The sequence below is a fragment of the Rhodococcus sp. SG20037 genome, from assembly GCF_031763325.1.
GTDB lineage: Bacteria > Actinomycetota > Actinomycetes > Mycobacteriales > Mycobacteriaceae > Rhodococcus_F > Rhodococcus_F qingshengii.
Window position 1 is genome coordinate 687,672 of sequence record NZ_CP134497.1, and the last position, 57,671, is coordinate 745,342.

The 57,671-nt window shown below is 62.4% G+C and carries 50 protein-coding genes, 1 pseudogene and 1 riboswitch (2 of these 52 cut by a window edge); of the genes and pseudogenes, 27 read left to right on the forward strand and 24 right to left on the reverse strand.

The window, feature by feature from the left end:
* On the forward strand, positions 1-1,168 hold the final stretch of the coding sequence (locus RHP72_RS03215; protein WP_311094306.1) for an NAD-glutamate dehydrogenase domain-containing protein. The gene continues 2,024 nt to the left of window position 1, outside the view; the window shows 1,168 of its 3,192 coding nt (coding positions 2,025-3,192); its start codon lies beyond the left edge, outside the window; it ends in the stop codon at positions 1,166-1,168.
* Here the strand turns inward: RHP72_RS03215 and RHP72_RS03220 are convergent.
* Positions 1,145-2,662, reverse strand: coding sequence for a PucR family transcriptional regulator ligand-binding domain-containing protein (locus RHP72_RS03220; protein ID WP_311094307.1), 1,518 nt, complete (start codon positions 2,660-2,662; stop codon positions 1,145-1,147). The genes RHP72_RS03215 and RHP72_RS03220 overlap by 24 nt on opposite strands.
* Before the next feature lie 128 nt (positions 2,663-2,790).
* Here RHP72_RS03220 and gabT point away from each other — a divergent pair, with 128 nt between their 5' ends.
* Entirely contained in the window at positions 2,791-4,155 is a 1,365-nt protein-coding gene (gene gabT, locus RHP72_RS03225; RefSeq protein ID WP_311094308.1) for a 4-aminobutyrate--2-oxoglutarate transaminase, read from the forward strand.
* 1 nt (position 4,156) lies between these two features.
* Positions 4,157-5,602, forward strand: coding sequence for an NAD-dependent succinate-semialdehyde dehydrogenase (locus RHP72_RS03230; RefSeq protein ID WP_047269685.1), 1,446 nt, complete (start codon positions 4,157-4,159; stop codon positions 5,600-5,602).
* 52 nt (positions 5,603-5,654) lie between these two features.
* Here the strand turns inward: RHP72_RS03230 and dszD are convergent, their stop codons facing one another.
* From dszD to RHP72_RS03245, 3 genes are all read right to left on the reverse strand, one after another.
* The gene (dszD, locus tag RHP72_RS03235) at positions 5,655-6,233 is read right to left on the reverse strand and encodes an NADH:FMN oxidoreductase DszD (RefSeq protein WP_003941189.1); all 579 of its coding nucleotides are present in this window, start codon (positions 6,231-6,233) and stop codon (positions 5,655-5,657) included.
* A 208-nt stretch (positions 6,234-6,441) separates the two neighbouring features.
* Positions 6,442-6,915, reverse strand: a complete 474-nt coding sequence (locus RHP72_RS03240; RefSeq protein WP_042922726.1) for a YbaK/EbsC family protein — start codon at positions 6,913-6,915, stop codon at positions 6,442-6,444.
* Between the two features lie 15 nt (positions 6,916-6,930).
* A complete protein-coding gene (locus RHP72_RS03245) occupies positions 6,931-8,034 on the reverse strand; it encodes a membrane protein (RefSeq protein ID WP_003941129.1) in 1,104 nt (367 codons plus the stop codon).
* A gap of 126 nt (positions 8,035-8,160) precedes the next feature.
* On the opposite strand from RHP72_RS03245, the gene RHP72_RS03250 reads away from it, so the two are divergent.
* The 3 genes from RHP72_RS03250 (at position 8,161) to RHP72_RS03260 (ending at position 12,719) form a co-directional block, all read left to right on the forward strand.
* On the forward strand, positions 8,161-8,745 hold the full coding sequence (locus tag RHP72_RS03250) for a TetR/AcrR family transcriptional regulator (RefSeq protein ID WP_037129354.1): 585 nt from the start codon (positions 8,161-8,163) through the stop codon (positions 8,743-8,745).
* 45 nt (positions 8,746-8,790) lie between these two features.
* A riboswitch (M-box (ykoK) riboswitch) is annotated at positions 8,791-8,964 on the forward strand.
* 347 nt (positions 8,965-9,311) lie between these two features.
* Positions 9,312-12,005: a magnesium-translocating P-type ATPase gene (gene mgtA / locus RHP72_RS03255; protein WP_311094309.1), complete on the forward strand. Its 2,694-nt coding sequence runs from the start codon at positions 9,312-9,314 to the stop codon at positions 12,003-12,005.
* A 9-nt stretch (positions 12,006-12,014) separates the two neighbouring features.
* Positions 12,015-12,719, forward strand: a complete 705-nt coding sequence (locus tag RHP72_RS03260) for an MgtC/SapB family protein (protein ID WP_311094310.1) — start codon at positions 12,015-12,017, stop codon at positions 12,717-12,719.
* 18 nt (positions 12,720-12,737) lie between these two features.
* Here the strand turns inward: RHP72_RS03260 and RHP72_RS03265 are convergent, their stop codons facing one another.
* The 6 genes from RHP72_RS03265 to RHP72_RS03290 all read right to left on the reverse strand — a co-directional run bounded on the left by RHP72_RS03265 (position 12,738) and on the right by RHP72_RS03290 (position 19,166).
* The gene (locus tag RHP72_RS03265) at positions 12,738-14,099 is read right to left on the reverse strand and encodes a lipase family protein (protein WP_311094311.1); all 1,362 of its coding nucleotides are present in this window, start codon (positions 14,097-14,099) and stop codon (positions 12,738-12,740) included.
* A gap of 64 nt (positions 14,100-14,163) precedes the next feature.
* A complete protein-coding gene (locus tag RHP72_RS03270; protein WP_083954637.1) occupies positions 14,164-14,613 on the reverse strand; it encodes a GNAT family N-acetyltransferase in 450 nt (149 codons plus the stop codon).
* Between the two features lie 18 nt (positions 14,614-14,631).
* Positions 14,632-15,108 (reverse strand): GNAT family N-acetyltransferase, encoded by a 477-nt coding sequence (locus tag RHP72_RS03275; RefSeq protein WP_311094312.1) that lies wholly within the window; start codon positions 15,106-15,108, stop codon positions 14,632-14,634.
* Between the two features lie 2 nt (positions 15,109-15,110).
* Positions 15,111-17,105 carry a TerD family protein gene (locus RHP72_RS03280; protein ID WP_311094313.1) on the reverse strand — a complete coding sequence of 665 codons (1,995 nt, stop codon included), beginning with the start codon at positions 17,103-17,105 and terminating at the stop codon, positions 15,111-15,113.
* Between the two features lie 226 nt (positions 17,106-17,331).
* Positions 17,332-18,453 carry a DUF475 domain-containing protein gene (locus RHP72_RS03285; RefSeq protein ID WP_003941145.1) on the reverse strand — a complete coding sequence of 374 codons (1,122 nt, stop codon included), beginning with the start codon at positions 18,451-18,453 and terminating at the stop codon, positions 17,332-17,334.
* A gap of 137 nt (positions 18,454-18,590) precedes the next feature.
* Positions 18,591-19,166 (reverse strand): TerD family protein, encoded by a 576-nt coding sequence (locus RHP72_RS03290; RefSeq protein ID WP_003941199.1) that lies wholly within the window; start codon positions 19,164-19,166, stop codon positions 18,591-18,593.
* A 243-nt stretch (positions 19,167-19,409) separates the two neighbouring features.
* On the opposite strand from RHP72_RS03290, the gene RHP72_RS03295 reads away from it, so the two are divergent.
* The 9 genes from RHP72_RS03295 (at position 19,410) to RHP72_RS03335 (ending at position 29,677) form a co-directional block, all read left to right on the forward strand.
* A complete protein-coding gene (locus RHP72_RS03295) occupies positions 19,410-20,555 on the forward strand; it encodes a hypothetical protein (protein WP_007727045.1) in 1,146 nt (381 codons plus the stop codon).
* A gap of 92 nt (positions 20,556-20,647) precedes the next feature.
* Positions 20,648-21,805 carry an HpcH/HpaI aldolase/citrate lyase family protein gene (locus tag RHP72_RS03300; RefSeq protein ID WP_054187879.1) on the forward strand — a complete coding sequence of 386 codons (1,158 nt, stop codon included), beginning with the start codon at positions 20,648-20,650 and terminating at the stop codon, positions 21,803-21,805.
* Positions 21,802-23,091, forward strand: coding sequence for a phosphoribosyltransferase family protein (locus RHP72_RS03305; RefSeq protein ID WP_050655990.1), 1,290 nt, complete (start codon positions 21,802-21,804; stop codon positions 23,089-23,091). The genes RHP72_RS03300 and RHP72_RS03305 overlap by 4 nt, the downstream gene beginning before the upstream one ends.
* Positions 23,088-24,197: a cysteine protease StiP family protein gene (locus RHP72_RS03310; RefSeq protein WP_003941082.1), complete on the forward strand. Its 1,110-nt coding sequence runs from the start codon at positions 23,088-23,090 to the stop codon at positions 24,195-24,197. The genes RHP72_RS03305 and RHP72_RS03310 overlap by 4 nt, the downstream gene beginning before the upstream one ends.
* Positions 24,194-25,051, forward strand: a complete 858-nt coding sequence (locus RHP72_RS03315) for an HAD family hydrolase (protein WP_311094314.1) — start codon at positions 24,194-24,196, stop codon at positions 25,049-25,051. Before RHP72_RS03310 ends, RHP72_RS03315 begins: the two co-directional genes overlap by 4 nt.
* 27 nt (positions 25,052-25,078) lie before the next feature.
* A complete protein-coding gene (locus RHP72_RS03320; protein ID WP_050655989.1) occupies positions 25,079-26,488 on the forward strand; it encodes a TerD family protein in 1,410 nt (469 codons plus the stop codon).
* Positions 26,489-26,646: 158 nt separating this feature from the next.
* Positions 26,647-27,540, forward strand: coding sequence for an SGNH/GDSL hydrolase family protein (locus RHP72_RS03325; protein WP_209448313.1), 894 nt, complete (start codon positions 26,647-26,649; stop codon positions 27,538-27,540).
* 40 nt (positions 27,541-27,580) lie between these two features.
* Positions 27,581-29,137: a TerD family protein gene (locus RHP72_RS03330; protein WP_209448314.1), complete on the forward strand. Its 1,557-nt coding sequence runs from the start codon at positions 27,581-27,583 to the stop codon at positions 29,135-29,137.
* An 84-nt stretch (positions 29,138-29,221) separates the two neighbouring features.
* Entirely contained in the window at positions 29,222-29,677 is a 456-nt protein-coding gene (locus RHP72_RS03335; protein ID WP_003941110.1) for a tellurite resistance TerB family protein, read from the forward strand.
* A 56-nt stretch (positions 29,678-29,733) separates the two neighbouring features.
* Here RHP72_RS03335 and RHP72_RS03340 read toward each other — a convergent pair whose 3' ends face one another.
* Both RHP72_RS03340 and RHP72_RS03345 read right to left on the reverse strand, forming a co-directional pair.
* Positions 29,734-30,255, reverse strand: a complete 522-nt coding sequence (locus tag RHP72_RS03340) for a 2-oxo-4-hydroxy-4-carboxy-5-ureidoimidazoline decarboxylase (protein ID WP_003941084.1) — start codon at positions 30,253-30,255, stop codon at positions 29,734-29,736.
* Between the two features lie 236 nt (positions 30,256-30,491).
* The gene (locus RHP72_RS03345) at positions 30,492-31,721 is read right to left on the reverse strand and encodes an IS110 family transposase (RefSeq protein WP_044480144.1); all 1,230 of its coding nucleotides are present in this window, start codon (positions 31,719-31,721) and stop codon (positions 30,492-30,494) included.
* A gap of 668 nt (positions 31,722-32,389) precedes the next feature.
* On the opposite strand from RHP72_RS03345, the gene RHP72_RS03350 reads away from it, so the two are divergent.
* The 4 genes and pseudogenes from RHP72_RS03350 to RHP72_RS29385 form a co-directional block, all read left to right on the forward strand.
* Positions 32,390-32,722, forward strand: a complete 333-nt coding sequence (locus RHP72_RS03350) for a hypothetical protein (protein WP_020968326.1) — start codon at positions 32,390-32,392, stop codon at positions 32,720-32,722.
* Positions 32,723-32,993: 271 nt separating this feature from the next.
* Positions 32,994-33,644 carry a hypothetical protein gene (locus RHP72_RS03355; protein ID WP_311094315.1) on the forward strand — a complete coding sequence of 217 codons (651 nt, stop codon included), beginning with the start codon at positions 32,994-32,996 and terminating at the stop codon, positions 33,642-33,644.
* 435 nt (positions 33,645-34,079) lie between these two features.
* Positions 34,080-35,210 carry a lipase family protein gene (locus RHP72_RS03360; RefSeq protein WP_311094316.1) on the forward strand — a complete coding sequence of 377 codons (1,131 nt, stop codon included), beginning with the start codon at positions 34,080-34,082 and terminating at the stop codon, positions 35,208-35,210.
* Between the two features lie 124 nt (positions 35,211-35,334).
* Positions 35,335-35,562 (forward strand): annotated as a pseudogene (locus tag RHP72_RS29385) (DUF6301 family protein); the annotation flags it as partial.
* 26 nt (positions 35,563-35,588) lie between these two features.
* Here RHP72_RS29385 and RHP72_RS03365 read toward each other — a convergent pair.
* Positions 35,589-36,074: a DUF6301 family protein gene (locus RHP72_RS03365; RefSeq protein WP_058227964.1), complete on the reverse strand. Its 486-nt coding sequence runs from the start codon at positions 36,072-36,074 to the stop codon at positions 35,589-35,591.
* Between the two features lie 118 nt (positions 36,075-36,192).
* Entirely contained in the window at positions 36,193-37,419 is a 1,227-nt protein-coding gene (locus RHP72_RS03370) for an MFS transporter (RefSeq protein ID WP_054826770.1), read from the reverse strand.
* A 1,278-nt stretch (positions 37,420-38,697) separates the two neighbouring features.
* Here RHP72_RS03370 and RHP72_RS03375 point away from each other — a divergent pair.
* A complete protein-coding gene (locus tag RHP72_RS03375) occupies positions 38,698-39,267 on the forward strand; it encodes a GNAT family N-acetyltransferase (RefSeq protein WP_058227962.1) in 570 nt (189 codons plus the stop codon).
* Positions 39,268-39,700: 433 nt separating this feature from the next.
* Here RHP72_RS03375 and RHP72_RS03380 read toward each other — a convergent pair whose 3' ends face one another.
* Positions 39,701-40,522 (reverse strand): HAD-IIB family hydrolase, encoded by an 822-nt coding sequence (locus RHP72_RS03380; RefSeq protein ID WP_058227961.1) that lies wholly within the window; start codon positions 40,520-40,522, stop codon positions 39,701-39,703.
* Between the two features lie 891 nt (positions 40,523-41,413).
* On the reverse strand, positions 41,414-41,869 hold the full coding sequence (locus RHP72_RS03385) for a hypothetical protein (protein WP_051649621.1): 456 nt from the start codon (positions 41,867-41,869) through the stop codon (positions 41,414-41,416).
* 327 nt (positions 41,870-42,196) lie between these two features.
* On the opposite strand from RHP72_RS03385, the gene RHP72_RS03390 reads away from it, so the two are divergent.
* Both RHP72_RS03390 and RHP72_RS03395 read left to right on the forward strand, forming a co-directional pair.
* On the forward strand, positions 42,197-43,147 hold the full coding sequence (locus tag RHP72_RS03390; protein ID WP_003941115.1) for a TY-Chap domain-containing protein: 951 nt from the start codon (positions 42,197-42,199) through the stop codon (positions 43,145-43,147).
* A gap of 306 nt (positions 43,148-43,453) precedes the next feature.
* Entirely contained in the window at positions 43,454-43,600 is a 147-nt protein-coding gene (locus tag RHP72_RS03395; protein ID WP_167349899.1) for a hypothetical protein, read from the forward strand.
* A gap of 630 nt (positions 43,601-44,230) precedes the next feature.
* Here the strand turns inward: RHP72_RS03395 and RHP72_RS03400 are convergent.
* The 7 genes from RHP72_RS03400 to RHP72_RS03430 form a co-directional block, all read right to left on the reverse strand.
* Positions 44,231-44,602 (reverse strand): hypothetical protein, encoded by a 372-nt coding sequence (locus RHP72_RS03400; protein ID WP_058227959.1) that lies wholly within the window; start codon positions 44,600-44,602, stop codon positions 44,231-44,233.
* Between the two features lie 37 nt (positions 44,603-44,639).
* Positions 44,640-44,981, reverse strand: coding sequence for a hypothetical protein (locus RHP72_RS03405; RefSeq protein ID WP_042922694.1), 342 nt, complete (start codon positions 44,979-44,981; stop codon positions 44,640-44,642).
* A gap of 142 nt (positions 44,982-45,123) precedes the next feature.
* A complete protein-coding gene (locus RHP72_RS03410; protein ID WP_051649620.1) occupies positions 45,124-45,651 on the reverse strand; it encodes an LGFP repeat-containing protein in 528 nt (175 codons plus the stop codon).
* Between the two features lie 1,033 nt (positions 45,652-46,684).
* A complete protein-coding gene (locus RHP72_RS03415; protein WP_047269670.1) occupies positions 46,685-47,719 on the reverse strand; it encodes a diiron oxygenase in 1,035 nt (344 codons plus the stop codon).
* 804 nt (positions 47,720-48,523) lie between these two features.
* The gene (locus RHP72_RS03420; RefSeq protein ID WP_311094317.1) at positions 48,524-48,766 is read right to left on the reverse strand and encodes a hypothetical protein; all 243 of its coding nucleotides are present in this window, start codon (positions 48,764-48,766) and stop codon (positions 48,524-48,526) included.
* Between the two features lie 479 nt (positions 48,767-49,245).
* Positions 49,246-51,225: an amino acid permease gene (locus RHP72_RS03425; protein ID WP_311094318.1), complete on the reverse strand. Its 1,980-nt coding sequence runs from the start codon at positions 51,223-51,225 to the stop codon at positions 49,246-49,248.
* A gap of 4 nt (positions 51,226-51,229) precedes the next feature.
* Positions 51,230-52,048: a polysaccharide deacetylase family protein gene (locus RHP72_RS03430; RefSeq protein WP_007727026.1), complete on the reverse strand. Its 819-nt coding sequence runs from the start codon at positions 52,046-52,048 to the stop codon at positions 51,230-51,232.
* 122 nt (positions 52,049-52,170) lie between these two features.
* On the opposite strand from RHP72_RS03430, the gene RHP72_RS03435 reads away from it, so the two are divergent.
* From RHP72_RS03435 to RHP72_RS03445, 3 genes are all read left to right on the forward strand, one after another.
* The gene (locus tag RHP72_RS03435; protein ID WP_230691628.1) at positions 52,171-53,700 is read left to right on the forward strand and encodes an LCP family protein; all 1,530 of its coding nucleotides are present in this window, start codon (positions 52,171-52,173) and stop codon (positions 53,698-53,700) included.
* 134 nt (positions 53,701-53,834) lie between these two features.
* Positions 53,835-54,041 (forward strand): hypothetical protein, encoded by a 207-nt coding sequence (locus RHP72_RS03440; protein WP_124568973.1) that lies wholly within the window; start codon positions 53,835-53,837, stop codon positions 54,039-54,041.
* A 46-nt stretch (positions 54,042-54,087) separates the two neighbouring features.
* The gene (locus RHP72_RS03445; protein ID WP_007727023.1) at positions 54,088-54,918 is read left to right on the forward strand and encodes a crotonase/enoyl-CoA hydratase family protein; all 831 of its coding nucleotides are present in this window, start codon (positions 54,088-54,090) and stop codon (positions 54,916-54,918) included.
* A gap of 106 nt (positions 54,919-55,024) precedes the next feature.
* On the opposite strand, the gene RHP72_RS03450 is transcribed toward RHP72_RS03445, so the two are convergent.
* On the reverse strand, positions 55,025-55,516 hold the full coding sequence (locus RHP72_RS03450) for an inorganic diphosphatase (protein WP_003941181.1): 492 nt from the start codon (positions 55,514-55,516) through the stop codon (positions 55,025-55,027).
* A gap of 103 nt (positions 55,517-55,619) precedes the next feature.
* Between RHP72_RS03450 and dacB the strand changes: the two genes are divergently transcribed.
* Together dacB and RHP72_RS03460 are read left to right on the forward strand one after the other, a co-directional pair.
* Entirely contained in the window at positions 55,620-57,029 is a 1,410-nt protein-coding gene (gene dacB, locus RHP72_RS03455; RefSeq protein WP_311094319.1) for a D-alanyl-D-alanine carboxypeptidase/D-alanyl-D-alanine-endopeptidase, read from the forward strand.
* Positions 57,029-57,671, forward strand: the 5' portion of a protein-coding gene (locus tag RHP72_RS03460) for a zinc-dependent metalloprotease (RefSeq protein WP_047269664.1). Its footprint extends 431 nt past the window's final position; the window shows 643 of its 1,074 coding nt (coding positions 1-643); it begins with the start codon at positions 57,029-57,031; its stop codon lies off the right edge, out of view. Before dacB ends, RHP72_RS03460 begins: the two co-directional genes overlap by 1 nt.

The following is a 57,671-nucleotide window of genomic DNA, read 5'->3' on the forward strand; positions in this document are numbered from 1 at the left end:
GGTGCTCGAGGCCAGTGAAGATCAGACCCTCGCGATCAGCCTGGCCGAGCACCGCGCACCGGCCCTGCTCGATCAGCACGAGCGGTTGATCGAGAACCTCGTCTCGGCGGGCGCCATGAAGCGACTGGAAGAATCTCTGCCCGACGCCAAGGCGCTGGCGGTCAGGGCGCGTGCCGGGCAGGGTCTCCTGCGGCCGGAACTTGCTGTGCTGGTGGCGCAGTCGAAGAACGTACTGACTGCGGAACTGGGCGCATCGACGGTCCCGGACAATCAGATCTTCGCCGATCGTCTCCCGCAGTACTTCCCGCTCTCCGTCGTCGAGGCCGCACCGGACGCAGTCCACGCACATCGGTTGGGCCGCGACATCATCATCACCTCGGTTGTCGACGAACTGGTCAACCGCGTCGGCCCCGGCGTGTTGTTCCGGCTCGAGGAACACCTCGGAGTTCGCAGTCCGGAAGCGGCTCTGGCCTACGCCGTAGTCAGCGAAGTGCTTGGAACGGAGGACCTTCGACGTGAAATCCTGAACTCCGATCTCAGTGCCACCGAACAGCTGAAGGCTCTCGATCGCTTGCAGCAGCTGTTGGAATCCGAAATGAGCTGGGTGTTGCGCCGCCCGGGTGCTGCCGGCCGGTTCACCGTGAACCCGCGCGCCGACATCGATCGGTGGGCAGCCCCGGTGCGGGAACTCACCGACGGTTTGTCGGCAAGCGAGCGCATCGAGGCGTCTTTCGGAGCGCTCGCCCTGGCAGACATTGCACTGCAGGAGAATACGACGGCCGCGGCCGCAGCCGCGATCTATCGGGAACTCTCCGACGCTCTCGATCTGGGCGATGTTCTCGGCGGCGTCGACGTCGCCGTCGGTGCCTCGCATTGGGAGGTCATGGGCAGCGCTGCCGTCCATGCCAGGTTGACGGCGCGTTTCGCGGACCTCGTGTCCGGTGCGCTCGGTGAAGGTATTCCGGAGGTCGTCGAGTTGTGGACCGCCGCCAATCCGCAAACGGTGCGCCGGTTCACGGCTTTGATGTCGAGCGTGAGCCGCAGTGGAGCGCTGGACACCGCCCGTCTCTGCACGGTCGACGCCGAACTCGAACTACTCGTCCGCGGTGCGTCGAGCTTCGCTTCGGTGCACGCGGAGGAGGGTTCAGCGGCCCTCCCAGGCGAGTAGCGATAGCAGCAGTTCGGCTCTGACCCTGGCCTGTCCGAGGTCGCATTGCAGCAGTTCCTCGATGCGTGCGATGCGACCTCGGAGGGTGTGCCGATGAACACCGAGTTCGGCTGCAGCCGACTCCCATTGGCCGTTTGCCTCGAGATAGGCGCGCAAAGACGCGGCCAGTGCGGTTCCGTGTGCCTGGTCGTGTTCCGTCAACACCGGGATGGTGTCCGCAGCCATGGCGATCAATGCCTCACGGGCAGACTCGGATGCCAGAATCGTCGAACCACTCAGAGCGTCGAACTCGAGAATGCGCGCCGTAGCCGTCGTGAGGTTGGCCGCGGCGCGGGCCTGGACGAGTGCGCGGGGTGCGTCGAGAAGACGGTGAGGGGTGCTGATTCCGGCACGCACGGCTTTCGCTTCGGTGGGGGAGAGCTGCGCCAGTAGTGTTTTGGCGGTGTCGATTGTGTCGGTTCCGCGGAGGAGGACGGTCAGCGAACCGTCCTCGGATTGCGCGAACAACGGCCGGCCTGCTCGCGCGAGAGCGTTGTCGAGTTCGCGAAGAACTGGGCCGAGTCCGGATCCGCGAACGTGGACGACACGAATGTTGCCGTGCGTGTCGCTTGCCTCGTCCAAGTACGACGGCACACCGTCCTCGGGGATTCGGCCGTCGAGTAAGAGCCCGAAAGCCATGGCGTTGAGTCGAGTTCGCTCGGCCCGTAGTCGAACCGGTTTCTCGAGTTCGAGAGTGAGCAGCGAGACCGCATGCCCGAGCAACACTCTGTCGATATTGCTCAGGGGCCCGGCGCCCGCCATGGCGAGGTAGCCGTGCCAACTGTCGGTGACGCCGACGGGGGACAGTGTCAGCGTCCGTTCGGGTGTGCTCTGCGAGATCGACGCCGGAGCGTTGGGATCGCGGGTGGTGGCCGCGACCGCGCGAACCTCGGTGATCAACGACTTCTGGTTTGCCGGATGCACCGCGGTGATCCGATCACCGACAAACGCCACCGAAGTTTTTGTGGCCGTGGCTAGTTCACGCACGATCGCCGACACGCCACCGCGCAGTGCAACGCGGGTGATGCGCGTCTGTACTTCTGCCGCGCGGAGTACCGATTCGTATTCCTGCTGGCTCAGACGGGTCATCACCGCGCGCGTGACTGCCGCGAACGGGGTCGTGAACGGCACTTCCAGCAGGGGGAGTCCGCGGCTGCGGGCGGCGGCAATCAGGTCTGTGGGCACACTCTCGTGGGAAAGGCCGGTCCCGAAACCCAGAGCCGATACTTCTGCGGCGGCCAGACGGTCGATGTACTCGCTGTAGTCGGTGGCGTCCGCGCCCACCAGTGCCAGCCCGGTGGTGAGCACCAATTCGCCGCCGGAAAGCCACGGGGTGGGGTCCGTCAGCTCTGTGGCCTGCGCAAACGTGACGGGTTGGGTGGCAGCTGCTCGGTCGGTGAGCAGAGCCAGCGAGAGGTGTTTCTGTCGCAAGAGCCACGAGATCGGAACCGTCACCTGATCAAGGCTAGCTGTCGTTGCCGATATGGAGTAGCCCTGGAGCTCCGGGTATCCATTTCGGCAGTGCTTGCGATGCTTCGCGCGTCGCATACTCGAATGCAATACACAACCGAGAGGGTGGTCACATGAGTGCAATCGAATACCGGCTTCCGCAGGAGCGTCGCATCGTCACGGAGTTCCCGGGCCCGCGCTCGGCTGCGCTCGCCGAACGCCGTAAGAAGGTCGTCGGCGCCGGCGTCGCATCCACCCTCCCGGTCTACGTCGCCGACGCAGACGGCGGAGTCATCGTCGACGTCGACGGCAACTCGCTGATCGACCTCGGTGCCGGTATCGCGGTGACCAGCGTCGGCGCCTCCAACCCGGCCGTCGTGTCCGCAGTTCAGGATCAGGTCGCGCACTTCACCCACACCTGTTTCATGGTCGCTCCGTACGAGGGCTACGTCGAGGTCGCCGAGCGTCTCGCCGAACTCACCCCCGGTGACCACGAGAAGCGTTCCGTGCTGTTCAACTCCGGCGCAGAAGCTGTCGAGAACGCAGTCAAGATCGCCCGTCACGCAACCGGTCGCGACGCAGTCGTCGTCTTCGACCACGCGTACCACGGCCGCACCAACCTCACGATGGCACTGACCTCGAAGTCCATGCCGTACAAGAGCGGCTTCGGTCCGTTCGCCCCCGAGGTCTACCGCGTCCCGATGTCCTACCCGTACCGCGAGGGCCTCAATGTCGACGGCTCCAAGATCACCGGTGAGCAGGCCGCACAGCGCGCCATCACGATGATCGAGAAGCAGGTCGGCGCTGCCAACACCGCCGCCATCCTCATCGAGCCCATTCAGGGTGAGGGTGGATTCATCGTTCCCGCAGAAGGCTTCCTCCCGACGCTCGTCGCGTGGGCCAAGGAGAACGGCGTCGTCTTCATCGCCGACGAGGTTCAGGCAGGCTTCGCTCGTACCGGCGCCTGGTTCGCCAGCGATCACGAGGGCATCGTCCCCGACCTGTTCACGCTCGCCAAGGGCATCGCAGGCGGCATGCCGCTCGCCGCTGTCACGGGCCGCGCCGAGCTCATCGACGCTGTCCACCCCGGCGGCCTCGGTGGCACCTACGGCGGTAACCCCGTCGCCTGCGCCGCTGCATTGGCGTCCATCGACCAGATGCGTGAGCTCGACCTCTGTGGCCGCGCACGCACCATCGAGTCGACCGTCGTCGGCCGAATGAACGCACTGGCAAAGGAACTCGACGTCATCGGTGACGTTCGCGGTCGCGGCGCGATGCTCGCCATCGAGTTGGTCAAGCCCGGTGGGCAGGAGCCGGACGCCGACATCACCAAGAAGATCGCCGCCGAATGCCTCGCTGCCGGCGTCGTGATCCTCACCTGCGGTACCTACGGCAACGTCATCCGTCTGCTCCCGCCGCTGGTCATCTCCGAAGAGCTGCTCGACGACGCGTTGACCGTCCTCGAGACCGCTATTCGCACTGCAGCACAGGGGAACTGACATGTCCAACGTCTCGGATCTTCTCGACTCGGTACCCAAGGGTCTCTGGCTCGGCGGCAAGCTCGTCCCGGCCGGGAAGACCTTTGCGGTCTACAACCCGGCAACGGGTGAGGAACTCGCCCAGGTAGCCGACGCCACCGCTGCCGACGGTATCCGTGCGCTCGACCTCGCCGCTGCGGCGCAGGAAGACTGGGCGGCCACTCCGGCGCGTGTACGCGGCGAGATCCTGCGGACCGCCTTCGAATTGCTGCACGCCCGCGCCGAGGACTTCGCGCTGATGATGACCCTGGAAATGGGTAAGTCGTTGGCAGAGAGCCGCGGTGAGGTCAACTACGGCGGCGAATTCCTGCGCTGGTTCAGCGAGGAAGCAGTACGCATCGGCGGACGTTTCACGCAGGCTCCGGCCGGCAACGGTCGCATCCTGGTCACCAAGGAAGCCGTCGGACCGGTCCTCGCGATCACCCCGTGGAACTTCCCGCTCGCCATGGGCACACGCAAGATCGGACCGGCGCTGGCTGCCGGTTGCACCATCATCGTCAAGCCCGCCGAGGACACGCCGCTGACCATGCAGCTCCTCGGTCAGGTGTTCGCCGATGCCGGTCTGCCCGACGGTGTGCTCTCGATCCTCCCGACGTCCGACGCGGCTTCCATCAGTGGACCGCTGATGGAAGATGCGCGTCTGCGCAAGGTCACCTTCACCGGCTCCACTGGCGTCGGAAAGTTGTTGGTGCGCAATGCTGCTGACAAGCTGCTCCGCACGTCGATGGAACTCGGTGGCAATGCGCCGTTCATCGTCTTCGACGACGCCGACATCGACGCAGCTGTCGACGGCGCAATGCTCGCGAAGATGCGTAACGGCGGCGAGGCCTGCACCGCGGCCAACCGCATCTACGTCGCCAACTCGGTGCGCGAAGAGTTCACCGACAAGTTCACCGCCAAGGTTGCGGCCTTGAAGGTGGGCGCCGGTGACGCCGAGGGCACCAACATCGGACCGCTGATCAACACCAAGCAGCTCGCAACCGTCACCGGACTCGTCGACGACGCGGTGTCCAAGGGCGCTCGCGTTCGCACCGGTGGATCGGCGCCCGAAGGAGCCGGCTTCTTCTTCACCCCGACCGTTCTGGATCAGGTGCCCGCCGACGCGCGCCTGCTGAAGGAAGAGATCTTCGGACCCGTTGCGGCAGTGGTCGGTTTCGACACCGAAGACGAAGCGATCGCGGCTGCGAACAACACCGAGTACGGTCTCGTGGCGTACTTCTACACTCGCGACATCGACCGTGCGATGCGCGTCTCGGCCAAGCTGGACACCGGCATGGTGGGCGTCAATCGCGGCGCGATCTCCGATGCTGCCGCGCCGTTCGGTGGGGTGAAGGAATCGGGCTTCGGCCGTGAAGGCGGAACCGAGGGTATCGACGAGTATCTCGATACCAAGTACGTAGCGCTCTAACTTGCTGTGCGCCTTTATTAACCGCGGGCGGTTAATAAAGGCGCACAGTTGTCTATTGACCTAACGGAGTGGGGCGGTAGTACTTGCCCTCGTGGTAGAGCAGCGGTGCGGCAGCGGATTCGTCGTCTTCTTCGGCGTGAACCCGCGTGACGAGTCCGATGACCAGCGTGTGGTCGCCGACAGGGATCAACTGGTCGACCTTGACGCGCATCCAGCTGGGGGTGCCGTGCAGCACCGGTTCCCCGGTGTCGAGCACTGCCCACAGTGACTCGTCTGCAAAACGCTGATCGGCACTACGCGCAAAGCGCTGGGCCAGATGCTGCTGATGTTCGCCGAGAAGGTGGATCACCAAGGACTCGGCTGCCTTGAGCGCATTGATGCTCGACGACGTCTCCGCGATGTTGAACGAGACGAGCGGCGGCTCGAGGGAGACGGACGAGAACGAGGTGGCGGTGAAACCCACCGGGCCGGTACCCGAATCGAGGGTCACGACGGTGACACCGGCGGGGTGGCGGCGAAGCGCAGCGCGGTAGTCACCGGCGCAGATGCCGGTGGACAACTCGGGCGTCGCTGCTACTTCGGGGACGTCGGGGGTGGTGTGGCTGGAAACGGCATTCGGCTTGTCAGACAACGGGAACTCTCCGGCTGGAACTCGAGGTGTGCGGTGTGGTCGAGGTGACTGCGCTCGGCATACACAGACAGGCGTCGGTGCGGCACAGATCTACGTGCCGTCGACGCCAGTGGTTGCCGGCCGGGGTCCTGGTTGCAGTGCACATGGTGCGTCCAACTATAGGTGGACGCACGTCTGAGTGGTTTCGGACCGGGTTGGCTGAAGTGCTTCAGTCCATGTCGACGGCGAGGCCGGCGGTGATTCGGAGGAGTTCGGAGTACGTCGTGCGAAAGACGGTGTTGGGGTGCCCGGCGGCTGCCCACAACTCGGGGTACTGCTCGAGGGCGGTATCGATGTACGTCGGCAGGTTGGTGGGATGCCCGAGCGGAGCGACCCCACCGATCGGCTGGCCCGTCGCGGACTTCGCCATCTCCAGCGTCGCCCGCGTGAGCTTGCCTTCGAGGCGTTCGCCGGTGGCCTTCAGATTCACCTGATGTGCGCCGGAGACCAGCAGCAGGACCGGATCGTCGTCGAGAAGGAACACCAGTGACTTGGTGATCGCGCCTACCTCCACCCCGACGGCCGCCGCTGCCTCGGCCGCGGTGTGCGTGGCGTCGGGCTGCGTGACGATGACGCCGTGGTGACCCCGCGAGATCAGTGTTTCGGCGACGTGCGAGGCGTTGGGGTGGAGGAGGCTCGTCATGAGTTCAGACTAGGACTAGTCGGCGTTCGCCACAGCTGGAGTCGGCGTCGTGTCGGTGGACTTTCGGTTACGACGGATCGTGAAGCCGAACAGCATGACCGCACCGATCAGCGCGTACAGGAACAGCGTCAGAGCAGGCTGGCCGACGCCGACGTTGTTGAAGTAGACGATGCTCCGGACGCCTTCGGTGCCGGCGCCGGGTGTGATCCACCGGCCGATGGCGGCGTAGAACGAGGGAATCACGTTGGAGCCGAATGCGCCTCCCGCACTGGGATTGCCGAGGATCACGAAGACGGCGATAGCCAGCGGGACTGCCAGAACGCCGATGGCGGCGCGCAATCCGAGTGTGAACATGGCGGTGCCGAACACCACGGCTGTTCCCAGGATCCAGAGCGGGAACCAGTGGCCGGCGAAGGTTCCGAGTACGTGTGAGGTGATGAGGGCGCCGAGGGCTCCCGAGATGATCGAGTAGATCGCGATCACGCCCGTGTGTGCGCTTGCCTGGCGGAGAGTCTTCGGCGCACCGATGAACAGTCCGATGGCTGCCGCGAGGAGATAGCCGCCGACGACCCAGCCGACCGAGAGGTAGAAGCCGGAGAGGCCGCGGTTGTCGTGGGCTCCGACGGGGATCTCGTCGCGGACGACGAACTGTCGGTCCTGTGTCGCCTCGACCTTCGTGAACACCGCTTCGAGTGACGTAGCGATGGAGCTGCCGCCCGCGCTCGCGGTGATCAGGGTGTCCGGTCCGGCCGGGTTGATGACAAACGCGCCCTGGATCTCGCGGTCGTTGATCATGCGGCGAGCGGTCGCCGTGCTGTCGACCACCTGAGCGTCGAGCGGGCTGCCGTCGATGGCGTTGAGTTTGTCGGCGATCTGCTGATCCATGCCGTCGGGTGTGCCCTGATCGGCGATGACCGCGATTTCGATGTCTCGCGGAGTCGGCTGATGGAAGGCGGCGACGTAGCTGAGGATGAAGCCCATCTGCAGCAGGAGCACGCCGACGAACAACGCGGCCATCACCTTGGGTGCGCCGTACTTCACGAGCAGATTGTCGTGGTGGTGTTCGTCGTGGGTGGAGCTGTTGTCTGGTGCGGCGTGTGCCGGATGCGTAGTGGTCACGAAAGAGTCCTGATCTTGTCGAAAGTAAAGAGCTTGTCAATACCCGAGGTATTGAATACTCTAGGTATCGTGACTGAATCTCGTCAACCGGACTGGACTCCGGTAACCCGCCCCGGACGTGACGTGGTGCGGCAAAGACTGCTCGACGCTGCGGCGGAAGAGTTTGCGGAGCGCGGATTCAGTGCTGCACGTCTCACTGAAGTTGCTCGCCGAGCGGGCTTCACCAAGGGGGCTGTCTACTCCAACTTCGAGTCGAAACAGGATCTGTTCGCCGAACTGTTCGCGCAACGGTCTCTCGAACTGGCCGGCCGGGTGCTCGCCGAGATTGCCGGGATGAACCCGTCCGACGCGGCGGGCAAAGGTGGCGAGGCCATTGCCACGTGGATGGTCGACGACCCGGGGTGGTCGCTTCTCGTCCTCGAATTCGGAGTGCTCGCCGGGCGTGATCCGCAGATCGCTCAGGCGTACTTACGTGAGCGTCGCCACTTGCGCAGCCAACTCGTGGAGTTGATCGGCGAACGTGCCCGTGAATGGGGAGTGGACGATTCCTTTGACGTGCGGACAACCGCAATCTCGTTGATGGCGTTGATATCCGGGCTCGTTCTCGAACACTCCGTGGATCCGGAAGAGGTTGATCAGAGTGTCATGGGTGCCGCCGTGACGGCACTCTTCGCCGGCGCCGTCGCACGGGCAGGATTGTCCGCCGTCTGAGTTGCTCGGTTGACAGGCAACAGATTTGAGAACTACCCTCTGGGTGCAGTACCTCGTTAGGTGAGGCTTCTGCACGAACACAGGCCACTGATCTCACGACGTCGAGAGACGCCCAAGGTTAGGACAGATCTCCCCGGCTTAAGGGGTGATCCAAAGTGGCTTCCCGTTCTTGATCGGGACACGTCGTGCAGTGCCAAAACTCGGACGTGGAGGTGTTTTCGCAGCTTGATGCCGGTTTCTTCCGGCGAAGGCGAGAGTACGTCGATATTCGGTTCTCCTGGCGTGTGCTGTGCGCATGTACTTGTGTGGCGTCATCGGACGCCCCGAACTTTCAGGAGGTGACCATCGTGGACGACCCGCCGAGTCGATATTCGACCCATCCTTCTGTTCTTGCCGACGATGCTCACCCCGGTCTTTTGCTCTTCAGTCACTGACTCTTTGCATCCTCGGCTTCATCTGCGCGGCTTTGCCGCGACCGCTGACGACTTCCATTGTCGCTCAGCGCATTCTGCTGCCCTCATGCACTGGCATGGTCCGGCGTGTTCGGGCAGCCGAGGAGATTCGTCATGTCATTTTCCGTTCTCGCATTGCGGCCACGGCCCACGAGAAACAGTGCACAACAAACACATTCAACAGTCCTGGCAAAGGAAAGCGCACAGGAATTGGTCGACTTCTCGGCCTCGGACACGCGCACCGTTCTCGCGGATCTGACCACGACGGCCAACGGCCTTCGTGACGATCAGATCGACGATCTTCGTCGGCAATACGGGCGCAACGATGTCCGCCACGACCGCCCGGCGCCGGCAATCGTGCAGTTCGCGGAAGCCTTCAAGAACCCGTTCATCCTGATCCTGGTATTCCTCGCCCTGATCATGGTCGGGACCGACGTGGTCTGGGCGGACCCCGAGGACGGTCCTTCCTACGAGGGCATCATCACTCTCGGGTTGATGATCTTTGTCAGTGTCTCACTGAGGTTCTGGCAGGAATACCGTTCGAGTCGCGCCGCCGAGGCGCTCAAGGCGATGGTTACGACGACCGTCGCGGCCACCCGCAAGATCAACAACACCGTGGTCACGGCTGAGATTCCGATCGAGCAGTTACTGCCGGGGGATGTAGTCCAGCTTGCCGCCGGCGACATGATCCCGGCCGATGTCCGCATCATCCGGGCCAAGGATCTACAGGTCAATCAGTCCATGCTCAGCGGTGAATCGATGCCGGCCGAGAAGTCGGCGGACCCGTCGTCGGGGATCGACGTCGATCGGCTGCTCGAAGCCGAGAACATCGGGTTCATGGGTACTTCCGTCGTGTCGGGCAGTGGCACCGCCGTTGCGGTACACACCGGCAAGCGGACCTACTTCGGTGCCATGACAGCACAATTGGCGTCCAAGCGACCCGAAACCAGCTTCGACGTCGGGGTGCGCAGCGTCAGCTATCTGCTGATCAAGTTCATGCTGATCATGGTTCCCGCGGTGTTCATCATCAACGGACTGACCAAGGACTGGAGCCAAGCACTTCTCTTCGGCGTCGCCACCGCCGTGGGGTTGACTCCGGAAATGTTGCCGCTCATCGTGACGGCGAACCTGGCCAAGGGTGCGCTCCACATGTCGCGCAAGAAGGTGATCGTCAAGCAGATCAACGCGATTCAGAACTTCGGTGCCATGGACGTTCTGTGCACGGACAAGACCGGAACTCTCACCGAGGACCGCATCGTTCTCGGTGAGCATCTCGATACTGCCGGACGTAAGTCCGAGGACGTATTGCGGCTAGCGGCGGTCAATTCCGTGAATCAGACCGGATTGCGCAGTCTTCTCGACGACGCGGTGATCGAGGCCGCCGGTCCCGAAGTGGTCGAGGAGATCTCGCGTCGGCACGGGTTGGTGGACGAGATTCCCTTCGACTTCAAGCGCCGTCGACTCTCCGTGGTGGTCGACCACGGAGACGCCGATCTGATCGTAACCAAAGGTGCAGTGGAAGAGCTCCTTTCGGTCTGTGAATCGGTGGAACTGGACGGGGTGACCCACCAATTGACACCGGGATGGCTGGCCCGAGTCGACCGTCTGGTCGCGGAGCTGAACGGTCAAGGCAAGCGAGTGCTTGCGGTGGCAACCAAGACAGTCGTCGAAGAGCAGCGCCGCGAGTACTCGACGGCCGACGAAGAGGGCATGACCCTGGTCGGTCTGCTGGCATTCCTCGACCCGCCGAAGGAATCTGCGGCCGGGGCGATCGAAGCCCTCGCGAGCCACGGAGTCGCGGTCAAGGTAGTGACGGGTGACAACGAACTGGTCGCCGAAACCGTCTGCGGCAAAGTCGGTATCGACGTGGGGACCGTGGTCTCCGGCGCCGAGATCGAAGCGTTGAGCGACGACGCCCTCGACGAGTTGGTGCAGCGGACAACCGTATTCGCGAAGACGGATCCGATGCAGAAGGCACGCATTGTCGAATCGCTGCGCCGGGTCGGCCACACGGTTGGTTTCCTCGGTGACGGTGTCAACGACGCACCCGCACTGCGGGCTGCGGACGTCGGCATCTCCGTTGACACAGCGGCGGACATCGCCCGCGAATCCGCGGACATCATCTTGCTGGAGAAGGACCTCGGTGTACTCGAACAAGGAGTCATCGAAGGGCGTCGTACCTTCGGAAACATCCAGAAGTACATCAAGATGACTGCGTCGTCGAACTTCGGGAACGTCTTCTCGGTGCTCGTCGCCAGTGCCCTGCTGCCGTTCATCCCCATGATTCCCGTAGTTCTGTTGTTGCAGAACCTGATCTACGATCTCTCGATGCTCACGATCCCGTGGGATCGTGTCGACGACGACTTCCTCGCGAAGCCCCGCAAGTGGGAGACCAAGAGCCTTCGCCGGTTCATGGTGTTCATCGGCCCGATCAGTTCGATCTTCGACATCTCGACGTTCGCGCTGATGTGGTTCGTGTTCGCCGCCAACTCTCCCGAGCATGCAGCGCTGTTCCAATCGGGTTGGTTCATCGAGTCATTGATCTCGCAGACGCTGATCGTTCACATGATCCGCACCCGCAAGATCCCGTTCATCCAGTCGCGTGCATCGCTGCCGGTACTGCTCAGCACAGGCGCCGCCTGCGTCTTCGCGCTGGTGTTCCCGTTCACGTCCTGGGGTCATTCCCTCGGGTTGGTTTCACTGCCGTGGAACTACTTCCCGTGGCTGGTCCTCACTCTCGCGGCATACTGCGTCGTCACGCAGGTGGCCAAGGGAATGTTCATCCGTCGATTCGCGACCTGGCTCTAGGAGTTCACCGTGGAAATCCACGTCATCCTTGTGCGGATAGCGCTCGGGCTCGTCCTCGGCGCTGCCGTCGGGATCGAAAGGCAATGGCGCGCAAGGATGGCGGGTCTGCGAACCAACGCGTTGGTGAGCTTGGGTGCGACGCTCTTCGTCATCATGGGCGCGTACGGGTTTCAGGGCCCGGACGCCGATCCGACGCGCGTCGCAGCGCAGATCGTCTCGGGGATCGGTTTCCTCGGTGCTGGAGTGATCATGAAGCAGGGTGCGTCGGTCACCGGCCTGAACACTGCCGCCACTCTGTGGGCCACTGCCGCCGTCGGCGCACTGGCAGGTGGCGGAATGTACTGGGTCGCGGTGTTCGGTGCCGGCGCAATCATGTTGGCGAACACGCTGTTGAGGCCGTTGGGCCGGATGATGGATCACCAGCCTGCCCGAACCGGACGCGAAGAACCACCCGCGGACTACACCTTCGAGGTGACCTGTAACGGCGACGCCGAAGCTCACATCAGAGGTCTTACCGTGCAGTCCATTTCGAGGCCCGAGTTTCAGCTCCGGTCAGTGCAGTCCTTCGACATCCCGGACAGCGACCGCGTGCGGGTGGTGGCCGAACTGGCTGCCGCGGAGCGTGACGACGGACTCCTGGAATCCGCCGTCAGCCGACTTAGCCTTGAACCGTTGGTGACTCACGTTCGGTGGGAGGTGGAACCGTCGAAGTAGATCCAGGCTCGCTGTCAGTCAGCGCGCATGTTCTTGCGGCGCAAGTGAGTTCCCCGGTGCAATGTTCGCGCAGTTGGACGGTGCAGGCTTGCCGTTCAAGCGGTCGTCGACCCAGGCGAGCGCACCGGGGAGCCAGAGCATGGCGCCGAGGAAGTGGCTGATGGTGTCGTACTGGTCGTACTGAATCGCCAGGCCGGCGTCGCAGTACTTGCGTGCGAGGGTGCGGACGTCGCCCGTGATCATCACGCCGTCTCCCGCTCCGACACCGGGGCCGCCGGGTTGGGTGCCCTCGATGGTGCCGTTGGCCGCCTGCGCGATGAACATCGGAATGGTCGGTGTCGCCGCGGTGCCCATGTTGATCTTGTTCACGACATCGACGTACTCGGGAACCGTATTGGGATCGGCGTACTCGGGTTTGACCAGATCCTGCCAGGTCAGTCCGGGATACTGTGCCAGCACATTGCCGATGGACGCGTCTTCGAGTCGAGCCATGACGTCGCGTCCACGGTCGCTGAGATACTTCCCGAAATCGATGTCGTACGAACGCGCAACGCCGACGACTGCCATGCCGACAACGCCACCCCACCCGATGCTTCCGCTCGCGTAGCGAAGGTTGTTGGCCGGATTGACCAGCACGCCGCCCTGCGCGGCACCGATCAAGTTGTCGTTGATCTCCGGTGCATATGCGGGAGCGAGGATCGAAGCCCAGTTGGTGGCGATCGCTCCGCCGGAGTAACCCATCAGCGCGATCTCTGCGTCGTCGGTGATTCCGGTTTCCGGGACATCGCGGGCGGCACGCAGAGCGTCGAGCGTCATCATCCCGTATTCGGGTCCGGCAGCGAAGTTTGCATCCGGGCCTTCGGTGTCCGGGACGACGATCGTGTAGCCGAGGGCGAAGAGCGGCCCGAACAAGGCTGCCTCGATGGACGTGAAGGTTCCGCCGACGTTGAAATTGCGCCCACTCGGCGTCCAATCTCCGATCGGGGTGTTGCCCGCGATGGCCCGCGACGGACTGTCGTCGGGGTTCAGTGAATCGTAAAAGGATTGGTACGAAACAACTTTATCCGGTTGAGCGTTGGCCGGGCGCAGGATCGAGGTGACGTTGGCCGACGGCTGACCGAGGGCGTCGGTTGATCGGTAGAGAACCTGGACTGCCTGTATCGGGGTCGGGATGTTGAGCACGGTGTACGGCACGGTGCGAGTCTCGAGTACCGCACCCGGGGCGTACGACGAGAGGGGTGCCGCGCCGTCGTAGCTGTAGAAACTGTCATCAGGGGACTGGGCAAGAGCCGGCTGCGCGAGTGCTGCCGGTGCACCGACGCCTGTCAGTGCAAGCGCGAGTACTCCGACAACTGCGCGAGATAAGACCCTTGACGACATACTCGTCCTCCACATTGGTGTGCCACGCCCCACCCTGAGATCGTGGTGTGACGACCACCATATATTACTCGTGGGTAATGTGGGGATCGGTCAGATCGGTCGTCGTATCGAGGTCTCGACGTAGGAAGATTTCGGAGGACTCGCCTGGGAGTAAAAGAACTCCCGCGTCGGTATATCCCATTGCGCGATAGAAGTTCTGGGCTGATTCGTCGGCGAGTGTGGAGGTGAGGACCTGCGAGTGTCCCGCGCGGCTCATGCGTTTTTCCCAATCTGTGACCAAAGCGCGACCGATGCCTTGGCCGCGGTTCGAAGACAGGACGGTCAGCATGTTCATGAACGGAATCTCGTCCCAGAACAAGCCCCAGCGCAGCCATCCGATTGGATTACCGTAGTCCTCGGCGATGAGTATCCGGCCGCGTTGGACCACTGACGCGAGTTCCTCGGCACCGACGTGCGAGTCGTGCTCACGTAAGAACGGCAAGTCTGTCTGCGCTGCGACGCGAATGTTCACCACAGAAGTCAGTATCGCCGTTCAGTCGGAGTTGATGGCGTTCGGCTTGGACAGGTAGACGACTCCGGGGATGTGGCTGGGGTCCGGCGGCAATTGGGAGTAGCCCGCTCGGGTGTACAGGCGAATGTTCCGCAGGCTCCTGCTTCCGGTGAACAGCTCGAAACGGGTGATGTGCTCCGGAGCGTTTTGTTCCACGTGCTGCAAGAGGCGTCGGCCGAGGCCGTTGCCCGCCAAGTCCGGTGCCACCATGAGGCGCCCTATCTGCCATGCGGTTCCGTCCGCTGTGCCGCGAACGGCCCCGGCGAGTCGGCTGCCGCGTCGTGCGGTCCAGACCGTCGACTCCTGAACCCAGGCTCGGACCGTGGGTAGGTCCTCGTGGAGCGGGGGTATGTCCATGCTGTTGTTGGAGATTGCTTCCGAAACCCAGCAACAGCGTTGTAGAACAAGGATTTCCGCGGCGTCCTCGTCCGTTGCGCGCTCTATGACTATCTCGTTCATTGTCAGTCTTCGTTGTCGACTTGTTCTTCACGAGGGAGATCGGACGCCTTCGGGGCGGCGGGGACCCATTCACGGAGCGGTTGAACGACTTCGGAGTAGAAGGTTTCGGCCGAACTGGTCACACTGTTGATGAAACTCGCAGCAGTACCCGAACGCTTGCTGCCGAGTGTGAAGGACTGTGTCAGTACGAATGAACTGAGTTGGCCGCCTTGACTGTCTGTCAACAGACGTGGCGTTGTGCGCGCGGATGCAACGGTCTCGCAAGTCGACGAGGCCGGGCCGGTGAACACCGCTTCGACCAACAATTCGGCAGGAGCATTCTTCAACTGACGCAAAACCCAGGTGACTCGTTTTCCCGAAGTGCCTTCGTCTGGTGCAGAAACCGTTGTACTGCAGCTCACTTTGTTGGTTCTCAAATCAGCAGTAACCCGTAGCTCTCCGGCTGCGTCGGGGATTCGGAGGGTGGCGCTGAAGGTGCCGTCGTTCGCCAATTCGTTGACCGTCAGCGCGGTACGCGCATCCGCATCGTTGACCACCCGACGGGGCAACACGTGTTTGACGACGACACCGAGATCTGCGGTGAACCGCAGCGCAAGGTTCCGCGCGAGCGCGATCCACGACTGAGCGACCGCCGCTGCCTTCGGATCTCCAGGACGTAGAGTTCCGGCGCTCACGGAATCGCGTATCGATACCCAGTGCCGACCCATGTCGACGAACTCCGCGGCCCCGGACTTGGGATGTTCGATGTACCGGAGAAATTCGCTGAGAATCCAACCTTGCAGCGGATTGTCGATTCCGCCGTGCGAGAGCACCATCCGAGCCTCGTGGATGACTTCTGCCCAAGAGAGATGCCGCAGCGCAACTTTGGTGAGCTTGCGCTTGTCCACCTCGACGGGTAATTCGCCGGCGCCGGCAGGCAAGTCGTTGGAGAGGCTGATCACGACGTCGTACTTGTTCTTCTTGGCGACGTCGAGATAGTTTTCGAGCTGCTCTCGGGTATGGGTGCCTGCTCCAGTCTTTGCCTCGAGCAAGCCGGTCCAGAGCCGGCTTCCGCGGGCGATGCGCCACACCGCATCCGGGATCACCCGAGATTCACCTTTGACGTAGGGAACTTCGACATAGCCCTCGAACGAGCCGGCCGGCGCGCCCACGCGGGACGAAACCGCCCGCGCAAACAATGGAACCGCTTGCATCGTGGAAACCAATGCCGACGTTGTGCGTCGTTCTTGTTCCTCACCGGTTCCGACGCCGATCACCGAGAAGAGTCGTGCAGGTTGCCAGGCCTCGGACTCTGCGTGCTTGAATTCGGGTAGTGGGGCTTTCTTGGGCACCGGCTTCGCTGTACGAACACCACGCTGTCGGACGGGCTTCGCGGGCGTTGAGGGCTCTGTGACTGACGGTTCCTGTTCCGATATCGGTTGGATTGCCTCGAGCTCAGGTGACCCAGGCTCCTCGACGGGGGCATCCTCACTCACGTCGACTCCGAAGTCTTCGGCGAGCCCGGCGAGGCCTGATGCCCAACCTTGGCCGATTGCGCGAAGTTTCCACTTCCCGCTACGTCGATAGACCTGGCCGAAGACGAATGCGGTTTCGGTGGACGCGTCGGCGGTGACGTATTCGGCGATAGGAGAGCCACCGGAATCAACCAGTTGGAGCGCAAGTTTGCCGAGGTCGCCGAAAGAGCCGGTGTCGACGCTGCCTATCAAAGCGATCGCGTCGACCTGATCGGGTACAGCAGCGAGGTGGACGAGGAGGCGCTCGTGCGGACCGGATTCGGCTTCGCGGCGGCCGAGATAGCGAACCGAGCCGTCAGCAGATTCCTGTTGGTTGTAGAAGACGAAGTCCGCGTCGGACCTGACTTTTCCGTCGGCACCCAGAAGCAATGCCGAGGCATCGACACCGAATTCCGTATTGTCCCAGGTGATCACGATGTCGATCTGATCGAGTTCGTCGGGGAGCTCGATGTTCTGGCCTTTGGACAGAAATTGGTCTTCCACGAATTTCCCCTCATCGCTGTGCACAGTCGGATTCGCATCTTGATTGTCCAGGGGCAGATCGAATTTTGTGTGGTTTCGAATCCGCAGGGCAATTGTTCAGCCGCAGGCTGAATTTGGCGCGCGGCTGAACAATTGGCGCGCGGCTGGGAATGCAGAGAGTTTCAATTCAGGCATAACAAACAAAACGCCCGCAACCAATTGGTCGCGGGCGTTTCGAAAAAGAACGTCAGACAGTTGCCGGAGTGTTCTCGTCCAACTTCGGATCTGCGTTCGCGATTCGCTTGTTGCGAATGAGGCTGCTGATGAAAGCAGCGCCGATCAAGAAGACACCGACCAGGCCGGTGATGATCTCGTTGATGTGAACGCCGATGGACACCATCAAGATGACGGCCAGAGCGCCGATGGCCCAGTGCGCACCGTGCTCGAGGTAGACGTAATCGGAGAGCGTGCCCTTGCGGACCAGGAAGACCGTGATGGAACGGACGAACATCGCGCCGACGAAGCCGAGGCCGAGGGCGATGATGATCGGGTCTGCCGTGATGGCGAATGCGCCGATGACGCCGTCGAACGAGAAGGACGCGTCGAGGACCTCGAGGTAGAGGAACAGGAAGAAGCCGGCCTTACCGGTCGCCTTCGCGAGCTGCGTGGGGCCGCCGGACTTGGCGGTTTCTTCCTCTTCGCCTTCTTCCGGCAGATTGAACAGTTCACCCAAGCCGTTGACCGCGATGTAGGTGATCATGCCCAGAACGCCCGAGATCATGACGGTGGAGACCTTGTCGTCAGCGGCGAGGAACGAACCACTCAGTACCAGGACGATGCCGGCCACGACGACGGAGAGCTGATCGAGCTTGCCGATGCGAGCGAGGGGCTTCTCCAGCCAAGACAGCCAGGTGATCTCACGCTCTTCGAAGATGAAACCGAGGAAGAGCATCAGCAGGAACATGCCACCGAAGGCAGCGATCTGCGGGTGAGCGTCGGTGAGGATGGTTTCGTAGCTCGGCTCGCCGTTGGCGAAGTACGCGGCGTCGTCCGCAGGCGGGTTCAATGCCAGATCGAGTGCAGCAACGGGTCCGAGACCGGATGCAGCCCAGACGATCACGAGTGGAAACACCAGACGCATACCGAAGACGGCGATGATGACGCCGATGGTGAGGAAGATCTTCTGCCAGAATTCACTCATTCTTTGCAGAACAGTGGCGTTGATGACGGCGTTGTCGAAGGAAAGCGAGATTTCCAGAATCGACAGGATGATGACGAGGAACAGTGCCTCAGGTCCGCCGTAGATGAACGCAACGATCATCGCGAGGATCGAAATTGCGATGGATAAACCGAATATTCGCAGTACCACGGAGCGTGGCCCTTTCTAGTTGGTCAATGCAGAGTGGTTACTGCAAGCGGTCTCTCACCGCATCCGAACGTGAAAACGGGGAGGGTTCCACAGACTACTGCGGAACCTTCCCCGAGTCAGCTCGTCGAGAGCGAAGATCAGACGTTGACGCCGTAATCGCGCGCGATGCCCGCGAGGCCGGACGCGTAGCCCTGGCCGATTGCGCGGAACTTCCACTCTGCACCGTTGCGGTACAGCTCACCGAAGACCATGGCGGTCTCGGTGGAAGCGTCCTCGGAGAGGTCGTAACGAGCGAGCTCGTTGCCGTTCGACTTGTCGACTACGCGGATGTACGCGTTGCGGACCTGGCCGAAGGACTGCGAGCGAGCTTCTGCGTCGTAGATCGAGACGGGGAAGACAACGCTCTCGACCTCGGCAGGAACCGCTGCGAGGTTCACGTCGATCTGCTCGTCGTCGCCTTCGCCTTCGCCGTCCGTGTTGTCACCCTTGTGCTCGATCGAGCCGTCGGGCGAACGGAGGTTGTTGAAGAAGATGAAGTGCTGGTCGGAGAGGACCTTCTTGTTCGAGCCTGCGCCGATTGCGCTGGCGTCGAGGTCGAAAGCAGCTCCGGTGGTGGAACGTGCGTCCCAGCCCAGGCCGACGACCACTGCAGTCAGGTTCGGGGCCTCCTTCGTGAGAGAGACATTGCCGCCTTTGGTCAAGCTGACGCCCATTCAGGGGTCCTTTCAAGAGGAGAGACAAGGCCCACTACGACGCGAAGTCGTCTTGGGAGTGTGTTTACCTCCACCACCCTAACCGCAGTTCCGGTGTGTTCGCCGTAACAGCAGAATTACGAACCGAGAAGCGAAGTGCTGGACCCGTAGGATTCAATCGTGGTGGGAAGATGGTCGGAGCGCTTCAATCGGGGGGCAAGAGTGGGGGAGTCGGTCAGTCGTGCGCGGGAGGCGCAGACGGCCATGGTTTCGGCGTTCCTCGACATGGACAAGCGGCAGACCATCGCGTCGGCAGCAGTCGACGCTTCCGCCGAGCTGTACCCCGAGCGAGGGCTGCGCGCTGCGTGGGAACCCGTTCGGGATCGGTGCTTCCAGGCTGCGTCGGACTACCTCGACACATCCGAGCGCTATGGCAACGATCAGGTACTTCACCAGAACCCGAACGGTGCTCGGGCGGCGTTCGAAAAGTCGGTAGCCGAACTCGTCGAGGCGGCGAAGGGCGTCGACGCCTTCTACAACGGGCATCGTGCGCACCTCGAGCAGGCGACGGTCACGATGTCCGCCATTCCCGTCCTCGGCCAGCAGGCCCGAACCCTGGCGAACGCCGTCCGGGAAAAACTGGCTGCCACCGATCAGCGCTATCGCGAGTACCCGTCGGTGGTGACGGCCTCCGAACACCTCGACGACGCGGTTGCAGCGCTCGACAATGCGCGCTCATCCGGTCGCGCCGACGCAGTCCGCACGCGGGCCGAGAGTGTCCGCGAAGCGGTATCGGCGCTCGAGGAAGCATTGGCAGAAGCCCCGTCGACCCAGCACCGTGCCGAGATGACGATTTCCTCGGTCTCGACCAGGTTGTCGGCAGTGCGCACTCGAGTGGACCGCCTGGATCCGGCGTACTCCGCATTGCTGCGCGAGTTCAACGCCGCGAGTTCTGCTGACCTCGTCGACAACAGCAGTCGCAGCCGAGCGCATATCGATCAGGCCGACATCGATCTCAAGGAAGCGAAGCAGTCGTTGGCTGCGGGAAACCCCGAACATGCACTGGCTTTGATGGCCGAAGCCCGCGTGCACCTCGCCGACGCCGAAGCGTGTGCCGACGCCGTGACGGACCGTCTCGCTACTCTGCGTGCAGTTCGGGCAGATCCGAGCCAAAAGGAACGTGAGGTTCGTTTCCGGCTGAAAGACGCCCAGATGTTCGCTGTTAACCAAGGGTTGGTGGCGGAGTGGGGCTCTGTACTCGATGCTCAACTAGCAAGGATCGAGCGAGCGAGTGCGTCACTGTCGGGAACTCATCCGGACTACTGGTCGTATGTATTACAGCTGGACTCGGTATCGACGTTCATCACCGAAGTTGTCGAGAAGATGCGGGCGCGAGCCGGCAAAAACTGAATGGTCGGGCCGATCGGGGGATCGGAGTTGCCTGACGCGTTGTCACAGGGGGTCGTTTCATGGACTTGATTGCGGTTACAGAGAGAAGAGAAATGCAGCACTTTCAACATCTCGAGGATGACGTGCGGGAGCAACTGTTCCTGCATGCGCCTCGATCGTTCGCGGATTCCGACGAGAGGGATCTGCTCGCGATTGCTCTGGGTGCAACTCTCTACGTTCCTGCCACCCGGGCCGGGTTGGCCGACATCGTGTCCAAGCGTGCGTCCGAGGGCGTCAGCTCGATGGTGCTCGATCTCGAGGATGCCGTCGCCGATCACGAGGTCGAATCGGCGCGAGCGAACGCGGTCGAAGCTCTCGACAAGATCGCGTCCACCGACGCCGTCGGCATGCTGCTGTTCGTGCGGGTTCGTGAAGTCGCGGACATCCACAAGGTCGCCGCGTCGTTGACCGAGGGGCGCGCCGCGCTCACCGGGTTCGTAATCCCCAAGTTCGGCAGCGAGTCCGGCCCCGTGTTTCTCGACGCCGTCGCGGACGCATCCGAACTGCTGGGTAAGCATCTCTACGCGATGCCGGTACTCGAATCACCCGCGCTGGTGCACCGCGATACGCGTGATCTCGAATTGCGCACCATCAGTGGGATTCTCGGGCAGCACCGCGATCGCATCCTTGCCGTCCGCATCGGCGCCACCGACATGTGCAGCACCTTCGGCATCCGTCGTGACCGCGATCTGACCATCTACGACGTGCGCGTGGTGGTCGACGTCATCGCCGACATCGTCAACTATCTCGGGCGCGCGGACGGTTCGGGTTTTGTCATCACCGGGCCCGTGTGGGAGTACTTCGCCGATCACGAACGCATGTTCCGGCCGATGCTGCGCGCCACCCCGTTCGAGGAACACGACGCCGTCCGGTTCCGTCAGCATCTCGTCAGCCGCGACCTCGACGGTCTGCTCCGTGAGATCGCGCTGGACCGAGCCAACGGAATCCAGGGCAAGACGGTCATCCACCCGTCGCACGTCGCAGCGGTCAATGCACTGTCCGCTGTCACGCACGAGGAATATCACGATGCCCTCGACATTCTCGGTGCCGACGCCGGGGGAGTTCAGGCGTCCGGCTACCGGAACAAGATGAACGAGATGAAGCCGCACCGCAATTGGGCCCATCAGACTGCGCTCCGAGCTCACGTGTTCGGTGTGACCAACAAGGGAATCACGTTCGTCGAGTTGCTGACGGCGTTGGTCGATCGATGACAGAGCTTGTCCAGTCCAAGGACGTTCCCTGGGCTACAGCAGAATTCGGCTTGGACCTCGTTCACGGTGATTCGTCACTCGGGCATTCGGTGCCCGATCTGGTGATCCCGGGACTTCGGCGGAATCCGCGTCGCGCTCATCTGCTGGTGTCCACCGTGCTGGGAAAGCACGTGCCCACCGAGCCGTCCGTGGTCATCGGCGCTGCCGACGACCTCGGCGATCTGGTGCGGACAACCCTCGGTGAGGGTGTCGACGTCGTCGTTCTCGGGTTTGCCGAAACCGCAACAGGTTTGGGCCACTGCGTCGCAGCTCGCCTGCACGCTCACTGCTACCTGCACTCCACGCGCCGAGACGTACCAGGGGCTACGACGCTCGCCGGATTCGAGGAGGGGCACTCGCACGCCACGAGCCATCTGATGCAGCCGACGTCCGCCGAACTGTTCGAGAACGACCTGCCTCTGGTCCTCGTCGACGACGAGATCTCCACCGGCGCCACCGCGATCGATGCCATCCGGGCGCTGCACGGGCAATGCCCGCGAAGCCGCTACGTCGTGGCCTCGCTGGTGGACATGAGAACCGAGGAACACCGAGTCGCCGGCGAAGCCGCGGCGGCAGAGTTGAATGTACGAATCGACTACGTCTCTCTCGCTTCGGGTTCGACGGTCCTGCCCGACGGCCTGACCGAGCGCGTCACGGCGCTGGATGCTCCGGATCTCAATCCGATCGGTGACCGCCGTGGCACGCTGGCACGGATCGATCTGCCGTGGCCGGCACATGTCCCCGACGGTGGCAGGCACGGCTTTCTCGATGGCGACACCGCGGCATTCGAGTCAGCCGTCGAGGCAGCGGTGTCCATTCTCGGATCGTCGATCGACGCGTCGCGTGCTGTGATCGTGATCGGTCACGAGGAGTTGATGTACCTGCCACTGCGCATCGCTGCGGGCTTGGAAAGCTCTGGGCGAGCAGTTCGTTACCAGACCACAACTCGCTCACCCGCGTACGTCGTTGACGTGCCGGGATACCCGCTGCGTCGCGGGTTCACCTTTTCGGCGCCCGAACTGGGCGAGAACGAACCCCGATACGTCTACAACGCGCAGTGGCCTGATGCGGCGGTCGACGCCCTTGCGTTGCTGGTCATCGACGAGCCCGCCGACACCGATCGGTTGACGGCGATGGACGGAGTGGTCGAGGTGTTGCGGAACTCCGGCACCGACGTCCTGGTCGCCACCGTTCGCGGGGCCGATCCGTCGGCGCTGCGAGATTCCAGAGCAGGGAGCTCGTCATGAACGAACCATTGGTCGGGCCCGAATTCGGTTCGTACGCGCCGGGCGAAGTGAAGTGGCTGCTCAAGGATCTCTCGCACGTGGATCTCGAAGCGGATGTATCCGTGCGCGAGAAGCGTATTCAGTCGGGTGAGGCGCACTATGCCGAGTCTCTCCCCATCGAGTACCAACCCGATCAGGCATACCGGGATCTTTTCGAGACGGTGCTCGCCGAGAGCGCTCCACGGTTGGCGCGCGCTGTCGGGACCGTGATGGACCTGGTCTTGGCCGAGCGGGGGAGTGACATCACGCTGGTCTCACTCGCCCGGGCCGGAACACCGATCGGGATTCTGATGCGGCGCTGGGCCCAGCAGACCCGCGGGTTGACGTTGCCGCACTACGCGGTGTCCATCGTCCGTGGCAAAGGAATCGATTCCGTCGCACTCGATTATCTTGCGCACCATCACGACTCGGAGAACGTCGTCTTCGTCGACGGCTGGACGGGCAAGGGCGCCATCGCCCGCGAACTCGACGCAGCGTTGACGGAGTACCACGAGGCAGGCGGAGCGAAGTTCGACTCCGATCTGGCTGTTCTCGCCGACCCCGGACACTGCGTGCGAACGTACGGGACCCGTGACGACTTCCTGATCGCGTCGGCGTGCCTCAATTCGACGGTGTCCGGCTTGGTCTCACGAACTGTCCTCAACGACACCCTCATCGGGCCCGGCGATTTCCACGGCGCCAAGTTCTACGCCGACCTCGCCGACGTCGACGTTTCCAACAGGTTGCTCGACGTGGTCTCGGCCGAGTTCGATTCGGTTCGCGGCGACGCAGCGGATTCTCTTGCTGCAGTGCTCGATTCCGATCGGACGCCGACCTGGGCCGGTTGGGAGTCGGTGGAGAAGGTGCAGGCCGAGTACGGGATCTCGACGGTCAACTTCGTCAAACCCGGTGTCGGAGAAACAACCAGGGTGCTGCTGCGCCGGCTTCCCTGGAAGGTTCTGGTGCGCGAACTCGAAGCCCCGGAGCACGCACACATCCGGTTGTTGGCACAGGCCCGTGGGGTCCCGGTCGAGGTCGTCCCGGATCTCGCCTACTCGTGTGTCGGCCTGATCAAGGACATCACGTGAGCCGTGTGGACACCGCTGCGTCCCAGGTCCTGATCGCCACGGATCTGGACCGCACGATGATCTATTCGCAGGCCGCGATCGGCGGCGATCCCAGTGGCTCCGACCTGGATTCGGCACCGAGCCCGCTGTGCGTCGAGTACTACAACGGCGGTCCGCTCTCGCACATGAGCGTCGAATCGATCGAACTGCTGACCGCGCTCAGCTCGCGGGTTCCGGTAATTCCGACGACGACCAGGACCATTGCGCAGTTCCAGCGGATCGATCTTCCCGGCGGACCGTGGAAGTACGCGATCACGAGCAACGGCGGAAACATCCTCGTAGACGGCGAAGCCGATCGCGACTGGCGAAACGAGATCGACCGTTCGACCCGTAAGCCCGGCGCCGAGTTGCCGCAGGTTCAGGCGGAACTGGAATCGCGGATCGACTCGAGTTGGGTCAGCTCCATTCGTGTTGCCGACGACCTGTTTCCATACCTGGTCGTCGATCTGGCTGTGATGCCGAGTGATTTCGAAACCGAATGGAATGGGTGGTGCGTGACGCGGGGCTGGAACGTCTCGCGTCAAGGCCGCAAGATCTACACGATGCCCGACGCTGTCTCGAAGTCACGCGCGCTGGCAGAGGTGCGCCGCAGACTGGTCGAGTCGGGTGATCTGGATCAGTCCGCCGTCGTGATCTCGGCTGGTGACGGCGCATTGGATGCGGACATGCTCGAATACTCCGATTTCGCGATCAGGCCCAGGCACGGTGAGCTGGAAGAACTGAATTGGCAACGGCCGACCGTTACTGTGACAGAAAGGTCCGGTATCGCAGCGAGCGCGGAGATCTTGCGGTGGTTCTCTTCCGCGCTCGGGTAATACACGCTCTCTATGAAGGGGATTTAGTTGTCTGTATCGCTTGCCAAAGGGCAGAACGGCCCGCTGGACGTCTCGGATGTAGTTGTCTCGGTTCAGCTGGCTGCGGCCGCTGACCTGTCTGCACTCCTCGTGACGAGCAACGGAAAAGTTCGTTCCGACGCCGACTTCGTCTTCTTCAACCAGCCGACCGGACCCGGCGTGCAATTGGTACCCAACCCGGGTGGCATTGCCTCACTCCGAGTCTCACTCGCCGGCGTACCCGCCGATATCGAGCAGGTTCGCGCCGTCATCACGCTCGACGACGCTTCGTCGAACTTCGGGCGCACTGCTGCACCGACCGCTCGGGTCTCCGATGCGGCCGGGAACGTGTTGTACGAGTACGTGATCGACGGCCTCACCACCGAGTCCATCGTCATCGCGCTCGAGGTGTACCGACGCCAGGGTGCGTGGAAGGTGCGCGCCGTCGGCCAGGGGTACGCGGGTGGATTTGCCGCGCTGGTCACCGATCACGGTGTGTCGGTCGACGATGCGCCCGCGCCGCCGCCGCCCACTCCGGTCGCGGCTCCGGCGCCGATCACCCCGCCCTCGTCCGTCGCTCCTACACCGCCGGCGTACAACCAGCCGCAGCAGCAGCCTTCGTACAACGCGCCGCCGGTTCCGCCGGCCCCGCCCGCGTACAACCAGCCGCCCGCCTACAACCAGGGACCGACGCCGCCGGCCTACCCGCCGGCGCAGCAGCCTGCGTACAACCAGCAGCCGACGTACAACCAGCAGCCGACGTACAACCAGGCACCCCCGGCGCCTCCCGTGCAGAACCAGCCGCCGGCGCAGCAGCCCGAGGTGAGCCTGGTCAAGGGACGCCCCGTCAGCCTGACCAAGGGACAGAAGGTCACACTCCGCAAGGAGGGCGGCGTCGCGCTCACCATGATCCAGATGGGTCTGGGTTGGGATCCGATCAAGAAGAGCGGCCTGTTCGGAAGCCGTACCGCCGACGTCGACCTCGACGCTTCGGCACTCCTGTACGCCGACGGCAACCTCGTCGACGTCTGCTACTACGGTCAGTTGACGTCCAAGGACGGCTCGGTCCGTCACATGGGTGACAACCTGACCGGCGACGGAGACGGCGACGACGAGGTCATGCTCGTCGATCTGCAGCGGGTCCCGGCTCACGTGACCACCGTGATCTTCACCGTGACCTCGTACCGCGGACACACGTTCGAGCAGGTCTCCAACGCTTTCTGCCGTCTCGTGGACAGCACCACCAACTCCGAGCTCGCTCGATACACGCTCCAGGGCGGCATGGCTTTCACCGGAATGGTGATGGCAAAGGTGTACCGCGTGAACGGTGAATGGAAGCTGCAGGCCATCGGTGAAGGTATCCAGGCCAAGCACGCAGGAGAAGCTGCGCCGCAGCTGGGCCGTTTCCTCACTGCTTGAGTCGAGACTGCATAGTCGAGATGAATCCGGTTCGGCGGTAGGTGATTTCGATCGCCGTCCGTCGAACCGGACATCGTTTCCCCCTCTGTGCGTTAACCTCATGCGGCATGTCGAGCCGTCAGTCGAGCGGCCGTGCGCGAGAGGACTTGGCACAGTAGATGATCATTCGAGGGAAACTTCTCGGTCGGGCGGCGGCCGTCGCAGGCGTTGTGCTGGCGCTCGTGAGCACCGGAATCGCGCAGGCTTCGGTGCCGCAGTCGGAAACGCTGTCAGGTGTATCCGGCACCGGGATCAAGTACGTCGCCCTCGGTGACTCCCGCGCCTCCGGCCCAAGGCTGGAACCGATGTACCCCGACGCCTGTTCGCGTTCGTACGAGAACTTCGCGGGCAAGATCTCTCGGGCACTCGAGGTCGCGGAGTTCGCCGACGTCTCTTGCAGCGCGGCACGCGCCGAGAACATCATCGACACTCCACAGCTGATTCCGAACTACTGGCCTGTCCAACTCGATGCCGTTCACCCGGACACCGACCTGATCACCATCTCGATCGGCGGCAACGACTCCAACAGCATCTTCCTCGGTCCCCTGTGCGTCGCTCCGGGGCCAGGAACCGATCGTGGATGCCGGTACGACCCGCTCGCGAATTCCGTCGCCCAATCCGGAATCGACCGGGCTGCCGGAGAATTGGATCGCATCCTGACTGCGGTCACGCAGCGCGCGCCTAACGCTCGCATCTACCTGATCGGTGAGGGCGGCATGATCTCCTCTCGCGGATGCTGGCCGAACATTCCGTTCTCAGACGCCGACGCATCCTGGTTCATGGACTACTTCGCTCGCTACAACACGAAGTTCGACGAGGTCGCCCACGCCCACGGTGTGCGCACTGTCGACATTGCGGCGGCGAGCATCGCCGGCGGGCACGACGCATGTGCGAGTGCAGATCAGCGTTGGTTCGAAGGCCTGTTCTCGGAGTCGACGGCGCAGCGCTTGCACTTCACGGACGCCGGGATGACCGCGGTCGCCGATCTAGTGGTGGCGGACCTGCAAGGCTGACCGAGAGAGCCCGGTCATGGCATAGTTCGCTGCTGTGGGTATGACTTTTGTTCCCGGACAGAACGCGCCGCTGCAGGCGCCCGTGGTGACGTTTCGAGCCGAGAGCCAGACGCCGTTCGACGTGTCGGCGCTGGTAGCGGACGCGAACCTGCGGGCATTGACGTCCGCGGACTTCGTGTTCTACAACCAACCATCCACCGCTGGAGTGCAACTCGACCAGAGCGGCATCCGGGTGGAACTCGATCGACTTCACCCCGATGCCGCGGCCGTGTTGTGCATCGTCAGCGTGGATCCGGCGGCGACGGCCGCGGGCGCCTTTCGCACAGCCGGGCTCTCCGCCACCCTGAGCGATCAATCCGGTTCGGTCCTGGCCGAATTCGCGATCCCCACCGCAGGTACCGAGACAGCGGTCATCTGCTGGGAGCTGTACCGAAAGTCCGGTGCCTGGAAGATCCGGGCCGTCGGGCAGGGCTATGCGGGTGGTCTGGCGGAACTGATCTCGGTGCACGGCGTCGAGGTGGACGACGAGCCGGCACAACCAGCCCCGACAGCCGCGCCCGCGTGGGACTCCGCGGTGGAGCCGTTGGAGGTGGGCCGCGGCCTCGAGCGCGCGTGGATGATCTTCGAGGATGCCTCACGATCTGCCGCTTCCTTCGTCTCCAGCAGCGAGTACGCGCTTGCCCGTTTGGACGAAGATCTGACCGCTGCCGTCGCAGATCCGTCGTTGCGGAACTCGGCAGCGGGAGTGGCGGCGCGCGATGCCGCACAGAAGCGTCACGACGACCTCGTCTCACTCGCGCGGGACAATCACGCCCGCGACAGCGCTCAGCTTGCGCACGAACTCGGTGTGATCGACGGCGTGCTCCCACGGTCGATGGCGTCGTGGAAGTCGGTGTCCTGGGCGGGTACAACCGATCCGGCCCAGATCACAGCCGTCAGCGACGGAATGCGTCTTGGCGAGCTGTCGGCTCCGGACCGCGGCACACTCACCGTTCCGTACTGCGTCCCGTTGCCATTGCGCCGGCCGATCTGGGTGGACAGCACGTCGAGCAAAGCAGCGCTCGGTCTGATCAGTGCCGTCACCGTGCGTGTCATGGCCGCCGGTCCGATGCCGCTACTCGACGTCGTCGACCTGACCGGCTCGCTCACTCCACTGACCGACCGACTGGCACCGATGCTCGCGGGCCCGGTCATCACCGCTCACACCGAGATCTCAGCACGCTTGCGGGCACTGGCCGAGGCCGTCGACATGGGCGAACTCGCGCGAATGAGTGGTGTCGCAGATGGCCCGAGTTCCCTGCGCCTGTTGATCCTCAGCGATTTCCCGCACGGGTACTCCGCCGAAGACGCACAGACCATCATGTTCCTCGCCGAACGCGGACCGGGAATCGGTTTGTCGATACTGATTGTCGGAGAGGACGAGTCGAACTTCGCGGAAGAATCCGTCGCCGCACTGTCCGAGGGGTGCCAACATCTTTCGGCAGCAGGGCAGACGGAGGTTCACGATCCGTGGACCCGCACGCAATGGCACTTCACCCCGGACGTGCTCGACCCGATCTCCGAGTCGCGAATTCTGGCAGTGTTCGACCGCACCTAGTGGCCGATGGCGGATTGCCGAGCGCACAGGCAGAGTGGTGGTACGACCACGCGCGGTGTGTGGCGGCAATACTCGAGGAGACTCATGGCATTCTGGGATCAGTTGAAGGCTAAGGCTCAGGAGATGAACGGCCAGCTCAAGACAAAGACCAGCCAGTTCCAGAACAAGGAATTCAAGAACGCGAGCATGGCAATGTGCGCGTTGATCGCCGCCGCAGACGGTTCGATCGATCCGTCGGAGCGTCAGAAGACCGCCGCGCTGATCATGAGCAACGAGTCGCTCGCGGTCTTCCCACCGGACGAGCTTCGTGAGCAGTTCGACTGGTACTGCAGCAAGCTGTCCTCGGATTACGAGTTCGGCAAGGTCGAGGCAACCGCAACCATTGCCAAGCTTAAGTCGAAGCAGGATCAGGCCCGCGCGGTCATCCAGATCGGCATCATCATCGGCGGCGCGGACGGCAACTTCGACGAGCACGAGCGCGGCGTCGTACGCGACATGTGTTTTGCAGTCGGAATTTCTCCGGCCGAGTTCGATCTCTGATCGATTCAGAGCATGAAAGCGGGTGCGGCGCGAAAGCGCTGCACCCGCTTTTCTTTTCAGTACTCGGGATAGCCGTCCTCGGGTCCCAGCATGCGCTCGATCCTCGTCCGCGTGATCTTGGCGAGCTCGTCGACGCAGACCTTGCGCTCGACGGACCGTTCGTTGGACATGCGCTGGCCGATGTTCTCGAGCAGGTCGTCGGCGTCGTGGCCGTGCGAACACCACAGATACCGGAAGCCGAAGTTTCGCTCGTACTCCTCGCCGGCGCGATAGATGGTTGCCATGACGGCGTCGTCCGGAACCCAGATCGAGCATTGCTCGAGGTGGGACGGCACGCTGTTCCTACGGACGCCGACCGGTGGATGGCACTGCAGGGCGCGTTCGACGTCGACGTCCGAGAGGTTGAGAATCGCGTCCTCGGCGCGCGAGAGGATCTCCGCGTGGTCGGCGAACGGACGTCCGTCGCTGACCCACCCGGCCCACGTCAGCGAGCAGCAGCACTCGAACAATGCGTGAACCGCCTTCTGCCGCGGTAGTTCGTTGAAGCGCTCCAACCCGATCGATTGATGTAGCAGCATGTGACCTCCCGGCCCGTTGTGCTTTCAGGCGCGCTCGACATGCCGCGCGGTAACCAGATGCGCGGCCACTTCGATAATCCGCCGCTTCACCTGGGAAAGGAAGGTTTGCTCACCGAGTTTTCAGGTTCTTAACGCGGCGTAACGAGCTGACCCACACAACGCAGGAGCCCCACCGGCGACAACCGGCGAGGCTCCAGACCGGGACCCCTTGGAAGACATCTCACGGGGTGTAGGAGTCAAGCCGCGATCGGGAGGGGAGGTGGAAATGCGTGCAGTTCGTCGAAGAATTCGCGGGTGGTAAGGCAGTGGTGGAGTTGGCCGAGGAATCGGTTGAACAGGTGTCGTTGGGCTTGGTGGTTCCAGTCTCCGCCGGCGCGGCGAGCGTCGAAATGTCGTCGGGCGCCGGGGGACGCTTGCAGGGCGCTGAACGCCCAGATCGTTCCCGCTGCTGCCAGTCGCCGGTTCTTGACGTGCCGGTGCAGGACGAAGGTTTTCTTCCCGCTGGCACGGGTGATCGGGGCAGCACCGGCGTAGGCCTTGAGGCCGCGCGCGGTCGCGAACCTGTTTCGGTCGTCACCGATCTCGGCGAGCACGCGAGCACCTGCGAGCGGCCCCAGACCGGGAAAGCTGGTGATGATCTTCGCATCCGGGTGCTCGGAGAAGAGCACGCTCACGTGCGCGGCGAGGGTCTCGGCGGCTGTGCAGGCGGCGTCGAACTGCCGCAACAGGGTCATCAGGCTGATTCCCATCGCTGCTTCGATCTGCGGTGGCTGGCGAAGCGCCGGGGCGCGCATGATGGCCCGCAGTCGTTCGACGTCTCGGTCGAGGAATCGGGAACGTCCGGCTCTTTTGAGTGCTGCTTTGAGTTGGGGCCGGGTCAGGGCGGCAGCTGCGGTCGGAGTCGGAGCTGCAGCGAGCACGCTTCGGGCATCAGGGCGGGTCAGCCCGTCTTCGAGCGACTGAAACGCGGTCAACGCTGCCGGGAAATATTCCTTGAGCAGCGAGCGGATCTCGTTGCCGAAGCGTTGCCGAGACCAGACGGCGTCCTGCTGGGCGCGGGCGAGAACCCGAATGGCCAGAGCGCTGTCGGTATCCGCCGGCAGTGGGCGGTGCGCGACGGCGTCGGTGCGCACGATATTCGCCAGCATGACCGCGTCGGCGGAATCGGATTTCGATCCGGAGACCGAATGCCGGGACCGGTACCGGGAGGCCGCGAGCGGATTGATCGGGTAGATCACCCGGCCACTCGCGCGCAGTCCGGCAACCCACAGGCCGTGATCGGTTTCGATCCCGACTGGGATCGGATCTTCGGCGGTGTCGCCGGCTTCGGCGAATGCCTCGAGCAACCGGGCGAACCCGGCAGCGTCGTTGTCGACTCGTCCCCGGCTCACGACTTCGCCCAGGTCGTTGAGGATCGCGAAGTCGTGATGGTTTTCGGCCCAATCGATTCCGCAGTACAGTCCCACCGCGCCTCCCAATGTCGATGTGCAGGTTGCGAACCCGTGTGGTGCACGCGGCGACCTAATTGCAGGACTCGACGGTCCGTCATCTCACCAGCCGTTCGTGACACCAGCGCACCGCAGGGCGCTCGATCTGCCGAAGAGCTCACGGCTCGGGAACACAGAAGAAGAGATCATCCCTGCGGCGGGCTCGTACCACGACATTTCACCACGCCGAATGGTGCACTGCCCGGCGCTGCCTCTCTTCCAGAAGGCGTCGCATGCGCCGGGAAAACCCTGGAGTCCGCCTGGCAGTGCACCCGCAGAAACAGCAGACCAGCGTGAGCGTTGTTGCCCGTCGGTCCGTGCTTCTACACACCAATTAGGAAAAACCCGATCATGACTGACTTTCTTCTCTGGCCCGCCCGTATCCAGCTAGGCGCTTTGCTCGCTCGGGCTCGCGATCGCCACCGGCGCCTTCGGACCTTCTTTCGCCGTGCAACGAGACCTCACACTGCAAGCACGGATCATCGAAAACCTCGTCGGGATCTTCCCTGCGAACGTCGACAGCGCAACCATCGCCATCACCAGCAAGCTCACAACGAACACCAAGGTCGTTAATAGGGCGCTCGCTGCGAAAAAGTGCGCAGAGACCAGTTCCACGGTCGACGTTGAGTAGTTGTACGGATTCGCGGGTGTCGCTGCGCGTGCAGGCTCAGGATGTGACCATCTGGCGGAAGATCGGCGTGTTGTTCCTTGCATTGGTCTGGACGCTCGTGGCGGCGGCCTTGGTGTTGTTCGGTCTGTGGGATTCAATCGACACGAGCTGTGACGGACCTGCGGAACGCGACATGGCCGGTGGCGGATGGCTGGTGATCGCGACGTTGTCCGTATGGTCTGGGGCATTCGTCGTCTGCGCGCTTCGTCTCCGCACCGTGACTGCGGCCGTGCTCGCGACACTGTCGGTCGTATCGTCGACACTGGTCGTGGTCAACATGCTCGCCACTGCCTCGGGCCTTTGTTGGTGAATGTCTATTCGCCTTCCTGGTCGTTCACGCGTTCGGATTTTTCGATGAGCGTGTGCATCGAAAAAATGCTTATACCCAACGTGATCACCCTCTCGAACTTCCCGAAAAGAACCGCGTTAAGAAATTCAGAAGTGTTGCAGGAAAACAATTTTGGTCCCGGGTTGCATAGGTGATCAAGTGCCCCACAGATTCGTTACCCCAGTTCCGCCCGTTCTGGACAGGCTTTCGGGTTCCGCTCATTAGCCACCGTGGTCTTGGACATACTGAGGTCATGACGAGCCGAGGAGTGGTACGTAGTTGGGACGTGGGGGGTATGCAGGGCGTGATCGACTCCGCAGACACTCCGGGCGGTAGCTGGACCTCATGGACATCTGTAGTGGTCCACGGGTTCCCGGGTTTGGTCGAAGGTCAGGAAGTCGAGTTCGAGTGGAATCAACTCGACGAGCCGGCAGTCGGTTACGACTTTCACACCGTGCAGGCGTGGCCAGTCGGCGAGGACCACACGCCGCCGGGACCGCCCGGTTTCAGGGCTTGGGATATCGATCCCGACGGCACCGTTCACGAGGTCACCGATCTAGACATCACCGACCTCGACGATACGATCGCGCCCCCGATCGGCACCCCAGCGGTCGGTGTCGTCACCACGTGGAATGGTGAGGAAGGCTGGGGAGTCATCGACTCCGCGGACACTCCGGGCGGTTGTTGGACCTTCTACAGCGCCCTACACCCCGACGAAGTCATCAACGCTCGGCCGGGCGACAGTTTCAGCATCGGCGGAGGGATCAGCGCTCTCGTCGTCGGAGAGCAGGTCGACTTCGAATGGGAGCTGGTCATCGACCAGGACGGATACAAATTTCGTGCGATCAAGGTCAGGCCGCGGCGGGATATCCCCCCGTGGCGCGTCGAACGAGTCGGTAGGTAGTTCGACATCGACGGCACGTCGACGACCACCTGCCCTGCCTCGAACGCCGCGAAGCGCTCGCCAACCGCAGCCTCGAGCACCCTCGCATCAAAGTCCCACCTCACTGGCTCAACGTCGACGGACCGATCATGCTCGAGGTAGCCCTTGGGCATGCCTCTTCGTGCTCATTCGAGCCCGAAGACAACCATCAATCGTGCACCGTGCCACATCATTGCCCTCACCACGCATTTCCAGCCACACCGTGTGCGCGCCGTAGACCGAATAGTTCTCGGTATGCTCGGCTGACCTCGGCTGTAAGTTCTTCGTCGCGCACAGTCCGCTGGCCCCTCGACTGCAGGAGCGGCACCCGAAGATAGTCGAACCGGTATACCGGCACCTCCGGTTCGCGCAGAATGGTAGTCGGCGTACACGCGGATGAACCCGGGGAGCGGTGCAATGATCCGACGACGGCTCGGCCAAGCATTAATGGTGATCGCGCTCGCCTCCGCGGCCGTTTCGACCGCGCCCGTCCACGCGCAGGAACCGTCGCCAATCACGACGCCGGGCACAGTGACCGCGGCAACTTCCCTGCCGCACTCCTTCTGGATTCCCGGCGCCGCCAACGCATCAAAGCTCACGTACTGGTCCACAGGACCGCTGAACCGGCCCGCGTTGAGTACGGGCGCGCTCTTCCTGCCCCCCGGCGACCCACCCGAAGGCGGCTGGCCGGTCATCTCGTGGGCTCACGGCACTGTAGGTATTTCCGACCAGTGCGCTCCCACCGTGACCGGGACCGTCGGCAGTCCGTACCTCACGAACTGGCTCTCGCAGGGCTACGCGATCGTCGCGACCGACTACGTGGGGCTCGGCACGCCGGGAATCCACGCGTACCTGGACGGACCGTCGGCGGCGCACAGCGTGATCGACATGGTGCGTGCCGCGCGTGCGGTCGAACCGTCGCTCTCACCGCGGTGGTTGGCACTCGGACAGTCTCAGGGCGGGCAGGCCGCTATGGTCGCGGCAGCGATCGCCACACGGTACGCACCCGAACTGGACTACCGGGGCGCGGTCGCGACCGGGGCGCCGTCCAATCTGGAGAACCTTGCACCACTCGTGGGGCCGGACTTTCCCCGCTTGCCACTGACCGGCAGCACCGTGTTCGTCTCGTACCTCTTGGCCGGACTCCGGGCGGCGCGACCCGATCTCGACATCGATCGCTACCTGACACCACGCGGCACGGATGCCCTGGCCCGAGCCGAAACCGACTGCTACCAGGACATGGCATCGGGCCTCGGCGACGTCACGATCGGCGATCTGGTGAACCGGCCCCTCGACGATCCCGCGGTGCTGGCTGCTGCTCGCGGCATGCTGGAGATCCCGACGACCGGGTACGACCGGCCAGTGTTCCTCGGGCAGGGGCTGACGGACGAGATGGTGCCGGCACCGCTGGCTTTGAAACTCGCGGCCGAACTCGCCGCCAACCGCCAGCCAGTCACATTCCGCACATATCCGACCGGTCATATCGAGACGATGCGGGCAGCGCTCCCCGAAAGCCTCTCCTTCGTCCGGAATCTCTTCCAGCCGTAGGTGAATCATGCGTTTCGTGAGAGCTTGTCCGACCCACTTTTGATCTTCTCAGCACCGTCAGGAGTGCGCGGTTGACCGAGGATCTGCCGAAGCCGAGCGTTGCAGCTATGGCGTCGAGGCTCTTGCCCCCGCCGCAGGTTGGACCGTCACCGAACATCGGGAGCGAGGCGCGTCAATAACCATAGACCTCAACATCGCATGTCCTGGGTGGACCGCGGATCTAGACACGTACAGCGTCCAGGCGATCGACTTCGACGTTACGGATCGCTTGGGGCCACAGTGCGATGCGACCAGGCGAACCGACTTTGACCGTTCTGCTGAAATATTCTTCCTGGCAACAAAATTCGACTGAACCTGGTCAGGAGATGACCTCGATCGCTAGTCCTCGTCCTCGTACTCCGGTTCGGGCTCATCCGCCCATGCCTGATATCCCGGACTCTTCAGATGCAGGTGGATCGCACTGGCACCCAGGTTCAGTGTGATGACCGCTTTCGGCAGATCCCACCGGATAGTTGCCTCAGGTTCGGCGCTCGTGGCTGTCCCCAGGAGTGCAGTTAGTGCCACATCGAGGTTCGTGAATCCTTCGACCAGCAACGGACGCACCACGGTCATGGGCGTAGCATCATCTGCCACGTCCGTGACTAAGATCGAGATCGAATCCATTCTATGTTGCCGCCCGAACATGTTCGCCGTCGGCCGGCCGACATGAAAGTTCGTCCGAATCGAGCCGCCAGCATGCCTGAGTTCGACGAGCTCCCATCCAGCCTGTGCGCAGAATGGTTCCAGGTCGTCGACGGCCCAGGTCCAGTCGAATTCTGCGGCGAGGCGGGCGATCCGGGTGGCGCCCTCGATGTCGACGTGCATGCGTGGATGCTATCTGCGAGTGTCAACATGACCTGCACCTGGAACGGACGCTCCTAGGAATTACACGCTGTCAGAGAACTCGGCCGCCGCGGAGGTAAACCTGCGCTGAACGCCGAGGTCAGAGATCCCGCGCCGAGTGTCGCAGCGGCGAGAACGCCAGTGTGCCTGCCGCGATTGCGAACACGATGGTGACGCCGATCAGGGTGGGGCGTTCGCCGATCGCGCCGACCAACAGGCCTGCTGTCACGGCACCGAGGGCGGCCATGGTGCGGTTGACGGAACGCCGGGCGGCATTCACGCGCCCGAGAAGCTCATCCGGAGTGAGCGCTTGCCAATAGCCCATCTCGTTCGCGTTCTCCGCGCCTGCTGCCAAGCCCTGCAGGCCAAGAGCTGCGAAGAGAAGGAGATGGCCAACAAGTGTGTCGGTCGCGAAGGTAACGAGAAGCCAGGTGAGGGGATACAGCGAGCGGGCGAGGATGACCGTTCGTCCTGGTCCGATTCGCGTGCCGATCGCATGTGCACTGGACGCTCCGAGGAGGCTTGCGACACCGAACGTCGTCAGAAGCAGGCCGTATGTGTAGGCGCTGAACCCGAGTGAGCGGAGGGCGAAGAGAGACAGCACAGTCAACGCGGCTCCGTTGGCGAGGAACCACACGTGTGTCGATATTGCGAGCGGGTTGAGAGTGCGGTGGCGGTAGGTGAATCTCAGACCCTCACGCATTTCGTTCATCAGGTTGCGGGAGCGAGAAGCGGGTCGCGGCTCGTCTACGTCGAGACCGGAATTGAGTGCGGCATCAGCGAGATAGCTGATTGCGTCGACGGCAATCACCACTGGAGCGCCGAGCAGGCCAATGAGTCCGCCTCCGACCGTTGGCCCCAATGTCGTTGCTGCTGCGTCGGCTTGGTCGAGTCGAGCGTTTGCTTTCACCAGTTGGCTGCGTGGAACCAGCCGGGGTAACAAGGACTGCATCGCAGCGAAGCCGAACACCGAGAAGGAGCCGAACAACAGCAACACGATGACCAGAACCCAGATGTGCAGAAGCCCGGCGAGCCACAGGAGCGGAACAGTCCCGAGTGCTACCGCCCGACCGACGCTGGCCCACACGAGGATTGGCTTGCGCCGCCACCGATCGACGTAAACCCCCGCGAACAACCCGAGCACCGCATAAGGAATCAACTGAGCCGCGTTCACCATACCGACTTCGAAGGGCGTCGCGTCTAGAAGCTGCACTACCAAAATGGGCATCGCCACCGCTGTCACCGACGAGCCGGCCGAACTGATCACCGCGGCCGTGAGGAAGCGGCGAAATGATGAACGATTGACGGCCGGAGAAACCTCACTCATCGCTTCTACTCACGATGCCGCCACATGTCCGACTCTGCAGGTCCGTCCCATGAAGGGGACTGTAGTCGAGCACGCCCGATATGGTGCTGAGCCCGGGACGGTTGTTTGGCATTGCGAAGTTGAGAGAAGTACTCGACATGGTGACAGGGGAGCGGCTCTACCGATTCGAGGGAAGACATAACCATGATCGAAACAACTTCTTCCACAAGCTTTGTCGTGATGCCCCGCACCGGAGAATAAGGCGGGTACGAGAACGAGTGCTTCACCCATTACGTCCAAGGCAATGGCAGCGGGTTGCTGCCCGCGAGGACCGATGGTCCAGTCGGACGCGGAATGGCTCGCGAACAAGATGAATACACAGTGGGCTGACCAACCAATAAGGCCCGCAACGTATTCGGTGCGGTCCTCACTGCTGTACTCCTACACCGGGGCAGGGCGCTCCGGCACTCATCGGAATCGGCTCAGCGCCCTTGGTGTATCGGTACGCCCACTGACCGCCCTCCAACATCACCGCCAGCCTGGCCCTCGTCCGGGACCGGGCTCCACCCTTCAGTCTCACCCGGTTCTGCGCTCTCGCTCAACTCGGTATTGTCTCAACTTCCGAAAACCGGCCGAATCCAGTACAAACCCGCGCCCAGTAGAAGGCACGAGTGCCGCCACCGGAAAGCCAGTGCCGCCGATGCTCGCCACACTTGGGCATCCACCAACGGGGGCGCGCTGCCATATTGACTGAACTAGCGGATCGAATCATTGCAGGTCGGGTTCGTGCTGATGCTTTCCTCAGTATGTGCAGCGAGACGCACCGGGAGGATTTTGCAAGGCTTGTCGTCCCCGACGTGGGGCGGCTGATTTCGGCCGGTTCCGAAGCAGCCGTATCGGTTGCTCGATGCGTCCGGTGATGCAATCGGCACAGCGACCTTATTTTCGAGGAACTTTACGCGTGTGATCGGTCGTCGGCGGCGGCGGCGACGATCCGATCGTACGGACATGACTTGGTGCGGTGTGGAGTTTTCTCGCAGCAGTCGACGTGGGAGGGGAGAGCGACTCCCACGGAGGGCCGTGATTTTGCGCGTTGGATGAAGATTGCGGATAAACCCAGGCGTGAACACTGGCGGAGGCGTGGTGAAAGAGTCTCCGGCACAACACCTGTAGGGGGAAACGCGGTCTCGAGTGGTCAACGAGGTCACCGGCAAGCCGCTCTTACCTGCATCTACGGGGTCAACACTTTGTCGCAACAGGAGAACCGCCAAACTCCGCTGGCATGAAAGGATGCTATTCATGCCCGCTCTCGTCGGTCCCGATTCCTCGCCGAATATGTTGAGCTGCCGCAACCAACCCGTCTTGTCGGGTCCCGAGATTCTCCTGCGACCGTGGGTCGACAGCGACGCCAGTTCCGTAGTCGATGCGTACTCCGACCCTGACATCCAGCGGTGGAACATGCGCGCTATGAACGACATCGACGAAGCCCGAAGTTGGATCCGATCATGGCGGACACAATGGTCGGCCGACAGCGACGCAGGCTGGGCCATCACCACCGACCGAGGGGACGTCGCCGGATCTGTCTCACTACGAACCGTGCATTCACCATCGTCGAGCGCACAGATCTCGTACTGGCTCCGGCCGGCAATGCGAGGCTCGGGCCTTGCTGCCCAAGCGGTCGAGACAGTAAGCGAATGGGCTTTCGGCACCGCAAATTTTCAGCGGTTGTGGTTGACGCACTCGGTACACAATCAAGCCTCCTGCGCTGTTGCCCACCACGCTCACTTCCAGCAGGAAGGCACGTTGCGGAGGTACATGCTGCACGCAGACGGATGGCACGACGTGCACCTGCACGCCAGAATCGCCTGAATAGCCCCAGCTACGACCAACTCACCCGAACGAGACAATCCCTGGGACACCGGAGACCCTGCGGTCAGATTCGACCTTCGACAGCAAGCCTTTGGCCTGCACAGGCACCAGCAATCTTCCATGCAATACGACGAACACCATCAGCCCAATACTTCAGAAATGCAAAGAAGCAGTCCACATTTGTATCAACGCCGCGAACCCCCCGGCGCTTGTCTCAGGATCTCACCATGCCCGAATTTTGTCTCACATTTTCGGCGATGGCGGCAAGCATACGGCTGAGATCGATGCAGAGGACGTGGGGAACTTGCGGTTCGTGTCGGCGTGTTGATCCCAATTGGGCCGGGTTCCGCGCAGTCGGCCACTGGGTTCGAGTTTCCTACAGCCCGTATCGATCATCAGAGTGAAAAATACGCGAGGCAATTTCGCGTTTCGTCTATCGGAACCATGTCGACAATGCGGTGGCAAGACCGTCCTCGGTGCCTGGTGGGCAGATCTGGTCGGCTGCGGCAAGCACAGAAGCGGGTGCGTGACCCATGGCCACGCCGTGAGCGGCCCAGTCCAGCATTTCCAGGTCGTTGATGCCGTCACCGACGGCTAGGGTCCGTGTTGCGGCGACGCCCAGGTCGATGCGCAGCCTTTCCAGCATCGCAGCCTTGCTTACGCCGGCCGCGGTCAAGTCGGCCAGTGGTTCGTCTTCGTAGCACAGGCTTCGAATGCCGGGGAGATCGAGAGCAGACAAGACTTCGGTCAGCTCCTGCCCACTGCGTCCAGGCCAGTGGATCGCCAGTCGGGTGGTCGGCGTGGTCGCAAGTTTGTCGATATCGACCAGCTCGACCTCGCCATGGTGCATATCCGCGTCGTCGACACGGCCGGTTGCTCTGACCCCGATGCCCGGGTTCTCGGCTACGAAGATCGCGCCGGGTAGTTGTTCGCGTAGTACCGCGATGGGAGTGCGTAAATCGAAGACCACTTGCTCCGCGATTTTCCCGGTTGCGGCATCGATCAGCACGGCCCCGTTGGAACAGATCGCGAACCCCGTCATGATGTCGAGCTCGAGTAGGAACGGTCGTGTGGCGGGGGCGAGTCTGCCGGTGCACAGCACGACATGGGCTCCGGATCGAACAGCTGCCCGCACAGCCGATCTCACTGCGATGCTGATCGTTTCGTGCGCGAGCGGATTCGTGTCCTCCGCGACGTGCAGGGTGCCGTCAATGTCGAGGGCAATCATCATCGGGTGGCCGGATTCGAAAACCAAGGGTCATCCTTCGATAGTGTCAACTCGACAAAATTCATCGGTAGACCGTGTGTGGGTCGGCTCGGGTGCAACATACTCGAATCGGTATTCGTCGCCCAAACAGAGACGGTGGGCGCACACAAATCGTGCTGAATAGCGACACCTGAATTTCGCCGGCGAGTCCAGAGCCGTATCGCGTGGCTGCTCGGCTTATGGTGCGCGGGTGATGGCATTCGGGGGATGGGCGCGGTGGTGTCGGTGGGTGTTGTTTGGTGTGGGGTTGGTGTTGGTGGTGGGGGCGTTCGGTGCTTTCGCGTTCTTGGGGGTGGGGCGGTGTTCGTATGAGCTGTGTGCAGCCGATTCGGCTGTGGCGTTGGAGAGTGCGTCGAGGGTGTGGCTGCCGGTTGTCGTCTCTTCGTGTACTTATGCGCCGTCCTTCGACCAGAGGGTGGTGATGGTGGTGTTCGATGGTGTGGCGTCGGTGTTCGCGGTCGTCGGGTGGGTGTTGATGGGTGCGGCGCTATATTCGAGGCGGCGACAACCGCCGACTGAGCACAAGTGGTCGATGCCAGTTGATCGGGGGTAGCGGCATGTTCTCCTCGCGTGTGGCCCGGTGGGTGCTTCGTGGCGTTTTGGGCGTTGTATCTGTGCTCGCGCTGATTACCTGCGCCTTGGTGGTGTTCACTGATCGGCTTGTGCCGTCGTGGCTCCCGTGGACGGAATTTGTCGTGGTTGTGGGGTTGATGGGGGTGCTGGCGATTGGGGAGCGGCGGGATTCACCTTCACTATGAGCGGGTATCCGACCTGCGCGTGCCTGAGTGCTCGTTTTGTGGCGTTGAACTGGGGTGATGACACGTCCCCGGTTTGTGGTGGGTGTCGGTGAGCTGCGCACTCGGCTAACAGCGGCGGCGTTTAGTCGGTGAGCACCAGGAAGGAAACTTTTGCTTGGCCGGTCCGCGTGAAGGTGGCTTCGTTGATCAGCTCGCTCAGTGCTTGTGCGCCATAGTTCGCCATCCGTTGGGTGGCCAGCGGTGTTCGTCCGCGTGCTGTCACGACTTTTCCGGCGAAATCAATTGTGTCGGTGATGGTCAGGGTTGATTCGTAGTCGGATGTGTTGCCGCCGTACGTGTTGACGATTCTGTCCGCGACGAGGCTGACCGTCTCTTCGGAGAACGGGAAGCTGGCGACGATTGTGGGAGTGATGTCTGCGAGATCGCCGCGCGGAACGGATCCGTGTGGTTCGGAACTGAAGGCAATGGCTAGTGATCGGGTGAAGGCGATCGTTTTCGTCCACCACAGCGAGCCCACTACGACAACCATCACGGTGAACACGATCAGTATGCGATGGCGATTGGCGTAGCTCCTCATTGGTTAGTTGTACCGCGCGCAGCCCGGTGCCACCGCTAAACGTCCAAATACTGCAGTCGCGTTTATCTGGCCTGTTCGCGAGTTCGGTAGTGGCACAGTCGGGCTCGGTTCTGGTGACGTCGACGCCATTGGGATCGTGTGAGGACGTGGTCGGGGTTTATGCGTTTCCTGCGGGCAGGTTTGCGCCAGATCTCGCTGTGTTGCTCCTTGGCGGCCCTGGTTCGCGTGAGATTCGGGACTACCGGTCATCGCGACCCGCTGGTGGCGTTGTGGTTGTCGTAGCGGCAGATATGTTCTACGGCGAGAGAGACTATTGGGAGGACAAGCATGACTGCCGAGGGCTGGGAGAAGCTGCAGGCCGCGATTCCGGATCTGGTGGACGTCGACTTCGACGATGACGCCGAACCGATCCAGATATCGCAATTCGTCCGCTTGCGTGACAGTGGTACCGGCCGTGACATCACGGTCTACGAGAACGGCGGTGCAGTCGAGGCCACGCTCACGATCCCGTCGGATCCGGATGCCGCGCAGCAGTTGCTGAGCGTGCTACAAACCCAGCCGGTTTGGTTTCAGACCTCCAACGAGCAACGCTTGGAAACCAGCCGGTGGAGCCCGACCCATTCCGAACCCAGCGAACTTCGGGAGATATCGGCTTCGGTCGTCGCCATCATGCGCGACGGGCTCGGGATGGAATTCCAGCGCATCCGCTACACCGCCGGTGACGAAACCGGATACGACACCGGGCCGTGGGCCCTGCGCAACCTGTTGACTGCCGAACAACCGACGAAGCGTGGCGCACCCGACCGATGCACCGACTGGACGGATTTCGCCGAGCGACTGGAATGGGTGGTGCGCATTATGCCCGGCTACGACATCGTGACCCTCGATGCCCCTGCGGTGAAAGACCTCGGCTCGATCCAATTCCAGCAGGACAACGGGAGATTGGAGGCGAGCATGATCACGGCGGACACCGTTCCCGGTTCCGGTGGCCTGGACCTTCGGCTGCGGGCACTCGGCTGGCGGGTAACAGAAGGACCGGGAGCCCCCCACGTGGAATGGCTGTACGGCCCGTTCAGTTCATCCGCCGGTTTCGTCGACCGACGCCTCGACCGAATCCCACAGCTCACGGTCGACACCTTCCGCACTGTGCACGGCGTCAACAGCCCACAAGACCTCGCCGTCAGCGGCCATGAGGAGACCGTTGTCAACGGCCACCAGGCCCATATCAGCAGAGAACTCGGCATACCCTGCCTTCCGTATACTCTGACTCCCCCGTGAGAGGCCTGACGCAACGACGGCGTAGGTATCCGACCCACAGTGGGGCACCGTCTCTCGGCGGTGCGCACCTGGCTCAAGTGCCTCGCGAACTCGGAGACGTGCTCTAGCCGTGACCCGCGCCTAGGTCGATGCTCGAGCGCATCATTGCGCACGAAGCAACGGAACGCTTCGATTGCGATCAAGGCTGATAGCGCTTAGTGCAGTTAAGAGCCTTCGAGTCGAAATGGGACGGAGTCAGAGCCATCGCCACCACCGGCACCAAACTGCCGCCACTGTGGTCGCGCAACGGCAACAACTAACGCCTCGTTGCCCGAGATCGTCGACGCACTCCGCGCCGTGCTCGACCACCGCGAAACCGTCCTCGACCGCGAAACCGTCCTCGACGGCGAGATCGTCGAACTCGGACCCGACGGTGCGACAGAACTCTCGCCGCGACACCGCCTCTCCGGGTAGCACAGTGATCAACACCGAGCACTGGACGGACTACCCCGTGATCAGGACATTCGACGAGCCGAGGGCAGTGAAAGTCGACATCTTGTAGACCGGGTTTGAACGTGTCCAGTGTCCAGTGTCCAGTGTTGACGAGTGCGTGACCGGCATACTTCCAGTCAGGCCCGCCTCTAATCCATAAATCTATCTCGTTGCCATGCAATCGGTAATGGAGTCCTCTGTTAACTCAGGAATCGAGCACGAGTAGGAGATCCACCCCTGCTCGGAATATTCATCCTGTGATTTGTCCACGATGATCTCGACATTCTCCACATTGGGCAGTATGCGTATATAACTGACTATCTCGTCACCTTCCGTCGTAATTGAACGTAAGGTTAATTCTGAACCTCCCGCAGCGCGCGATGATTTCATGCACTCAACTTGCGAATCCTGGAACGTGCTACCGCTACTGGCGTTCGTTATTTTGCCCTCGCCGCAACTCGGGAGCGCAAGTCGGTTGGTGAAAAAATCGGGATCTTCAGATGGCTTTGAACATGCAGCACTAGCTAGCAAGATTGCTAAAATAGCTGTCCGGGTTGCTGCCTTATTGGAAGAGCTCATTCGACTATCATATCCTGATCGACAGTTTTACTCTTAACGAAAAAGGAGTTCCCGGAAGAGGTTGGAGCAATGTCCGTTGGACACGTTCGCGTGCCAGTAGATCGAGCTGTTCTTCTCGAATGGTTGCCAACGCCCGTAGTTTGCGGCGTCTGCCTCGTAGTTCGTGGCATTTCCGAAGAACGGCCAGCCTCCGGTTTCGTTGAATTCCTCGAGGATCTTTCCTCCGACGCAGAACCCGAACTTCGGGTCGTTGTTCGGGCAGCTTGGGTCCGCACTCGCGGGTGCCGCACTCAGCACTGACACACTTGTCACCGTCAGCGCGGCAGCAACCATCGCCACTGCTTTCGACTTGGATGTCGTCCACAGTTTCCGGCGTCGTGTAGCACTCTTGATGTTTCTGCGCATGCCTATCCTCTCGGATTGATTCACAGGTACTTGCCAACTATTGGCGATTAGCGAAGAGGGTTTTTGCGATGAAATAGGAGGATGCGATGGACACGGCGACGGCGCCGAGCAACATCAGTGTCGGCCCCCATCGGATGATCGAGGTCACGTAGTGCACGTCGCCGGAGATATTCCAGGTGCAGGTGGCTCCTGCAATCGGAAAAGCAGTCCAATGCCCCTCCGCCGGCAGGGTTTGTTCCACACCCGATGCTGGTGGACGTGGCGCATGGGCGCGGCAGTATTCGGTCGGGTCGCCGCCGAAGGAATAGAACGAGACCGCCACGACAATCAGGACGGCAACGACCGCAATCAGAGCGAGAACACCTACACGGCGATGCATGGGCACCTCGATTGCTGGCTCGATGTATTGCCCTGTGAGTGATCTGGCGGTCGATCACATGCCGTGACCGCATTGCCCTCACTGCTACGCCGAATACGTTGGAGCACAAAGACATACAGCGGGGGCCAGCTGAGGTCGAACATCACGATGTCACTACCTGACCTGTGGCGCTAATCCATGCGATCCAGCCGCCTTGAAAGTCGTTGCGGCGGCCCTCGGGGGTGGAGTATTCGTCGGTGATGGGGAATCCGAATCGTCCGCCTTCGTAGCCGTGGCGGCCGTATTCGGTGAAGATGGCGCCGTAGACACAGTGGGTGCCGGCCTGGGGATTGAAGTAGATGTTGCCTTCGGTGAAGCGGTTGAAGCGGCCGATTCCGTTGGGCGTGCCGAGTTCACCGCTGGTGGGCCACCCCAACGGGCTGGTGGGTCCGCCGAGATCGAGGTACTTCTGCGCGATCAACCCGTACGTTTCCCATACCCCGGTCGCGGCGCTCCAGTAGATGCGGCCGTGCTCGAAATCCTGTACCCGCCCGTTCGACAGCGTCTGTTCGTCGCCGGTCGGTGCGCCGAGAGAGGACGTTTCTGCGCCGAGTTGTGTGTAGCGGGCGCCGATTGCGCCGCCGACGGTGTACACGGGGCCGGCGGGAGTGACGGAGGTTTTGAACTGCATCGCATGATAAGGAGTACCGGTAGCCGTATTCCATTGCGAGACAATCAAATGCACGTTGTCCAGGGTGGATGCCGGGTGGATGTAGCCGCCGTAGATCTGGCCGAGTACATCAAGTTCTCGGCAGTGCAGGCCGAGATCGCCGCTCAGTCCAATCCTGTGGGTAAGGGCCTGGCAGTGACCAACAACTGAAAGGAGGTGTTTGAGGGGTCCGACGAAGCAATTCATTCGCGGACCCTTCACTCACGTCAGAAGTAACATTGGGTACCGCCGAGTTCGCACGGGACCGCTTTCGAGAGCGCTACTCGCCATTCCCATGGCAACGGTAAAAACCAAATCCAGCCACCTGCGATCATTTCAAAACCTCTCGGATCCTCGGGTTCCCCAACCAGACCGTGTTACGAATCTAACGTGATCGCGTTCACTTGACCAGGGCGTCGCGATAACGCGAATGCCGCAGCAGCGGATCACGGCGCACGACGGCTAGTGCCGAATATCTCCCGCGCGGTGTCTCAGACACACTCCGAATTCACTGGACACTGTCCAGTAGTGCACAAGACATCGGCCGGGCGCTCCCGCTCGGACGTGGGGGAGCATCGCGCGCTGATCATGTGAGCATGCGCGTGAAAACGTCCGCCCTGTACATGTCCGGATACCTGGACGGTATTTTGAAATTCTGGGCGATAATGCACGACGGGCAATGGCTGGCCGGAATACCGTGCGAGTCACCGATGCCGGCAGAACCAATCTCGTCGAGATCGACATGCTCGTGACCGCTGACGCCATCACCGAAGTGCCGTCGGTCGGCTGAGACTTGTTCAGCGTTGAATCCTGCAGCCTGGGTCGTGTCCGCTGGCACTGATGTCGCTGGTTCGCCTTGGTGGATGTGCTTCCTAAACTTCGATGGGGCGATTCGGGTGTGGGCCTGTGGTTGGCGCGCTGATATCTGTGCGCCATTGCCTCGACCGCGGTGAGTGGGTAACGCAGCTGTCTGTCGAAGTGGGAGAGGGGCAGCTGCGTCGCGGGTTGCAGATCGTCAAGCCGCGGCCCTCGACGGCTCGTTGCGGTAACGCGACAGTCGGCCGTCGGTTCCGGTAAGCCGCCAGGACCAGAGGGTGAGCCGGGTGCGCATTCCGTTGGCGTCGGCGAGGCTCCGGACGTCTGCGCAGGACTCTGCAAGGAGTCGCCGGAAATCGGGGTTGCGCATCGAATAGGTCTCGCGCAGAACATTGCGGGGGATACCCAGCAACGTCGCGTCCTGCCGGCTCGGGACGACGATGGACCAAAACCCTATGCGCATGACTACAGGCGTGGTGAGGCCGAGTGCGAGGCGGTTGAATCGGCTCATGCGCGGAGCGTGATGGCGCAACCATGCATGGGCGAACCCGATGTGACGTGCTTCCTCGGCGAGATGGATCTGCATGATGCGGTCGGTGAGCGGGTGAATGCCACCGCCGCGCATGATGCTCTTCTGGATGTGGTCGATCGGCTCCTCTCCAGCGAGGATGATCTGAAAGAAGAAACTGGGCCACAGCGATCCCAGCGAACCGACCAGGGGGAAGGCCTTGACAAGCCACGTTGGGGCACCGTGGACCTCCGGAGCCACCCGGTTGGTGAACTCCTGAAACATCTGGATGTGGTGTGTCTCTTCGGTGAGTTCGTGCATGAAGTAGCGGAATTCGGGGTTCTCGTTCGCCAGGCCCATCAAGAACTGGGTACCGCCGAGAAGGAGCAGTTGCTCGAACTGGGAGCCGGTCTTTGTTATAGATGCGAGCCGAATCCGGGCAACCCGCCGTTGTTCCTGGGGTGAGAGCGCGCGGTACCAGTCGGTGTGGGACAAGGGGTCGACCGCGGGGAGTGTCCATCTTGGGTCGTCCGCGGGGGCGGCGAACTCGGGCGAATTCCAGGCGATGTCTTTGAACGCCTCGAAGTGGAGCCCTGTCGAGGATGCCTCGGACAGTGTGCGCAGAGTGTCGTGGTAATCGCGATGTTCGTTGACGGTATTGCGCCCCGGAGTTAACCGGACAGATGGCGCGTTACGCCGCGTGCGACGAAGTGTTAGGAACTGCATTTCAGGCTCCTTTGTGGCATCTATCTCAGATGTGCCCACAGTAAACTAAGTGTGACTGCGCGTCCACAGTAACTGTATGAGTCTGCACGTCCACGGGTAAGTCCGGAAGGGCGAAAGGGGCACTCAATATCGCACCATGCACGCGGCTCTCGGCATTTGATGGTGGTGTGGGTCCTGCTGTCGAGACGACGGCGCTGGACGTGGTCGACGTTAGTCCGTTGTGTGCATCTGCCGACCTATACGGTGGGATAGGTGCAGGACGAGGTTCTCGCGATCTCGTCACGGTCGGTGTCCCGCTTGATCGGGTCGGAACTCACCTCGCCGAACTCGCGTCCCTGCACCGCGACGACATCCGAGGCGGCGCAGACAGCTGATCATGTGGATCGGCCCGCACGTCTTTCGTCATGCGACGGGGATCCGATGGCCCGTGGTTTTTTGCTCGGATGGCGATCGGTAACAGTGGAAATATCTCACCGGTAACTTTCAAGTTGTGTCAGTTCTCTTTCTTAAGTGACTGTGTAACAACTAGTTTCGATGGAAGTCGCTATCTGAATTGAAATTCTGGGCGGAAATGCACGACGACCAATGGCTCTGGCAGGGGTAACTGTGCGCGTCACCGATGGCGACGGAACCAACAGCGTCGAGATCGACGTGCTCGTGACCGCCGACGCCATCACCGAAGTGCCGTCGGTTGGCTGAGACTTGTTCAGTGCCGAGCCCTGCAAGAGCGGAGTTTGCGTCGGGCGCTCCCGGTAGATCGGCGGTGGCCTTCATGGTGTGATCGCGCTCTATACGGCACTGGCTTTAGTGGTGGGTGTTGCTGTCGCGGCGCGCCGTCCTGTGGGCGGAAGGAAGAATCTGGCCGACGTGTTCGGCGGGACCGAGCATGAAGCGGTCCAAGCCGGAACGCGTTGGGCTGTAGACGAGGTGGGCGCCCCAAGTGTGCGTCGCCACCGCTGTCACCGACGAGCCGGCCGAACTGATCACCGCGGCCGTGAGGAAGCGGCGAAACGGTGAACGATTGACGGCCGGAGAAACCTCGCCCATTGCTTCTGCTCACGATGCCGCCACATATCCGACTCCACAGGAGTGCTGAGCCGTGCCTCGGGTGGTGAGGCGCTATCGCCTTCACACGATTGGAGCTGCGGAACAGGACATTTTCACGGAGAAACTTTCGCGGGGATAAACGAATCGATTCTGGAAACCCATGAGGGGAAACATGACTATCTTCTTCGACATCATGCTCGTACTCTGCGTCGTCTCCATAATAGTGTTTTCTGGATACGTTCTTTATCGCTTGGTGACAGACGAATCGAACCTGCGATAGCCAGTCGCTTCGACGTGTGGGTACAGCGGGGGCCGATCGTCCTATAGATCCGCACCATCGCAATGGGTTTCAGGGCGAGCCTCGCACGCAAGATGTGATATCCGCGAGTTTCGCCTGAATATAGGCACGCAGCACTTCTTTCTGTGCGATCTTCCCTGGTGCATGGCCTGGACCAACCCTCTGCTCATCGTTTGCCGCGTCAACCGACGTGGACGTGTGGCCGGCGGGACTGGTCGGGTTCGGCGCGGCGGAGGACCTCACGGGTCACGGGAGCGGTTTCGCCCTCACCGATGAACAGGAAGCGGAGCAGGTACATGATCGGGTTTCCCTCGGTCCACTCGAAGTAGACGTCGGGAATCACGCCGGTGATGTCCCTCGTCCGCAGGAGAACCGCCGCAATGGTGTTGGGGACGGCCGGGCTGTCGACCCACAGAATCCGGTGCTCACCGCGCTGTCGGCCGTGGACGAGGAGGTCGGTGCTGAATTCGGAGGAGTCCGTGACGTTTACCTCGATGAAGATGATCGACTCAGCCTCCGGGATGTTGCTTTCGGCGCGCTGCTGCGATTCCTTCTGCCGATACTCGTCCTCGTCGAGACGGTCGACGTCGTGCGCCACCATCGCGAGGTAACCCTTCTCGGCTGCCTCGGCGATGAATCGCAGTGCAGTCTCGTCGAATTCGACGGAGGTTGCCCGTAGTTCGAAGGCTCGCGAGATCCGGGAAAGGAAGGACACCACCATGATCGCGGCGATGAAGAACGACGCCACTTTCACACCGTCTGGACGTTCGAAGATGTTCGCGATCGTCGTGTAGACGAACAAAACTGCGACAAAACTGAACCCCACGAACAGTTTTCGCTGACCGTGCTTACGAGCGGACAGTGCAACGGCGACGGTCGCCGACGAGATGAGCACGAGGACACCGGTTGCGTACGCGGAACTCTGAGCGTCGACACCGGCGTCGAAGTAGATCGTGACAGTGATGGCGATGACGCTGAACACGAGGACCAGCGGACGCACGGCGCGGGCCCACGACGGCGCCATGCCGTAGCGGGGGAGATACCTCGGAACAAGATTGAGCAACCCTGCCATTGCCGATGCACCGGCAAACCAGAGGATCAGAATCGTGCTGAGATCGTAGACGGTTCCGAAGATCTCACCCAGATAGTCGTGGGCGAGAAAGGCAAGCGCGCGACCGTTGGCAGCGCCTCCGGGTTGGAACTCGTTTTCTGGGATCAGGATGGTGGTGACCAGGCTCGACGTCAGCAGGAATCCGCTCATGATCAGCGCCGCCGTGGTGAGCAGGCGCCGCGCACCTTTGATGCGGCCACGTGGATTCTGTTCGGTGTCGTGCGGATCGCCCTTGATCTGCGGCATGACCGCGACGCCGGTTTCGAAGCCGGACAGACCGAGAGCCAACTTCGGGAAGACGATCAGCGCGATCAGGATCATCATCGCCGGGTTTCCGTGCTCGGTGGTCATGGCGCGCGTCCAGTCGGTGACCAACGACGGCGCGGTCGCGATGTGCCACAGACCTACGGAGATGACCACCACGTTCAAGGCGAGATAGACGGCGACCAATCCGACCGCGATACCGATCGCTTCGGTGAATCCGCGGAGGAAGACCGCAGCGAGGAGCGCGAGCAGAACCAGGGTGACGGCGACGGTGTGTCCGGAGAGAAAGGTTGGAGCAAAAGGGTTCTCGACGAGGTGCGCCGTGGCATCGGCAGCCGAGAGCGTCATGGTGATGAGGAAATCGGTGGCCGCGAAGCCGAGAAGCACGAGAACGAAGATCTTGCCGCGCCACTTTGGCAGCAGCTTCTCGAGCATGGCGATCGAACCCTCGCCGTGCGGACTCTCGCGAGCCACTCGCCGGTAGACCGGTAGAGCGCCGAAGAGTGTCAGCAGAATCAACACGACTGTCGCGATGGGAGCCAACGTGCCGGCCGCCAGTGCCGCGATACCGGGTTGGTAACCGAGAGTGGAGAAGTAATCGACACCCGTCAGGCACATCACCTTCCACCACGGGTGGCGCTTCTCCTTCTTCGGCGCCATCCGGTGTGGCCCCAGATGTCCGGCTGGTTCCTCGGTGATGTCCGCGAGCAGCCAGGCCTCGGTGCGTTGTTTCACAGACGGAGCCGTGTTGTCGGCCGGGACCTCGTTGTCGGCTGCGGTCACCACGGCGTCACGGCTTCAGATAAACATCGTTGAGCGTGACAGTCCGCAGGTTTCGGCTCCGGATGATGTCCACCAGTTGCGGATACACGTGGGTCACGGGCAGATAGTTGAGGTGCCCGATCACGATGGCCCCCGGATTGAAGTACTGGTTCGCCATTTGGAGGATGTACTCCTCGGTGATCAACGAAGAATCCGACAGTGATCCGTACCAGAGGGTGGGCACGGTGTAGCCGACGCTCGCGGCCACGGAATCGACTGTCGCGTTGTGCCTTCCGTACGGCGGCCGAAAGTACGGCGCCGCGTCCACGCCGTAGGTGTTGCGCAGGAACGTGCCGTTCTTCGTCAGCTCGTCTGCGATCTGCTGCTTCGACACGGACGTCAGATCCGGGTGCGAGTAGGTGTGATTGCCGAGCTGAATTTGCCCGCTCTCGACCAGCGGTCTGAGAAGTCCGGCGTTTTCGGTCCACGAGTTGTATTGCCCGTTGACGAAGTACGTCAAACGGATGCCGGTGTCTTTTGCGAACTGTGTGTAGAGGCGCACGACTTCGGAGCTGGCTCCGTCGTCAACCGTCAGGGCAAACAGATCCCCACCGCCGGGTAACGCGGTCAACGATCCGCCGGCGGGCAGCGGCACCCGGGCAGACGGCGGTGGAGGCGGCAACAAGGCAGGCGGGAGATCCGGGACAGGGACGGGGTCGGTTGGTTCGTCGGCTGCAGCGATTGCCGTCCCGACCGAACGTGACGAACAAGCGGTTCCCATGGTCACCGCGGCGGTTCCGGTCAGAGTTGCTGCTGCGAGGGCACTGAGGAAGCGTCGGCGGTCCACAGGGCGGAGCCTAGAGCAGATTTGCCTAATTCGGACTTCATTCTCAGCGTTCTTTCAGCGAAAGACCAGCCGTGTCCGGTATCGACAGGTTCTACTCAGGAACGGTGGATAGCGTGTCGGCCGTGGAACCGCGACCTCGACACTCGGCAACCAGGCACAGGCGTAGGCGTCAACCGCAGCGGTCGACGCTCTCGGTGGGGCGCAAGCTGGCGGCGGCGTCCCTGTCGACGACGATTCTGGTGGGCGTCGGAATCGGCTGGTACGTGCAGTCGGATCTCACGTCGGGGCTGTACCGGTCGGACGCGCTCTCCGCCCTCGGTGACGACGCCGGCAGTTCGCTCGACGGGGATACCAACATCTTGTTGATCGGGCTCGACAGTCGTAAAGCGATGGACGGCAGCGACCTGCCGGCTGAGTTCGTCACCGACAAGCTGCATGCGGGGGACAGTGATGTGGGTGGATACAACACGAACACGCTTATCCTGCTCCATGTTCCGGGCGATGGCGGCAAGGCCAGTGCAGTGGCGATCCCACGCGACGACTACGTCGCGGTACCCGGCTACGGAATGGCCAAGATCAAGGAAGCCTACGGAATGGCGAAGGCTGATGCGGACGCCAAACTCATAGCGGACGGTGTGACGGATCCTGCTGCACGAGAACAACAAGCGCGTGAAGTCGGAAGACGGTCGACACTGACCACCGTGCAGAATCTGCTCAAGGTTCCGATCGATCACTTTGCCGAAGTGAATCTGATGGGCTTCTACGACGTCGTCTCGGCTATCGGCCCCGTTCAGGTGTGCCTTAACAATCCGGTGCAGGATGACTTCTCGGGCGCCAACTTCCCGGCCGGAGTTCAGACTCTCGATGCGTCACAGGCACTTTCGTTTGTCCGTCAACGCCACGGCCTGGACAACGGGGACTTGGATCGCACCCACCGGCAGCAGGCTTTCATCAGCGCGGTGATCGCCAACTTGAAGGGCTCCGGCGTCATCGGAAACATTCCGAAGATGACGGCACTGGCCGACGTGGTGAAGAAGGATGTGGTGATCGATTCTGCCATGGATCCCGTCCGATTCGCTTCTCAGGCAAGCGCTCTCGCAGGTGGGAACATCGACTTCTACACCCTGCCCATCGAGGGATACGAGACCGTCGACGGCCAGGACGTCAACATGGTCGATCCGGCGCGTCTGCGTAGTGAAGTGTCGCGGATCTTCGCGGGAGGTGACTCGGCATCTGCACCTGCGATGGACACTGCTGTCTCGACCGGGAACGAAGTTGTGGATATCCGCAACGGAACCGCGACGGACGGGTTGGGCGCCGCGTTGGCAGCGGCGACGAAAGCGTCGGGAGTCGAAGTCGGAGAGGTGAGCACCGCAGTTGCGACGGCAAAGTCGGTGGTCAGCTATGGAGTCGGCGCCAAAGCCGTCGCAGAGGCGCTGGCCGAGCAGTTGGGCGTGGCCGCAGTGCCTAACGAGCAGGCAGCGGCCGAATCAGTGTCTGTACTGATCGGTGAGGACAATGCGCAGACCGTGTTCTCGGCCGCTCCGGCGCAGTCGGACTCGTCGGTATCCGCCGGCACCGTTCCCGATACGGGAGCGCAGGGATCACCCATCCGGGCCGACGCGAATGGCGGCATCCCCTGTGTGGACTAACTCTCAGGTAATTCGCACCAAACTCACGCTGACTTCTTCGATCTGCGGGTCTACATTGGAGAAGTCGAACTCAGTCGGGTACTTCACCTTTGGGGTACCTGACTTGAGATTGCGTAGTTGAAAGGATCACCGACATGGCTACAACAGCAGCGGTACAGAATCCGACACGCTCACGTGCCAGGACCATGTCCTTGTCCGAGTACGTGGCCGAGCATCCGGCGCAGCGCGTTTTCCCACCGACCAGTGAGCGGGCGGCCAGGATGGCGATGCTCATCATGTTCGCCCTGATGGCCGTCACCCTCGTCGTACTGGTACTTGACGAGGCAGGAATTTTCGGATGAAGGCAGCGGTCTTCGGCTGAGCCGGACCTTTAGTTACTCTTGAGTAATGACTGAACAGAAGAGCTGGAATGCGTTCACCGTCGAGCGCGAAGACAACATCGCCCAGGTGACGCTGATCGGGCCGAGCAAGGGCAACGCGATGGGGCCGGATTTCTGGAGTGAACTCCCCGAAATCTTCGCCGACCTCGACGCCGACCCCGAGGTGCGTGCAATCGTCATCGCCGGTTCCGGCAAGCACTTCTCGTTCGGACTGGACCTGCCGGCGATGAGCGGTGAATTCGGTGCCGTCCTCGCGGACAAGGCTCAGGCAGGCCCGCGCACCAAGTTCCACGACATGATCAAGCGCATGCAGTCGGGCATCAATGCCGTCGCAGATTGCCGCAAGCCCGTCGTCGCAGCTGTGCAGGGCTGGTGCATCGGCGGCGGCGTCGACCTGATCACGGCGGCGGACATCCGCTACGCAAGTGCCGATGCCAAGTTCAGCATCCGCGAGGTCAAGGTCGCGATCGTCGCAGACATGGGCAGCCTCGCGCGTCTGCCCGCGATCATCGGCGACGGACACCTGCGTGAGTTGGCTCTGACCGGCAAGGACATCGACGCAGCGCGCGCCGAGAAGATCGGCCTCGTCAACGACGTTTTCGAAGATGCCGACGCGGTACTGGCAGCGGCGCGCGCGACCGCCAAGGAGATTGCGCTCAACCCGCCGCTCGTCGTCCACGGGATCAAGGACGTGCTCGATCACACCCGCAGCGCGAGCGTGAACGACAGCCTTCGCTACGTCGCAGCCTGGAACGCGGCGTTCCTGCCTTCGCAGGATCTGACCGAGGCCATCACCGCCGTCTTCCAGAAGCGCCCGCCAGTCTTCCAGGGTGAGTAGGAACTGCAAGGGTGAGTAGGAACTGCAAGGGCGAGTAAAAACAGCACAAAAATCCCCGCACATCTTCCGATGTGCGGGGATTTTCGTTAGGCCTGAGAACTCGAGCTCAGTGACCGCCGTTGGCAGCGAGACGCTTGATCGAAGCCTCGATCTCGGCCTCTGCCTCGGCGCGGCCGACCCAGTTGGCTGCCTCGACGTGCTTGTTCGGCTCGAGGTCCTTGTAGTGGACGAAGAAGTGCTTGATCGCATCGAGCTCGAACTGTGAGATGTCACCCAGATCCTGGATGTGATCCCAGCGGGGGTCGCCGGCCGGAACGCAGAGGACCTTGTCGTCTCCGCCGGCCTCGTCGACCATCTTGAACATCGCGACTGCGCGAGCCTCGACGATGACGCCGGGGAAGACCGACTCGGGGAGCAGGACCATGGCGTCGAGCGGATCGCCGTCCTCACCCAGGGTGTTTTCGATGAAGCCGTAGTCGGCCGGGTAGCCGAAAGCTGTGTAGAGGTAGCGATCGAGTTTGACGCGACCGGTTACGTGGTCGACCTCGTACTTGTTGCGCTGACCCTTGGGGATCTCGATGGTGACGTCGAACTCCACGCCGATTCCTCGCTGTCGTGTCGGTAATGATTCGTCGGAAGGATATCGGGTCAAGGATAAGGTTGCCTGACCACCCAGTAGGCAGAGCACAGACGGAGGGGCGTTGGCGGGCCAAGGAAAGAAGAAGATCGGCTCGTTGGAAGAGAGTCGACGGCGTAACTTCCGCATCCTTCTGGCGGTCGGTGCAGTGGTTGTACTGGCCGTCGCCGGAGTTGTCGTCGTGAAACTCGGTACGTCGGACGACACCGCGGGCAGCGCGACCGTGACTACGTCGCCGCAGCCTGCGCTCGTGACGCCGTCACCTCAGGTGGTGCCCGTCCCGACGGACGCACCGATCCCGAGCGCGGCGGGAATCGCAGCGGCGATCGGCCCGGCCGTGGCCAACCCGGATCTGGGGAAGTTCACCGGAGTAGTCGCTGATGCGCTCACCGGAAACATTCTCTGGAGCACGGACCCGTCGACGCCGATGACGCCCGCGTCCACGACAAAGGTGCTGACCGCATCGGCGGCACTGCTGAAGTTGCCGCTCGACCACCGGCTGTCCACGACGGTGGTTCCCGGAGCGAGCCCCGGGCAGGTCGTTCTGGTCGGCGGCGGTGACCCGACGCTGACGGCGACGCCGAAGGGGCAGAGCGGGTACTACGCCAACGCAGCGCACATCGCGGATCTCGTCGACCAGATCAAGGCTGCCGGTACGCCGGTGAACAGCGTCGTGGTGGATTCGAGCTTGTTCAAGGGCGACAACATGGCCACCGGCTGGTTTACCGCGGACATCGCGGCGGGCTACATCACCCCGATCGAATCGGTGATGATCGAAGGCGGTCGGTACGACGGCACTCAAGACGAGTCACCGCGTTCGGAAACTCCCGCGTTGGACGCGGGCAAGGTTCTCGCTCAGGCGCTCGGTGTCGATCCCGCCAACGTGAGTCTCGGCGCCGCGCCTGCCGGTGCCAAGCCGATCGCGACCGTGCAGTCGGCACCGCTGAGCGACCGGTTGCTGCAGATGATGGAACATTCCGACAACGTGCTCGCCGAGACCATCGGGCGTGAGGTCGCGATTGCCTCCGGAATCGAAGCCTCGTTCACCGGAGCAGTCGACGCGACCGGCAAGACCCTGCAGGCGGCCGGGTTCGATTACACCGGAGTTTCGTTGCACGATTCCAGCGGGCTGTCCGTCGACGATCTCATTCCTGCTCAGGTACTCGATCGCGTCATGACGGCTGCGGCCGGTGACGGTGATCCGAAACTGCGTCCGCTGCTGGACTACCTTCCGGTGGCCGGCGGAACAGGAAGTTTGTCCGACCGCTACGCGTCCGGAAACCGAACCGGTGCGGGTTGGGTGCGGGCCAAGACGGGAACTCTCTCGACGGCCAGCGCGTTGTCAGGGTTCGTGGTCGATCAGAACGGGCGAGTGCTCACCTTCGCACTGATGTCCAATGACCGGCCGCCAGAAGTGAGCCGTCCTGCCCTGGACGCGATTGCCGGAGCGTTGAGGAATTGCGGGTGCCAATAGTGGCCGAAAAGACTCCACAAGATGATGAAGCCTCGGCTCCGCTCGGTGGTGCCGTCGACTGGAGTCTTGCCGCCAAAGCCGGGATAAAGCTGGCGCGCGGTGGCCCCGCGATGTCTCGCTACACGGCCGAGACGGCAACCGCAGAACTCGCCGAAGCGTCCGAGCGTGCAGAACTGCCGGTTCGTGAAGTGACCGGTTTGGCCGACGGTCTACCGGTCCCGGCCGCTGACGTGCTTGACCGGGCCGGGTGGATCACGGCGGCCTCGCGGTCGATGGCACATCTCACCGGCGCCGACCCTGACGGCAGTGGCAATCTCATCGTCGGAAAGCCGGCGGGCCTGCAGGCCGGCGCCATGCTGGCGTACCTGTCTTCGGCGATCCTCGGGCAGTACGACCCGTTCACCGGCGAGCACGGCACCCTGCTTCTGGTCACACCGAACATCGTCTCCGTCGAACGGTCCCTTCGGCTGAACCCGAGTGACTTCCGGTTGTGGGTCTGCCTGCACGAGGTCACGCACCGGGTCCAGTTCTCGTCCTCGCCGTGGCTCGCGGAGTACATGAAGGAATCCGTCGAAACGCTTGGTGCGACGGTGGACGAGTCGATGACCGACGTTGTCGGGCGCCTTGCTGCAGAGCTGCGCT

Bases quoted from the DNA above. Each gene is read 5' to 3' on its own strand.
- RHP72_RS03355 (WP_311094315.1), top strand. From the start codon at position 32,994: ATGACGAGCCGAGGAGTGGTACGTAGTTGGGACGTGGGGGGTATGCAG.
- RHP72_RS03370 (WP_054826770.1), bottom strand. From the start codon at position 37,419: ATGAGTGAGGTTTCTCCGGCCGTCAATCGTTCATCATTTCGCCGCTTC.
- RHP72_RS03340 (WP_003941084.1), bottom strand. From the start codon at position 30,255: ATGCTGCTACATCAATCGATCGGGTTGGAGCGCTTCAACGAACTACCG.
- RHP72_RS03410 (WP_051649620.1), bottom strand. From the start codon at position 45,651: ATGCAGTTCAAAACCTCCGTCACTCCCGCCGGCCCCGTGTACACCGTC.
- RHP72_RS03265 (WP_311094311.1), bottom strand. From the start codon at position 14,099: ATGTCGTCAAGGGTCTTATCTCGCGCAGTTGTCGGAGTACTCGCGCTT.
- RHP72_RS03310 (WP_003941082.1), top strand. From the start codon at position 23,088: ATGAACGAACCATTGGTCGGGCCCGAATTCGGTTCGTACGCGCCGGGC.
- RHP72_RS03325 (WP_209448313.1), top strand. From the start codon at position 26,647: ATGATCATTCGAGGGAAACTTCTCGGTCGGGCGGCGGCCGTCGCAGGC.
- RHP72_RS03295 (WP_007727045.1), top strand. From the start codon at position 19,410: ATGGTTTCGGCGTTCCTCGACATGGACAAGCGGCAGACCATCGCGTCG.
- RHP72_RS03290 (WP_003941199.1), bottom strand. From the start codon at position 19,166: ATGGGCGTCAGCTTGACCAAAGGCGGCAATGTCTCTCTCACGAAGGAG.
- RHP72_RS03415 (WP_047269670.1), bottom strand. From the start codon at position 47,719: ATGCAGTTCCTAACACTTCGTCGCACGCGGCGTAACGCGCCATCTGTC.
- RHP72_RS03375 (WP_058227962.1), top strand. From the start codon at position 38,698: ATGCCCGCTCTCGTCGGTCCCGATTCCTCGCCGAATATGTTGAGCTGC.
- RHP72_RS03400 (WP_058227959.1), bottom strand. From the start codon at position 44,602: ATGCGCAGAAACATCAAGAGTGCTACACGACGCCGGAAACTGTGGACG.
- RHP72_RS03365 (WP_058227964.1), bottom strand. From the start codon at position 36,074: ATGCACGTCGACATCGAGGGCGCCACCCGGATCGCCCGCCTCGCCGCA.
- RHP72_RS03385 (WP_051649621.1), bottom strand. From the start codon at position 41,869: ATGAGGAGCTACGCCAATCGCCATCGCATACTGATCGTGTTCACCGTG.
- RHP72_RS03440 (WP_124568973.1), top strand. From the start codon at position 53,835: ATGGCTACAACAGCAGCGGTACAGAATCCGACACGCTCACGTGCCAGG.
- RHP72_RS03300 (WP_054187879.1), top strand. From the start codon at position 20,648: ATGCAGCACTTTCAACATCTCGAGGATGACGTGCGGGAGCAACTGTTC.
- RHP72_RS03275 (WP_311094312.1), bottom strand. From the start codon at position 15,108: ATGAACGAGATAGTCATAGAGCGCGCAACGGACGAGGACGCCGCGGAA.
- RHP72_RS03420 (WP_311094317.1), bottom strand. From the start codon at position 48,766: ATGGGCGAGGTTTCTCCGGCCGTCAATCGTTCACCGTTTCGCCGCTTC.
- mgtA (WP_311094309.1), top strand. From the start codon at position 9,312: ATGTCATTTTCCGTTCTCGCATTGCGGCCACGGCCCACGAGAAACAGT.
- gabT (WP_311094308.1), top strand. From the start codon at position 2,791: ATGAGTGCAATCGAATACCGGCTTCCGCAGGAGCGTCGCATCGTCACG.
- RHP72_RS03230 (WP_047269685.1), top strand. From the start codon at position 4,157: ATGTCCAACGTCTCGGATCTTCTCGACTCGGTACCCAAGGGTCTCTGG.
- RHP72_RS03240 (WP_042922726.1), bottom strand. From the start codon at position 6,915: ATGACGAGCCTCCTCCACCCCAACGCCTCGCACGTCGCCGAAACACTG.
- RHP72_RS03445 (WP_007727023.1), top strand. From the start codon at position 54,088: ATGACTGAACAGAAGAGCTGGAATGCGTTCACCGTCGAGCGCGAAGAC.
- RHP72_RS03335 (WP_003941110.1), top strand. From the start codon at position 29,222: ATGGCATTCTGGGATCAGTTGAAGGCTAAGGCTCAGGAGATGAACGGC.
- RHP72_RS03405 (WP_042922694.1), bottom strand. From the start codon at position 44,981: ATGCATCGCCGTGTAGGTGTTCTCGCTCTGATTGCGGTCGTTGCCGTC.
- RHP72_RS03360 (WP_311094316.1), top strand. From the start codon at position 34,080: ATGATCCGACGACGGCTCGGCCAAGCATTAATGGTGATCGCGCTCGCC.
- RHP72_RS03305 (WP_050655990.1), top strand. From the start codon at position 21,802: ATGACAGAGCTTGTCCAGTCCAAGGACGTTCCCTGGGCTACAGCAGAA.
- RHP72_RS03330 (WP_209448314.1), top strand. From the start codon at position 27,581: ATGACTTTTGTTCCCGGACAGAACGCGCCGCTGCAGGCGCCCGTGGTG.
- RHP72_RS03390 (WP_003941115.1), top strand. From the start codon at position 42,197: ATGACTGCCGAGGGCTGGGAGAAGCTGCAGGCCGCGATTCCGGATCTG.